This is a genomic window from Pseudomonas sp. AL03, from assembly GCF_029960815.1.
GTDB lineage: Bacteria > Pseudomonadota > Gammaproteobacteria > Pseudomonadales > Pseudomonadaceae > Aquipseudomonas.
The window spans coordinates 112,163-168,679 of sequence record NZ_JASBRE010000007.1 but is presented as its reverse complement, the minus strand read 5'-3'; the positions used below and the strand labels follow the sequence as shown (position 1 = coordinate 168,679).

Genomic DNA, 56,517 nt, shown 5'->3' with positions numbered 1-56,517 from the left:
GGCTACGACGTGGCGGTGGCGGTGGACGGTATGGATGGCTGGAACGCCTTGCGCTCGGAGGATTTCGATCTGCTGATCACCGACATTGATATGCCGCGTATGGATGGCATCGAACTGGTGTCTTTACTGCGCCGGGACAATCGCCTGCAATCGCTTCCGGTTATGGTGGTGTCTTACAAAGATCGTGAAGAGGACCGTCGTCGTGGACTGGACGCTGGAGCCGACTATTACCTAGCCAAAGCCAGTTTTCATGACGACGCCCTGCTTGACGCGGTGGTTGAGCTCATTGGAGGAGCGCGGGCATGAAAATCGCAATCGTCAACGACATGCCCATGGCAGTGGAGGCTCTGCGCCGCGCCCTGGCATTCGAGCCGGCGCACGAGCTGGTTTGGGTCGCCAGCAATGGGGCCGAGGCGGTGCAACGTTGTGCCGAACATACGCCGGATCTGATCCTGATGGACCTGATCATGCCGGTGATGGATGGCGTGGAGGCGACCCGGCGGATCATGGCCGATACGCCGTGCGCGATCGTTATCGTCACAGTCGACCGCGAGCAAAACGTGCATCGGGTGTTCGAGGCCATGGGCCACGGCGCGCTGGATGTGGTCGATACGCCGGCCCTCGGTGCCGGCAATGCCCAGGAGGCGGCGGCCCCGTTACTGCGCAAGATCATGAACATCGGTTGGCTGATCGGTGACCGGGGCAATCGGGAGCGATCGGCTCCGAGCCCGCTGCGCAGTTCGGCCTCGCGCCAGCGTCTGGTAGCGATCGGCTCATCGGCAGGTGGGCCGGCCGCGCTGGAAGTCTTGCTCAAGGGGCTGCCGCGAGATTTTTCGACGGCCATCGTGCTGGTGCAGCATGTTGACCAGGTGTTCGCCGCCGGCATGGCCGAATGGCTCGGCAGCGCCAGCGGCCTGAACGTGCGCCTGGCCCAGGAAGGCGAGCCGCCGCAAAGCGGCACGGTGCTGCTGGCGGGTACCAACCACCATATTCGCTTGTTGAAAAACGGTTCGCTGGCCTACACGGCCGAACCGGTCAACGAGATCTATCGGCCCTCGATCGATGTGTTTTTCGAGAGCGTGGCCAATTACTGGAACGGCGATGCCGTGGGTGTTTTGCTCACCGGCATGGGACGCGATGGCGCGCAGGGGCTTAAACTCATGCGCCAACAGGGCTACCTGACCATCGCTCAGGATCAAAACAGCAGTGCGGTGTACGGAATGCCGAAGGCGGCAGCGGCCATCGATGCTGCGATGGAAATTCGCCCACTGGACAAGATAGCGCCACGATTGCTGGAGATATTCCCCAAATGAAGAATTTTCACAGCAATCCTGGCCCAAGTAGTACTCAGGTGACTGCCCATGAATGATTTACAGCTCGACGACTTCAAAACCGATGAAAACGCCGCCATGGTGTTGTTGGTGGACGATCAGGCGATGATCGGCGAGGCGGTGCGCCGCGGGTTGTCGAACGAACAAAATATCGACTTCCACTTCTGCGCCGACCCGCACCAGGCCATCGCCCAGGCGATCCGCATCAAGCCGACGGTGATCCTTCAGGATCTGGTGATGCCTGGACTTGACGGCTTGAGCCTGGTGCGCGAGTACCGCAACCATCCGGCGACCAGGGACATCCCGATCATTGTCCTGTCGACCAAGGAAGATCCGCTGATCAAGAGCGCGGCGTTTGCGGCCGGGGCCAATGATTACCTGGTCAAGTTGCCGGACAACATCGAACTGGTGGCGCGCATTCGCTACCACTCGCGCTCCTACATGACTTTGCTGCAGCGTGACGCGGCTTACCGCGCGTTGCGGGTCAGCCAGCAGCAGTTGCTAGACACCAATCTGGTGCTGCAACGCTTGATGAACTCCGACGGCCTGACCGGGCTGTCGAACCGCCGGCATTTCGACGAATACCTGGCGCTGGAGTGGCGCCGCTCGCTGCGTGACCAGACCCAACTGTCGCTGCTGATGATCGATGTCGACTACTTCAAGTCCTTCAACGACAGCTTCGGCCACCTTGAAGGCGATGAAGCCTTGCGCAAAGTGGCCACGGCGATTCGTGATGCCAGTTCGCGGCCTTCGGACCTGCCGGCCCGTTATGGCGGCGAAGAGTTCGTTCTGGTGCTGCCCAATACTTCGCCGGGCGGCGCGCGACTGGTCGCGGAAAAGCTCCGCCAGACCGTTGCGGCGTTGAAGATTCCGCACGTTTTTCCGGCAGAAGGTTCGAGCCTGACCATCAGCATCGGCCTGTCGACCATGACCCCGCAACCGGGTGGCGATTGCCGGCAATTGATTTCGGCGGCGGACAAGGGGCTGTACCTGGCGAAGAACAACGGGCGTAATCAGGTTGGGATTGAGTAATCCGCTATTGAAATACGATCCCATGTAGCAGCGGTCGAGCCCCGCGAGGCCGCGTCCGAGGACGAAGTCCTCGCCAATCCTGTGTGCGCGGTTTGTCTGAAAGGCCGTGTTGTATAGTTTACGACGGCTTCGCCGCCGAACGCGGCCTCGCGGGGCTCGACCGCTGCTACAGGTGTTCGCCGTTTAGCCAAAACCATTCGCCCTAAAGCCGCCAGGCGGGCTGCCGTGACAGCCTGATTACGTTATACTCGCCGGCTTTCAAAAGTTCGCCAACGAGTGCTGCCCGCCATGGAAATCAACCCGATCCTTAACAGTATCAAGGACCTGTCCGAGCGCTCCGAAACTATTCGGGGGTATCTTTGACTACGATCAAAAGCATGAGCGTCTGACTGAAGTCAATCGCGAGCTTGAAGATCCGAATGTCTGGAACAACCCGACGTACGCTCAGGAGCTGGGCCGCGAGCGGTCCCTGCTGGCTCAGATCGTCGAAACCCTCGACGAAATGCACACAGGCCTGGCCGACGCCAAAGACCTGCTGCTGATGTCCGCCGAAGAAGAAGACCAGGCCGCCGTCGATGACGTCGCTGCCGAAGTCGAGCGTCTGCGTGAGTCCCTGGAAAAACTCGAATTCCGTCGCATGTTCAGCGGTGAGATGGACGCCAACAACGCCTACCTCGACATCCAGGCCGGCTCCGGCGGTACCGAGGCTCAGGACTGGGCCAACATCCTGCTGCGCATGTACCTGCGCTGGGCCGACAAACGCGGTTTCGACGCGACCATCATGGAGCTGTCGGCCGGTGAAGTCGCCGGGATCAAGGGCGCCACGATCCACATCAAGGGCGAATACGCCTTTGGCTGGTTGCGTACCGAAATCGGCGTGCACCGTCTGGTGCGCAAGAGCCCGTACGACTCCGGTAACCGTCGCCACACCTCGTTCTCGGCCGTGTTCGTGTCGCCGGAAATCGATGACAACATCGAAATCGACATCAACCCGTCGGACCTGCGCATCGACACCTACCGTTCCTCCGGTGCCGGTGGTCAGCACGTAAACACCACCGACTCGGCCGTACGTATTACGCACGTACCGACCAACACCGTGGTCTGCTGCCAGAACGAACGCTCCCAGCACGCCAACAAAGACACCGCGATGAAAATGTTGCGGGCGCGCTTGTACGAGCAGGAAGTGCAGAAACGCAACGCCGCCTCCCAGGCCCTGGAAGACACCAAGTCGGACATCGGCTGGGGTCACCAGATTCGCTCCTACGTGCTCGACCAGTCGCGAATCAAGGATTTGCGTACTAACGTCGAACGCAGTGACTGCGACAAGGTGCTCGACGGCGACATCGACGAATACCTGGTGGCCAGCCTGAAACAAGGGCTTTAAGGCACGCGCTACAGGGGTGTCATGCCCCTGTAGGAGCGAGGCTTGCCCGCGAACCCCGGCGACAGCCGGGGGCAACGAACCTGTGATGGAATTTTTAAAGACATGAGCGACCTAGAACTCGACCCGCAAGCCCTGCAACAGGAAGAAAACTCCCTGATCGCCCTGCGCAAGGAAAAGCTGGCTGCCGAGCGCGCCAAGGGCAATGCCTTCCCGAACGACTTCCGCCGCGACAACTACTGCGAAGACTTGCAGAAACAGTACGCGGACAAGACCAAGGAAGAGCTCGCAGAGGCTGCAATCCCGGTCAAGGTTGCCGGTCGTCTCATGCTCAACCGTGGTTCGTTCATGGTGATCCAGGACATGTCCGGGCGCATTCAGGTTTACGTCAACCGTAAAACCCTGTCCGAAGAAACCCTGGCCGCGGTGAAAACCTGGGACCTGGGCGACATCATTGCCGCCGAAGGTACCCTGGCGCGTTCCGGCAAGGGCGACCTGTACGTCGAAATGACCCACGTGCGCCTGCTGACCAAGTCCCTGCGCCCACTGCCGGACAAGCACCACGGCCTGTCCGACACCGAGCAGCGCTATCGCCAGCGTTACGTTGACCTGATCGTCAACGAAGACGTGCGCCAGACCTTCCGCGTTCGTTCGCAAGTGATTGCGCACATCCGCAGCTTCCTGATGCAGCGTGACTTCCTTGAAGTCGAAACGCCGATGCTGCAAACCATCCCCGGCGGTGCTGCAGCCAAGCCGTTCGAGACTCACCACAATGCGCTGGACATGGAAATGTTCCTGCGTATCGCGCCGGAGCTGTACCTCAAGCGCCTCGTTGTTGGCGGCTTCGAGAAAGTGTTCGAGATCAACCGCAACTTCCGTAACGAAGGCGTTTCGACGCGTCACAACCCTGAATTCACCATGTTGGAGTTCTACCAGGCTTACGCCGACTATGAAGACAACATGGACCTGACCGAAGAACTGTTCCGCGAGCTGGCTCAGCTTGTTCTTGGGACTACCGACGTCCCGTACGGCGACAAAGTGTTCCACTTCGGCGAACCGTTCGTGCGCCTGTCGGTGTTCGACTCGATCCTCAAGTACAACCCTGAGCTGACCGCTGACGACCTGACCGACATCGGCAAGGCCCGCGCCATCGCCAAGAAGGCCGGCGCCAAGGTGCTGGGCTTCGAAGGTCTGGGCAAACTGCAGGTGATGATTTTCGAAGAGCTGGTCGAGCACAAGCTGGAGCAGCCGCACTTCATCACTCAGTACCCGTTCGAAGTGTCGCCGCTGGCCCGTCGTAACGACGAGAACCCGAACGTCACCGACCGTTTCGAACTGTTCATCGGTGGCCGCGAAATCGCCAACGCCTACTCCGAGTTGAACGACGCGGAAGACCAGGCCGAGCGCTTCATGGCTCAGGTGGCCGACAAGGATGCCGGCGACGACGAAGCCATGCACTACGACGCCGACTTCGTTCGCGCGCTGGAGTACGGCATGCCGCCAACGGCCGGTGAAGGTATCGGCATCGACCGTCTGGTGATGCTGCTGACCAACTCCCCGTCGATCCGTGACGTGATCCTGTTCCCGCACATGCGGCCGCAAGCGTAAGTGTTTCAACTAAAAAGCCGCCTAAAACAGGCGGCTTTTTATTGCCTGTCTGGTACAAACGTATCAATTGGTTACTTTTGAAGTAGAGAGGAATACCTGTCGTGAACCGTGCAATTGCTCAAGAGGGTGCAGCGGACGTCGCCACTGCGGTCGCTGAAAGTGTTCAGTACCAGGGTCGCAAGGCCAGCCGACAGGGCAGCGAGCAGCGTCGGCAGGACATTCTCGATGCGGCGATGCGCATTGTCGTGCGCGATGGCGTGCGGGCCGTGCGTCATCGCGCGGTGGCTGCCGAGGCCGGTGTGCCGCTCTCGGCCACCACTTACTATTTCAAGGATATCGATGACCTGCTCACCGATACCTTTGCCCAATACGTGGAACGCAGCGCGGCGTTCATGGGCAAGCTGTGGGCCAGCAATGAAGGCCTGTTGCGCGAGATGGTTGTCAGCGGCGATGGCACTCCCGAGTCCCGTTCACAGCTGGCGGACGATATTGCGCGGCTGATGGCGGACTATGTTCATCGGCAATTGATCAATCGCCGCGAGCACTTGATGGCCGAGCAAGCCTTCCGCCAGGAGGCGTTGCTCAATCCGCGCCTGGCGTTGTTGGTGCGTTCACATCAGCAGATTTTGCTCCAGGGCACCTGCCAGCTTTTCGAGGTATTGGGTTCCCCTGAACCCCAACAGGATGCCAAAGTGTTGACGGCGATTATCGGACGGATGGAATATCAGGGCCTGCTCAACGAAGCCGAGCCTGGGGCCGAAGCAGAAATGCTCGGCATCCTGACCCGCTACATGCATTTGGTATTGGCGTCGGTCTGACGCTCGATCAGCGCGCAAAAGTCATGGTGTATCGATAGGGAGTGTTGAATGAAAGCCTGGCGTGTCGTTGTGATCGCCTTGTCGATCCTGCTGCTCAGTGGCTGTCTGGTGACCTTCAAGGAGCCGCTGGCCTCGAGTGAACTCGCACCCAAAGGGTTGCTCGGCAAATGGACCAGCACCAATGCCTGGGGTGAGCCGCTTAACCTGGAGCTGACGCGCCTGGGCGATAATCACTATCAGGCGGTCAGCTACTTCAAGGCTAAACCCAAGGAACGCGAAGCCTATCCCTTCACGGTGACCCGCCATGGCAGTCGCTGGTACTTGTCGGCGAAGGTACCAGCGCAGTTCGGTGGGCATTACACCATCGCTGGTTTCGAACTCACCGATAAGCACGAACTGGTGGTCTACAACCTCGATCTCGAGCAGATCAACCAGGCCCTGGGGCAGAAAGTCCTGAGTGGCAAAGGCTTTCAGACCGACGAGGGCGACGGCGTATTGATCAACAACAGCCTGGACCAGGTGTTTGCCTACCTCGACGACCCCGCCAATTCCGATGTCTTCGTTGAGGCGGTGCGCTATCAGCGTCTGGCCAAAGCCAAAGCTAAAGTTAAATAAAGCCAGCACCTAACGGTTTTTCTACAGGAGTTTCGGGTGGACGATTACCAGCAGACGATACGCATTTTGTCCGATCGCATTGTGCTGGCGCAGACGCCGATTCGCGTCCTCGATGCGGTCAAGTGGGACGACAGCATCCGCAAGGGTTTCCTCAAGGGCAAGGGCAAGGAAATGCCGGCAGTGGACCGTGACTATTACCTCAGTCGCCCGCTGTCTTTTGACTCCAGCAAAGTGAAACTGGAATTCCAGAACATCGAGCGCGACATCACCCGTCAGTTGGGTCAGTTCAACCCGGTCGGCCAGATCATGCGCCGCATGTGCAAGGAATACCGGATGGTGGTGCGCATGCTCGAAGCGCGCGGCACCGAGGATTTCGGGCTGATTTCCCAAGAGTTGTACGGCGCCGCGTCCGACGCGTTTCACGCCGGCGACCCGACCCTGGCCGACTTGGGGCTGATGCTCTCCGATTACCTGAACAACATCGACGGCCGTGGCGATCTGAAGGACGAACCGAAAACACTCACCGCCAAGGAAGCCGTCAGCCAGCTGCAACATCGATTGAACAAGGTGTTTGGCGAGGCCGAAGAAACCATTCGGGTGTTCGAGTCCGACGGGATCGTCGCCGATGCGGCGGCCGGTGCCGATTACATCAAGATTCGCGCCGACGCGATGTTCAACGAGCGGGACGTGCGCGCTCTGGAAGTCCACGAAGGGCTGGTGCATGTGGGCACCACGCTCAATGGTCTGAACCAGCCGATCTGCACCTTCCTCTCCAAAGGTCCGCCGTCGTCGACGGTGACTCAGGAAGGCCTGGCGATCCTGATGGAAATCATCACCTTCGCCTCTTACCCGAGTCGTCTGCGTAAACTGACCAACCGCACCCGCGCCATCCACATGGTGGAAGAGGGCGCGGACTTTATGCAGATCTTCGAGTTCTTCCGCGAGCAGGGTTTCGAAATGGCTGAAAGCTACGGCAATGCCAGCCGGGTTTTCCGCGGCTCGGTGCCCAATGGGCTGCCATTTACCAAAGACTTGTCCTACCTCAAGGGCTTTATCATGGTTTACAACTACATTCAGTTGGCCGTGCGTAAAGGCAAACTCGAGCAGATCCCGCTGCTGTTTTGTGGCAAGACCACGCTGGAAGACATGCGGACCTTGCGCCAGCTGGTGGATGAAGGACTGGTGGTGGCACCGAAGTATCTTCCGGATCAGTTCCGTGACCTGAACGCGCTGTCGGCGTGGATGTGCTTCTCCAACTTCCTCAATCACCTGAGCCTGGACCGGATCGAAGCGGATTACTCAAACATCCTTTGATATAGATCGTTCCCGCGCTCCGCGTGGGGATGCCGCCATGGACGCTCCGCGTCCACTGTGACGCAGAGCGTCACGGAATGCATTCCCACGCAGAGCGTGGGAACGATCATCAATAAATATGAGGTTTCAACGGATGAGAATCCTCGGCATTTTCTGCCTGCTTCTGACCCTCGGCGGTTGCAGCTCTTTGTTGTTCTACCCCGAGCCCGGCCAGTTGTTCACTCCGGAAAAAGCCAAACTCGAATTCCGCGACGTTACCCTCACCACGGCCGACGGCCTCAAGCTGCACGGCTGGTGGTTGCCGGCGAAAAAAGGTGTCGAGGTCAAAGGCACCGTGCTACATCTGCACGGCAACGGCGGCAATCTGCCCATGCATCTGGGTGGGAGTTGGTGGTTGCCCAAAGAAGGCTATCAAGTGCTGCTGGTGGACTATCGCGGTTACGGTTTGTCCGAGGGTGAACCGACGCTGCCGGCGATCTATCAGGACATCGACGCCGCGTTCAAATGGCTCGATCAGGCGCCCGAGGTCAAGGGCAAGCCGTTGATCCTCCTGGGGCAAAGCCTCGGCGGTTCGATGGCCGTGCATTACCTGGTTCAACACCCCGAGCGCCAAAAACTACTCAAGGCCTTCGTCCTCGATGGCGTGCCCGCCAGTTACCGCAGTATCGGTCAATTTGCCCTGAGCCATTCCTGGCTGACCTGGATGTTTCAGGTGCCGTTGTCGTGGCTGGTACCGGACGGCGACAGCGCGGTCAATTCCATGGCGCAGCTGGGCGGCGTACCGAAACTGATCTACCACAGCATCGACGATCCGATCGTGCCCCTTTCCAACGGCATCCGTCTGTATCAAGCTGCGCCGCCGCCGCGAGTGCTGCAACTGACCCGTGGGGGTCATGTGCAGACGTTCGCCGACCCGGTCTGGCGCAAAGTCATGCTGCGTTATCTCGAAGACCCGCAACATTTCAACGGTTTGCGCCGACTGGGTGAAGTCCCGAATTACCCGGCGCCGAAAAATTCTGAAGATGAACCACCAGAGAGTCCGCAATGAGTGAAGAACGTAACGCCATCCCGCTGATCATCACCGGTATCTGCAGCATCCTCGGCACTGTCGGGGCCCTGTGGTTCTACGGCTACCTGCACTTCGCCAAACCCGAAGATGCGCTGCTGCTCAGCGACTTCACCCTGCTCAAGACTGTGCCGGGCGAAGACTACAAAGTCTCCCTGGAGCCGGCCCCGCAAGTGGCGCAGTGCATCGATGGTGTGTTGGTGATGTTCGACACCGAACAGAAAGGCCTGAGTGGCGTATTGGTCAACAACAAGAAAAAAGCCGTGCGTTGCATAGGTCAGGAAACGCCGCAGAAGCTGCAACCGTAACGCGCCTTTTGATCTTAAAAACAAAAGCCCCGCCTGATCAGATCAGGCGGGGCTTTTGTGTTTCAGCAGACGATGCTTAGTTCGAGCTAACTGCCGAACGCGGGATCACCGGCTGGTTGTCATTGGAAATGGTCACTTCCACCCTACGGTTCATTGCACGACCCGAAACGCTGGAGTTCTCGGCCACCGGGTATTCCTTGCCATAACCCTGGGCCACGATGCGCGCTGGATCTACACCCATCTTGATCAAGGCCACTTGCACGGAAGTCGCACGGCGTTCGGACAGCGACTGGTTGTAGTTCGGCGCACCCGTGCTGTCGGTGTAGCCTTCGATAATCACTTTACGGTCCGGGTTTTCCTGAAGGAACTGGGCCAGTTTGTTGATGTTCACCAGACCGCTGGACTTCAGCTCGGCCTTGTTGGTGGCGAACAGCACGTCACCGAACGTCACCAGCGTGCCGCGATCGGTCTGCTTGGCGTTCAGGCTGTCCTGCAACTGCTTGATCTGCGCGTCGCGTGCGTCCAGACGGGCCTGGGCACGTTGCGCAGAGGCATTTTTCAGATTGGCTTCTGCGGTGCGCAGCGCGATGGTCTGCTTGGCAACTTCAACACGTTGATTGGTCAGGTAAGCCAGTTGATCGACCTTGGCCTGGTTCTCTTTGTCCATGTAAGCCTTGTCGGCCTTGTCCAGGTAATCGCTGGCTTCTTTGGTTTCCAGCGCCGCGACTTTGCTGGCTTGCGGGTTGGTTTGCAGGCCGGTGTAGTTGGTACGGGCCTGTTCGAGGTTCGCGTTAGGCGGCGTGGAGCAGGCGGCCAGTGCAACGCTTGCGGCCAGCAGGGCAGGGATCATCAATTGTTTGCGCATCATGGTTTCGTCCTTTTAGTCGAGTAAGAAGTGCGTCGTGCCGCGCCGCTTATTGCACAGTGCGCTGGCTTTCCTGACGCAGTTCCTGAACCCCTTTCTGAGAGTCCTTCACCGCCAGTTCGGCTTTAATCGCCTGGGCTTTGCGTTCAGCCACTCGAGCGTCCCACTCGGCCTGTTCGGCCAGAATCTTGGCTTCGTCATACTTCTTGTCGTGCAGGGCGATTTCGGCTTGTTTGAGCTTGTCCTGGGCGGACTTCATCTCCACTGCCGCGAATTCGGTACCGCCGGCACTGACGGCACTGTTGACCGCCGATTCCGTTACGGCGAATTGCTCGCTTGGCGGGTTGCCGGCACAACCGGCTAGAACGAAGCTGCTGCCGATTGCCAGTGCAGCCAGTTTCAGACTACGCAGAGGGGGGAACGAGGATTTGGCAGTTCGGGTTTTCATGGTCTTCAACTCCATTGGAATAACTCCTGAAAAACTTAAAAATCCATCCTGGGCAAGGAGCCGCAACCTTCAATTTCCGGGGTGTTATGAAACGGCCGTCCCAGGCGTGGTTAATGGGTGTGACCCGAGGCGTTTTTCAAAAGTTCAGAGAATATGGCCCATTGCCTGAAAAAACTTTGACCGAACGGACAAGGCTCTAGACCGGGAATTTTCACAGCACATAGCCGTATTCCCAGCCCTGTATAGGGCCAGGAATGCGCAATTTTTGAGGGGGAAAGAAGCGTGGTAATCAGTGTTTCTGTTTGTCGTCAACGGCCGACAAATCGTGTAAATGACGACGGGACAACGCGAGAAAGCGCGGAGTCGGACCGACGTCTTCGTACAGCGGATCACCTTCTTCGTCGGTGGCCACGACCGTAGAGCCCTTCACATACGGGAAGCTCTTTTCGAGCTCTTCAAGCGCGGCGCCGATCAGCTCGCCGAGCAGTTCTTCGGGGTGTCGTTTGGGGTACATCTCGATAATCGCCGCCAGCCGAGCGGCGGCTTCCACGTCCAGATGAATCGTGTATCCGGTATCGGTCAGGCGACCCTTGGCGTTTTCTTCCCAGTGATGGGCAAGCTCGCGGATTTTCATAGTGACCTCATTGCGCACCTGCTCGTGGCAGGCAGTGTCAGTGTCCGGCAATGGCCGGCGGCGGCCGTTGTACGGCTTACTCTTCAGACTAGCTTTAACGCCCAAGGTTTAAAGTCCCTTCGTCGTCTAATGGTGGGGGGTCATTGGGGGGATTGGGTGTATATCCGTTTTTGCGGCAGCGGCGGCTATTGGTTTCGCTTTTACAGCGAGTCACTTGGAAAAGCCCCAAGTAACCAAGGTCTCTTGCCCCTGACGTTCGGTGCCTCGCCTGGGCTCGGCATGCCCTCGCTCCGGTCCTACTCCGTGGGCCCGCCGCCCCCGGCCATGGATGGCCGATGGCGGCGGGCCCCCGGAGCAATGCCTTCGTTACGGCATGCCGAGCCTAGGCGAGGCACCGAATGGCGGGGCAAAAGCCTTTGGTTACTTGGGGCTTTTCCAAGTGACTCGCTGTAAAAGCGAAACCGCCAGCAGCTATCACCGCAGAAACGGATATGTACCCCACCAATCCCAATCCCCATCCCAAAACTTTCCCAGGTAAACAGCATTCCCTTCCTCGTCTGCTTGTAAGAACCGCTTTACAGCGGCACTCTCTAACGACGAAGCACACCCGGATTTTCGCTGGAGAACTGCTGATGACCGATATTGATGCACGCTTGCGCGAGGATGTTCACCTGTTGGGTGAGCTGTTGGGCAACACCATTCGTGAACAGTACGGGGACGGCTTTCTCGACAAGATCGAGCAGATCCGCAAAGGCGCCAAGGCCGACCGTCGCGGTTCGATGGACGCCGAATTGAGCGCCAGCCTCAACCAATTGAGCGAAGAAGAGTTGCTGCCGGTGGCGCGGGCGTTCAACCAGTTTCTCAACCTGGCCAATATCGCCGAGCAATATCAGCTGATTCACCGTCGCGAAGAGTCGCAGCCTGCACCGTTCGAAGCGCGAGTACTGCCGGAATTGCTGGCCCGCCTGCTTGCCGAAGGCCATGGTGCTGAATCCCTGGCCCGGCAACTGGGGCGGCTGGAGATTGAACTGGTCCTCACCGCACACCCGACCGAAGTGGCGCGCCGCACGCTGATCCAGAAGTACGACGCCATTGCCGCGCAGCTGGCCGCCCAGGACCATCGCGACCTGACCACTGCTGAACGCGAGCAGATCCACACGAAGTTGCAGCGCCTGATCGCCGAAGCCTGGCACACCGAAGAAATCCGCCGCACCCGCCCGACGCCCGTCGATGAAGCCAAATGGGGCTTCGCGGTGATCGAGCATTCGCTGTGGCAGGCGATCCCCAACTATTTGCGCAAGGCCGATAAAGCGCTGCATGACGCCACCGGCCTGCATTTGCCGCTGGAAGCGGCACCGATTCGCTTTGCCTCATGGATGGGCGGCGACCGGGACGGCAACCCGAACGTGACGGCTGCCGTCACCCGTGAAGTCTTGCTGCTGGCGCGTTGGATGGCCGCCGATTTGTACCTGCGTGATGTCGATCACCTGGCGGCCGAGTTGTCGATGCAGCAGGCCAGCGACGATTTGAAGGCCAAGGCCGGGGACAGCGCCGAACCCTATCGCGCGGTACTTAAACAGTTACGTGAGCGCCTGCGCGCGACGCGTAACTGGGCTCACGCCTCGTTGACGACAGCCACGCCAGCAACGGCCGATGTGTTGCAAAACAACCGCGAGCTGCTCGATCCGCTGGAGCTGTGCTACCACTCGCTGCATGAGTGCGGCATGGGCGTGATCGCCGATGGGCCGCTGCTCGATTGCCTGCGCCGGGCGGTGACGTTCGGGCTGTTCCTAGTGCGGCTCGATGTGCGACAGGACTCGTCGCGGCATACCGCGGCCATGACCGAGATCACTGATTACCTGGGCCTGGGGCGGTACGAGGACTGGAACGAGGAAGAGCGCATCGCCTTCCTGATGCGTGAACTGAACAACCGCCGGCCGCTGCTGCCGGCGTACTTCAAACCGTCGGCCGACACCGCTGAGGTGCTGGCGACCTGCCGGGAAATCGCCGCGGCACCGGGCGCATCGCTCGGTTCTTATGTGATCTCCATGGCCGGCGCCGCTTCCGACGTGCTGGCCGTGCAACTGCTGCTCAAAGAAGCTGGCGTGTTGCGGCCGATGCGGGTGGTGCCGTTGTTCGAAACCCTTGCCGACCTCGACAACGCCGGCCCGGTGATCGAAAAGCTATTGCTGTTGCCGGGTTATCGCGCGCGCCTGCAAGGGCCGCAGGAAGTGATGATCGGCTACTCCGACTCGGCGAAGGACGCCGGCACGACGGCGGCGGCCTGGGCACAGTATCGGGCGCAGGAGCGCTTGGTAGACATCTGTCGCGAGCAGCAAGTGGAACTGCTGTTGTTCCACGGTCGCGGCGGCACCGTGGGTCGCGGTGGCGGTCCGGCGCACGCGGCGATTCTGTCGCAGCCGCCGGGTTCGGTGGCGGGGCGTTTCCGTACCACCGAGCAGGGGGAAATGATTCGTTTCAAATTCGGTCTGCCGGACATCGCCGAGCAGAATCTCAATCTGTACCTGGCGGCGGTATTGGAAGCGACCTTGCTGCCGCCGCCTCCACCGGAGCCTGCCTGGCGTCATTTGATGGACGAATTGGCTGCGGATGGTGTCAGCGCTTATCGCGCCGTGGTGCGGGAAAACCCGCAGTTTGTTGAGTATTTCCGCCAGTCCACCCCGGAACAGGAACTGGGACGCTTGCCACTGGGCAGTCGCCCGGCCAAGCGCCGCGCCGGCGGGATTGAAAGCCTGCGGGCTATCCCGTGGATCTTCGGCTGGACTCAGACGCGTCTGATGCTACCGGCCTGGCTCGGCTGGGAAGCGGCGTTGAGCAAGGCGCTAGAGCGCGGCGAAGGCGAGCTGCTGGGGCAGATGCGCGAGCAGTGGCCGTTCTTCCGCACGCGCATCGATATGCTGGAAATGGTGCTGGCCAAGGCCGATACCGATATCGCCCGGTCCTACGATGAGCGCTTGGTCGAGCCAGATCTGCTCCCTTTGGGTGCGCATTTACGCGACCTATTGTCGCAGGCTTGCTCGGTGGTCCTTGGGCTGACCGGTCAGTCGCAGCTACTGGCACATAGCCCAGCCACGCTTGAATTCATCCGCTTGCGCAACACTTACCTCGACCCTCTTCATCTATTGCAGGCCGAGTTGTTGGCGCGTTCGCGACAACAGGAAGTGGAACAGGGCAGCCCGGTAGAACAGGCGCTGCTGGTGTCTGTGGCGGGGATTGCCGCCGGTTTGCGTAATACCGGCTAAGGTTTTCGTCGTGGGGCAAGGCGCTCGGCGCGAGCGTCGAGTGCCTCTGGGCGAGGGGTTGAAAAGTGCTGGCAGGCGACAGTTAGTGATGGGGTTGCGACTTGGGGTACCCCGACGAAAGGTCTCATCAGGCGCGGGTTTCTCCGACTTTCGGCGGCTTGTGTGGTCTGGGCCTGCTGTGTATCTTGATCAGCCTTTGGCCGTTTGGGCGGTCACGACCCTTTTTTGAGATTGGCCCCACGAGGCGAATCTGACGTTATCTATATAAAAATTGAGGAGCACATCGATGCGCGTCATTCTGCTGGGAGCTCCCGGGGCCGGTAAAGGTACTCAGGCTAAATTTATCACCGAAAAATTCGGTATCCCGCAAATTTCCACCGGCGATATGCTGCGTGCCGCGGTCAAGGCCGGCACCGAACTGGGCCTGATCGCCAAGAGCGTCATGGACAGCGGTGGTCTGGTTTCCGATGACCTGATCATCAACCTGGTCAAGGAACGCATCAGCCAGGCTGATTGCGAGAACGGTTTCCTGTTCGACGGTTTCCCGCGCACCATTCCTCAGGCTGAAGCCCTGGTGAAAGCCGACGTGGAACTGGATCACGTGGTTGAAATCGCCGTCGATGACGAAGAAATCGTTCAGCGTATCGCCGGTCGTCGTGTTCACGAAGCCAGCGGCCGCGTGTACCACACCGTCTACAACCCGCCGAAAATCGCCGGTAAAGACGACATCACCGGTGAAGCACTGGTGCAGCGCAAGGACGATACCGAAGAAACCGTGCGTCATCGCCTGTCGGTCTACCATTCCCAGACCAAGCCACTGGTAGCGTTCTACCAGAACCTGGCCGCTGATCAGGGCAAACCGAAGTACAGCCACATCGCTGGCGTCGGCTCGGTTGAAGCGATCACCGGCAAGGTGCTTGAAGCACTGAGCTGAAAAGTCTGAATCGCTTCATCTTCTACGGCCCGCTTGCGGGCCGTAGTTGTTTATACTGGCGCACTTTTTCTGAACTCTCTTACGGAAACATCGATGAGCACCTTGCTGGCCCTGGACACCGCGACTGAAGCTTGCTCCGTTGCCTTGCTGCATGACGGCAAGGTTACGAGCCATTACGAGGTGATCCCGCGCCTGCATGCGCAGAAGTTGCTGCCGATGATTCAGCAATTGCTGGCCGACGCTGGCACCACCCTGCAAGCGGTCGATGCCATTGCGTTTGGCCGTGGGCCGGGGGCATTTACCGGCGTGCGGATCGCTATCGGTGTGGTGCAGGGGCTGGCGTTTGCGCTGGAGCGTCCGGTGTTGCCGGTGTCGAATCTGGCGGTGCTGGCCCAGCGCGCCTTTCGCGAACACGGCGTGAGCCAGGTCGCGGCCGCCATCGATGCGCGGATGGATGAGGTGTATTGGGGTTGCTACCGCGAAACGGCGGGGGAGATGCGGCTGGTTGGCAATGAAGCGGTGTTGCCGCCGGAAGTGGCAGCGTTGCCAACTGATGCCAGCGGTGAGTGGTTTGGCGCCGGCACTGGCTGGGGTTATGCCGAACGTATCGCCGTCAAGCTGACCGGGCAGGATGCGGGCATGCTGCCTCACGCTGAAGACCTGCTGACCCTGGCACGTTTTGCTTGGGCGCGTGGCGAAGCGATCGTGGCTGATGAGGCTCAGCCGGTGTACCTGCGCGATAAAGTCGCGACGCCGAAAGCACGTTAATTTCCGAGAACGAGTTGGCTTCATCGCGAGCAAGCTCGCTCCCACACGATCTGCGCTAACCCCTGTAGGAGCGAGGCTTGCCCGCGAAAGCAATCTCCGAGATTTAGCCAATCGTAGTTTCTAACCCCTGGCTTTTAAACCTTTTCCATTTTCTGTGTTCTAGTTATCACTCGGCGGTTTGCGAAGCGGGCTATGCGCCACTAAACTGCCATCATTGATCCCGGACATGTACTCATGCGTATAGACGGCGTTCCCTCTCAGTCCTACCCCATCAAACGCAAGCCTCGCAAAGGGCCTGTGGCGGATGACGACTACGTCGATATCGACGGCGAGCTGGAAATTCCGTCCGAAGAGCAAATGGCCGCCCGCGCTGCCAAAGCCTCTGCGCAACGCTTGAGTAATCTCCCCGCCCGTCAACAAGACATGCTTTATCACCGAGCCATGAGCAACAGTGTCGCGAAGGCCCTGGCCAGCTACCTGAGCACCGCCGGTTTTGTCGATTGGGATCCGGATGTGCTGGGTCTCGACCTGTACATCTGATGCGGCTGCCTTACTTCCTTGGCTGTCCGTCCTGGAGTGAAAACGCCTGGCGCGATTATCTTTATCCGCCGGACGCTAAACCCGCTGAGTTTCTGAATCTTTATTCCCAAGTGTTCAACGCCGTGGAAGGCAATACGACCTTCTACGCAAGCCCGGCTGCGTCCACTGTGCAGCGTTGGGCCGAGACCATGCCCGAACACTTTCGCTTCACTGCCAAGTTCCCAGGTGACATCAGCCACAGCGGTGACCTGCGCGAACAATTGACCGCTGCCGACATCTTCCTGCAATTGCTCAGCCCCCTCGGTGAACGGGTTTCACCGCTGTGGCTGCAACTGTCCAAAAGCTTCACGCCGCAACGATTGCCCGAACTGGCCGGATTCATCGATGCGCTTGAGCGGCCTCTGGCAGTTGAAGTACGGCATAACGAATTCTTCGCCAAGGGCGATGCCGAGAGAAGGCTCAATCGTCTGCTGCTTGATCGCGGTGTCGAGCGTATCTGCCTTGATCCCCGAGCGCTGTTCAGCTGCACATCGACCGATCCCTCGGTACTTCACGCCCAATCGAAAAAGCCCAGGGTGCCGACCCGTCCGGCCGCCTTCACGCAATGTCCGCAGGTACGCTTCGTCGGCCATCCGCAGCTTGAGGCCAACGACCCGTTCCTGGTGCCGTGGGTCGAGAAAATCGCCGTGTGGATCGAAGAGGGCCGCACGCCCTATATCTTCCTGCACACCGCCGACAACCTGCTGGCCGCCAAACTGGCGCAACGTTTTCACGTAAAACTGATGCTGCGTTTGCCTGGCCTGCCGCCGCTGCCTGAGCTATACAGAGAGCCCGCTGCCGAGCAACTTGGCCTGCTCTGAAGCGGTTTCCTTGCCTTTTTCAGGAGCCTGCCAATGGATGCGCAAACCCTTCGAGCCCAAGCGTTCAAAGCACTGCACGAACGCGAGGGCGCTTTTGTCATTCCCAACCCGTGGGACGCCGGCTCGGCGAAAATGCTCGCCAGCCTTGGTTTCGAAGCGCTGGCGACCACCAGTGCCGGTTACGCCTTTTCCAACGCCCGCCCCGATGGCGCGTTGACGCTGGACGACACCCTGGCAAACGTTCGGGCGATTGTCGCGGCAACTGATCTGCCCGTCGCCGTCGATCTGGAAAACGGCTTCTCTGACGATCCAGCCGAATGCGCACAGAGTATTTTGCGTGCAGCAGAGGCCGGTGCGGTCGGCGGCTCGATCGAAGATGCCACGGGTCGTGAAGAAACGCCGATTTACTGCTTCGAGCATGCCGTGGCACGCATCAAGGCTGCCGTGGCAGCAGCTCGCAGCTTGCCGTTTCCTTTCGTGCTGACAGCCCGGGCCGAGAACTTTCTGCACGGCAATCCTGATCTCGCCGATACCCTCCGCCGCTTGCAGGCGTTTGCCGAGGCGGGCGCCGACGTACTTTATGCGCCGGGTCTGCGCAGTGCTGAGGATGTGTTGGCGGTGGTCCGTGCCGTGGCGCCGAAACCGGTCAATGTGTTGATGTCTGGCGGACTGAAATTGACGGTCGAGCAGTTGAGCGAAATGGGCGTCAAACGCATCAGCGTCGGTTCGGCGCTGGCCCTGGCCGCGTATGGCGAGTTTTTCCGCGCAGCCGAGGAGATCCAGAAGTCGGGCACGTTCGGGTTCACGTCGCGATCCATGCCGTACGCCCAGGCCAATCAATTGTTCAAGGGCTGACGATGCGGTTTCGGTGGTGGTCGCTTTTGATGCTGTTAATCATTGGTGCGGCGGCCGTGAGCGTCTGGCGTGGCTGGATCTCACTGCCGCCGCAGTGGGATCCCTGGGCACCGCTGGACGTAAAGGCCGCGCCCAACTTTCTGACCCGCTACAAACTGATGCGCCTGCGCGATGATCCGCAGTTGTGCGATCTAGCCCTGAGCAGCTCTGGATTGCGCGTGACCCGTCGGGCCGACAGCCCCGACGCAACGTGCCCGTTGATCAACACGTTGCGTGTGCAAGGCGGCGAGGTGGCCCTGAGCAGCAGTTTCCTCGCCAGTTGTCGCCTGGCGGTGTCGTTCGCCCTGTTCGAACACCACGCCCTGCAACCGGCGGCACAGGCGGTGTACGGCCAAGCGGTTACGCGTGTCGACCATCTTGGCAGCTTTGCCTGCCGCAACGTCTACAGCCGCGAAAACGGCAGACGCAGCCAGCATGCCAGCGCCAACGCACTGGATATCGCCGGGTTTCGGTTGGCCGATGGCCGATCCATCAACGTGCTCAAGGATTGGCCGAAGGATAATCAGGACGCACAGTTTTTACGCCAGGTCCGCGATGGCGCCTGCGACATGTTCAGTGTGGTATTAAGCCCGGATTACAACGCCGCCCATCGCAATCACTTTCATGTGGATGTCGGGCCATGGTGGGTGTGTCGCTGAGGGCCTGTTATTGAAGGTCAGGCGGCGATGCGCAGGTTCTGCAGGACGATCGGGCGAGCCCAGCCGTTGTCGAAATCGAGTTGTTTCTGTTGCTCCACCAGCGCTTCGGGCGAGAATGGCGGGAATGGCTTGTCCAGCAGATCGAGTTCGAATTCGGCGATCGGCAGGTGCAGCGGACGCGGTTGCGGTGCGGCGTCAGGCGCTGGCAGTGGTTGACCGGCTGTGAGCACGATCGGGCGAACCCAGCTGCTTTCGAAGTCCTGTTGTTTCTGTTGAGCGACGATTTCTTGTACCGGGAACGGTGGGAACGGTTTGTCGGCCAGGTCCATGTCGAACTCGGCAATCGGCAGGAACAGTGGCTCCGGCGGGCGGACCTCGGTTTCTTTCACATCGCATTCACGCTGGGAAATGATGTGTGCGTAGAGTTCGCTGCCGACGGTCGGCTCGACCGGGCTCTCGAGATCAACCGGTGGGAAAGTCCCGCATGCAGGCACCACATCACTCGACTGTTCGGCCAGGGCCTGGGCAAAGAAATCTTGCCACAGATGACTGACGCCGCTCAGTGCTTGGGAGTTTCGCAGGCCATAATCGCCATGACGCGAGATGTAGCCTACGGATGTGGTTTGAATGTCTGACATTTCTCTCGGTCGACGCTCAGCTCTGGCAAAATGCTCGATAGTTTTGTTATCGGCCGTTTTTGCCGATCATTAATTTTTTGAGCACCTTTTCCCATGATTGAGCAACCTGCGGCCTGCCGCATCCATGTCGAGGCCCTGGCCGAGACTTATCAGCCACAGGCCGAACAATGGGCCGAGCGCCTGGGCTTGCCCATGCAGGTGGATGACGGCGAGTTTGTCTTGCAGGTGGGCGAACAGGGTTTACAACTGCAACAACTGGGGCCGGATGCGCCGGGGCCGGTGCGGGTGGACTTCGTCGAGGGCGGTGCGGCCCATCGCCGCTTGTACGGCGGCGGTAGCGGTCAGATGATCGCCAAGGCTGTCGGGGTTGCCCAAGGCGTGCGTCCACGCGTACTGGATGCCACGGCGGGGTTGGGCAAAGATGCGTTCGTGCTGGCGAGCCTGGGCTGCGAGATGAGCCTGATCGAGCGTCAGCCGCTGATTGGCGCTTTGCTTGAAGATGGCCTGGCGCGCGGCGCGGAAGACTTTGATGTGGCGCCGATCGTGGCGCGGATGCGCTTGCTCAAGGGCAATTCGATCGAGGTGATGCGCAATTGGGAAGGCGAGCCGCCGCAGGTGATTTACCTCGACCCGATGTTTCCCCATCGTGAGAAAACTGCCTTGGTGAAGAAGGAGATGCGCCTGTTTCGGCCGCTGGTCGGCGATGATCCGGATGCCCCTGCATTGCTCGAAGCCGCGTTGGCCCTGGCCAGCCACCGGGTGGTGGTCAAGCGGCCGCGCAAGGCACCGTGCATTGAAGGGCCGAAGCCGAGCCATGCACTGGATGGTAAATCCAGTCGGTATGACATTTATCCGAAGAAAGCGCTGAAGCCTTAAGACCGCGTAGAACCATTCGCGGGCAAGCCTCGCTCCTACGGGTTAGTGGAGATCCTGTAGGAGCGAGCGGTGCGGCGATCCGACTTGCCCGCGAAGGCGCCGGACCAGACACCCACTATCTATCAGGCTGTCTCTGGCCGATAAGCCCGCATAAACAACCTCACCACTTCCTGCACATGGCTCTCGGCCGCCTCCCCGGTCAACGGCTCGCCACATCCGTAAAGCAGCCTGAAATTCCCCGCACCCTTGAGCAAGCAGAAGAAATGCTCGGCCGCATTGCGCGGTTTGTCGATGCTCAAGGTACCGCTCTGATCAACCTTGATCAGCAACCGCTCCATGCCATGCAGCATGCGCTCAGGCCCAGCCTCGAAGAAGATCAGCGAAAGTTTCGGGTCTTGGCTGCCCAGCGTCATCATCAGTCGATGCAGGTTGACCGATTCGTCGCTGTTGATCAGCTGATGAAAACCGCGCGCGATGTTCAACAGCACCGTTTCAACGGCAATGCCGTCCGGCAATTCAAAAAACAGCGTCGGCAACTGTTCTTCGCACTTGGCCATGACGGCGGCGGAGAACAGCGTCTCCTTGTCGTCGAAATGGCTGTAGACCGTCAGCTTCGACACACCGGCCTCGGCCGCCACGGCGTCCATGCTGGTATTCGCATAACCCTTGCTCAGAAACAGAATTTTCGCCGCATCAAGGATCGCTCGGCGCTTGGCCAAATCCTTGGGACGGCCTGGGCCGTTGGGTGCTGAAAGATTGTTAGGCATATGCGCTTTTATTACTGGACTGGTGAGTTTGCTATTAATAACATACTGCCCAGTATAATTATTCCAAGCACCATTAGCGAAAGGTCCTTCACCATGTTCCGCTATGCCTTGCCTCTCGCGTTGCCAGTCAGTCTGGTGTTTTTATTGTCTGCGTGTGGTCACGAAGAGGCGCCTCAAGTCACCATTCGCCCGGCCATGGTCGTGCAGCCAGAGCCTTCGGCTCAGGCGATGGAAAGTTTTCCCGGTGAAGTCCGCGCACGGTATGAGCCGGACCTGGCGTTTCGCATTGGCGGCAAAGTCAGTCGACGACTGGTCGAAGAGGGACAGCGGGTCAAGGCCGACCAACCGTTGGCGGAGCTCGATCCTCAGGATGTACGCCTGCAACTGGAAGCCACCCGCGCCCAGGTCGCCGCTGCCGAGGCCAATCTGAGCCTGGTGCGCGCCGAGCGCGATCGCTACAAGACCTTGATGGACCGTCAGATGGTCAGCCGTTCGCAGTACGACAATTCTGAAAACCTTTACCGATCGGGTGAAGCACGCCTCAAGCAAATCAAAGCCGAATTCAACGTCTCGACCAATCAGGCCAGTTACGCCGTGCTGCGTGCGCCTCAGGATGGCGTCGTGGCCAAACGTGCGGTTGAAGTCGGGCAAGTCGTGGCGGCCGGGCAAACAGTGTTTACCCTCGCCACCGATGGTGAGCGCGAAGTGTCGATCAGCCTGCCGGAACAAAGCTTCGGCCGTTTCAAGGTCGCTCAGCCAGTCTCGGTAGAACTCTGGACCCAACCCGACCAACGTTTCGCCGGGCGCATCCGTGAACTGTCGCCTGCTGCCGATCCAAAATCGCGCACCTTTGCCGCCCGCATCGCCTTCACCGCCGGCAAGGTCCCCGCAGAACTCGGCCAGAGCGCCCGAGTGTTCATCCAGACCGCCGACGTGGTGTCGCTGTCGGTACCACTGTCGGCCGTCACCGCGGAAAACGGTGCCACCTACGTTTGGGTGCTTGGCGCCAACAACACCTTGAAAAAAGCCCCGGTCCGGGTCGGTGCCTTCGGCGAGAAAACCGTGCCGGTGCTCGAGGGCCTGAACGCCAGCGATTGGGTGGTGGCGGCGGGTGTTCATGTGCTTCATGACGGGCAGCAAGTGCGCCCGGTGGATCGCTCCAACCGCGTGGTCAATCTGGCGGACAAGGAGTAATCCCCGATGGGTTTCAATCTTTCCGAATGGGCGCTGCGTAATCGCCAGATCGTACTGTTCCTGATGCTCTTGCTGGCAGTTGTCGGCGCACTGTCCTACACCAAACTCGGCCAAAGTGAAGACCCGCCGTTCACCTTCAAGGCCATGGTGATTCGTACCATTTGGCCGGGGGCCACGGCGCAGGAAGTGTCGCGCCAGGTCACCGAGCGCATTGAAAAGAAACTGATGGAAACCGGCGAGTACGAGCGCATCGTTTCGTTCTCCCGTCCGGGTGAGTCCCAGGTGACGTTCGTCGCCCGTGATTCCATGCACTCGGTGGAAATCCCGGCCCTCTGGTACCAGGTTCGCAAGAAAATCAGCGACATCCGCCAGACCCTGCCACCGGGCATCCAGGGGCCATTCTTCAACGATGAGTTCGGCACAACGTTTGGCAATATCTACGCGCTGACCGGCGACGGTTTTGATTACGCGGTGCTTAAGGACTACGCCGACCGCGTCCAGATTCAGCTGCAACGGGTCAAGGATGTGGGCAAGGTCGATCTGCTCGGATTACAGGACGAGAAGATCTGGATCGAACTCTCCAACGTCAAACTCGCCACCCTGGGCCTCCCTTTGGCGGCGGTGCAGCAGGCCCTTGAAGAACAGAACGCGGTGTCCACCGCCGGGTTCTTCGAGACCACCAGCGAACGCTTGCAGCTACGCGTCTCGGGGAATTTTCAGACAGTCGAAGAGATCAAGAGCTTCCCGATTCGCGTAGGAGATCGCAGCTTCCGCATCTCCGATGTGGCGGATGTGCATCGCGGTTTTAATGATCCGCCGGCGCCGCGTATGCGCTTCATGGCGGAAAATGCCATCGGTCTGGCCGTGGCGATGAAGGACGGTGGCGACATTCTGGTGCTGGGCAAGGCGCTGGAAATCGAGTTCGACCGGATCCAGAAAAATCTCCCTGCCGGTATGCAGCTGCGCAAGGTCTCCGACCAGCCAGCCGCAGTGAAAAGCAGCGTCGGCGAATTTGTTCAGGTGCTGGTGGAAGCGCTGGCAATCGTCCTGCTGGTGAGCTTTTTCTCCCTCGGTGTGCGCACCGGCATGGTGGTAGCGCTGGCGATTCCTTTGGTATTGGCGATGACCTTCGCCTGCATGTATTACCTCGGCATTGGCCTGCACAAGATTTCCCTCGGGGCGTTGGTGCTGGCGCTGGGATTGTTGGTGGACGACGCGATCATCGCCGTGGAGATGATGGCGATCAAAATGGAGCAGGGCTTCGACCGGATCAAGGCGGCCAGTTACGCCTGGACCAGCACCGCATTCCCGATGCTCACCGGGACACTGATCACCGCTGCCGGCTTCCTGCCGATAGCCACTGCGCAATCGGGTACCGGCGAATACACCCGTTCGATCTTCCAGGTGGTGACCATCGCGCTGCTGGCCTCGTGGGTGGCCGCCGTGGTGTTTGTGCCGTATCTGGGGGAGAAACTCCTGCCGGATCTGGCGAAAATTCATGCAGCCAAACACGGCACCGGCGACGGCCAGTCCGACCCTTACGGCACGCCGTTCTATCAGCGCGTCAGGCGCCTGGTGGAGTGGTGCGTGCAGCGGCGCAAGACGGTCATTGTCCTGACGGTCGTGTTGTTTATCGGCTCTGTCGTCCTGTTTCGCTTTGTGCCACAGCAGTTTTTCCCGGCATCGGGTCGTCTGGAATTGATGGTCGATCTGAAACTGGCCGAGGGTGCATCACTAAGCAACACCAGCGATGAGGTCAAACGCCTCGAAGCACTGCTGAAGGATCACGCCGGTATCGACAACTATGTCGCTTACGTTGGCACCGGTTCGCCGCGTTTTTACCTACCGCTGGATCAACAACTTCCTGCGGCGAGCTTCGCGCAGTTTGTAGTCCTGGCCAAGACCATCGAGGAGCGCGAAACCCTGCGCACCTGGCTGATCGAAACCCTCAATGAACAATTCCCGGCCCTGCGTTCGCGGGTTACGCGTCTGGAGAACGGGCCGCCGGTTGGCTATCCGGTGCAGTTCCGGGTCACCGGTGAGCACATCGAGGAAGTCCGCGCGCTGGCTCGTAAAGTCGCGGCCAAGGTTCGCGAGAACCCGCACGTGGCCAACGTCCATCTGGACTGGGAGGAACCGAGCAAAGTTGTTTATCTGAACGTTGATCAGGACCGTGCCCGGGCGCTTGGCGTGAGCACTGCGAACCTGTCGAAGTTCCTGCAAAGCTCACTGACCGGTTCCAGCGTCAGCCAGTACCGTGAAGACAACGAATTGATCGAGATTCTGTTGCGCGGCACGTTGCATGAGCGCACCGAGCTGTCGTTGCTGCCGAGTCTGGCCGTACCAACTGACAACGGCCGCAGCGTAGCGCTGTCGCAAATCGCGACGCTGGAATACGGTTTCGAAGAAGGCATCATCTGGCACCGCAGCCGCTTGCCTAACGTGACGGTGCGCGCCGACATTTACGGCAAGGAACAACCGGCGACGCTGGTGCAGCAGATCATGCCAACTCTCGATCCGGTTCGTGCCGAGCTACCGGACGGGTATCTGCTGGAGGTCGGCGGCACGGTAGAAGACTCGGCCCGTGGGCAAAACTCGGTGAAGGCCGGTGTGCCGCTTTTCATCGTGGTGGTGCTGACGTTACTGATGCTGCAACTGCGCAGTTTCTCACGCACCGTGATGGTGTTTCTGACAGCGCCGCTGGGGTTGATCGGTGTAACACTGTTTTTGATAGTGTTCCGTCAGCCATTCGGTTTCGTTGCCATGCTCGGGACCATCGCGTTGTCGGGGATGATCATGCGTAACTCGGTGATTCTGGTGGACCAGATCGAGCAGGACATCGCCGCCGGGCTCAAACCGTGGCAAGCGATTATCGAAGCTACGGTGCGGCGTTTCCGGCCGATTGTGTTGACTGCGCTCGCGGCGGTGCTGGCGATGATTCCGCTGTCGCGCAGTGTGTTCTTCGGGCCGATGGCGGTGGCGATCATGGGTGGGTTGATTGTGGCGACGGCGTTGACGTTGCTGTTTTTGCCGGCGCTGTATGCGGCTTGGTTCAGGGTCAAGAAAGAGGCCGTTTGATCTTTTGATCTTGGCGGCCTTCGGGCCGACCATGCGCTTGTTGATTGAGTACATATCCGTTGCTGCGGTAATGGCCACTAATGGTTTCGCCCTTACGGCGACTCCCTTTGGCAAACGCCCCAAAGGAAGCAAAGGTCTCGCCCCAAGCGTCCGGCCCCTCGCTTAGGCTCGGCGTTCCTTCGCTCCGGTGTCCATCTGGGGGCATCGCCTCCGGTCGGCTTCGCTTCGACCTCCTCTCGATGTGTTCGACTGCGTCGAACGGCGCTGCGCGCCTCCCCCCAGATGAACACCTCCACTCAGCCTCCCGAAGGGGCGGGAGGGTCAAGGTCAAGAGCTGCAGGCGAGCTAACGCTCGGCCTGTTGAGTGGTTTGGGACGATTCAACAGATGATTTCGTTGTTAGCGTTGTTGGTATATCGCGTCCTGGAACACCTCGATCCGCAGCAATATCACAAACGAAAAAGCCCGCTGAACCTATAAAGGTCAGCGGGCTTTTTGTGAGTTTTAGTCACTCAATAATTACAACGTACCAAACACCTTCTTCGCCAGACTGGTCGCTGCCGCCGCAGGATTCTGGCGGATGGTTTCTTCTTGTTTACCAATCATCTCGAACAAACCGTTCAACGCCTGCTCGGTCACGTAGCTTTCGATGTTGGCGTTCTTCGCGTCCAACACACCCAGCGTTGCGGCTTGCCCTGCGAACGAGTTGTACTGTTTGGCCAGGCCCACCTGATCGGTGGCTTGCTTGACGATTGGCAGGAATTTCACGCGGATCTGTTCGCGGCTGGTTTTGCTCAGGTATTGAGTGGCGGAGTCCTTACCGCCGCTGAGAATGCCCTTGGCATCCTCCACGCTCATTTTCTTCACCGCCTCCACCAGGATCGGCTGGGCCTGGGTCACGGCGGTTTCAGCCGCTTTGTTCATGCTGGTTTCCAGCTGGTCGACCTGAGCGCCCATGCCGAAGGCCTTCATCTTGCTGGCGACCTTGCCGAGCTTGCCCGGCAATTCGATCTTCACGTCCGGGTTGTTACTGAAACCGCCCGGCGTGCCGAGTTGTTTCACGGCCAGTTGCGCACCTTGAGTCAGGGCATCCTTGAGGCCGCCGGTGGCGTCTTGTTGCGACAGGTCGTTGAGCGACAGCGCTAGGGCACTCGCGGAGATCATCAAGCCTGCGCACAGGCTGGCGAAGCGAAGGGTAGGGCGGAGCATGGCTGCTTCCTTGTTCAGAAAAGAGGATTAGCGGACGGCGTCGACGCGGATTTTCAGTGGCTGCGGGTCGCTGCCATCAAGCTGTACGGCGTGATGTTCGGTGGTGATGAACATCAGTTTGCCGTCGACTTCGATGCGTGCGCTGACTGAATAGCGATGACCCGGCTTGACCTGCGCCGGATCGTAACTCAGATGAAACGGCAGCGGCACCTGGCCTTTGATCGAGCCTTTCTGTTCGTCGAGGACCACGGCGGGTGCGTCGGCAAGAGACACGTCCTGCAAGCTGACGCTCAAGGTGGCGCTTGGCGGGAGGGCAATGCGTTGGAGGTAAAATACTTCGCCATCAAGGCTGGTTTTAGCGGCCGGTTGTAGGGTATAGCAGGCTCCGAGCAATGCAGTAAGCCCCAGTAGCGAGAGTTTTTTCATGAGTTAAATCCCTGTCCTTGGCGCCCGGAGAAAAACAGCGCCAACGACAATTTAACGGATTTTCAAGGTGATTTCGCCCCATGTGATGTCGGGCAGTTGGGCTTAGGCGTTGCTGTCCGGATTTTTACGGACGTTGCGGACCACGACGTCCTCAGGGCGCAGATGGTTGACACCCAACTCCACTCGGTGAGGTTTGGTTGTTGCAAAGATCACCTGGCCGTTGGTTTCGATGCGTGCGGTGATTCCATAGCTGTGGCCGGGCAGCACATCAGCGGCCGCGTAAGTCAGATTAAAGTCCAGGCCTGCGGTTTCTGCATGAGGGATAACTTGCTGGGCAAGTTCTTTGACAGGCGCAGCCGGAGTGACATCTTGCAGGCTGACGTGAAGTGTCGAGTTCGGCGACAGCAGAATCTTTATCAGATAGTGCACGGTACCGCTGATGCTCATTACATGTTCGTTGCTCATTTGATCTCCTTATCAAATTAATCGTCGGAAATGACGAGCCGTCAGCATATCGCCGGGGGCACCGAACCGTGTGTAGGAGTATTCCTGCGCTTGGGGGCGAATTTATAGCGGGATAGATCAGAAGCATCCTTGCTTCTGAACAATGGTGCCGCGTAGTTCCCTCGATGGATCAGAGAGGCTTTACCAGCTCCGCCGCATCTTCACTGCGATGCAGCGCAACCTGACGAATCGACAAGCGAATCTCCGCCGGCAACACCCGTTTGGCCGCACCTTCCGCCAGTTCTCCCAGCAGTTCGTGATAACTCAGCTTGCCGGCCTCATCGCGCTTGAGCACGTCGAGGTCGAGCATTGTCTGAATGAAGTGGCGGAACAGGCTCTTGTCGAAGAACTCCGGGGCGTTCAGGCCATGGAGGATCGACAGGCGCTGGGCCATGACGGTGCACAAGTCTTCCAGTTCTTCGGCGCTGATGCTGTTCTGGCCGCTGTTGAGCAGCAGCGAGACCGTCATGTAGAAGCGTTGCAGGGTCTGGGCGATGCTTTTCGACAGCAGCGTCAGCAGCACGAAATGCCGCGAACTCGGCGCCGGACGCAGGTAGACGTCATTCTCAAAACGCAGCAGACCTTGATCGACGAACGCTTCGAGCCATTGATCGATCACCGCATCCAGCTCGTCCAGCGACCAGCGAATGAACAGCTCCGATTGCAGGTACGGGTACAGCGCGCGGGTGTAGCGCAGGATCTGTTCGCGGCTCATGCGCGAGGCGCTCTGGAAGAAACTGGCCAGCAGCGCGGGCAGGGCGAAGATGTGCAGCACATTGTTGCGGTAGTAGGTCATCAGGACGGCGTTCTGCTCGTCCAGATACAGAATCTTGCCCAGTGCATCGCTCTGCTCGGACAACAAATCCATGTCCTTCACGTGCTCGATCAGCGCCCGGCCATCGCCTTCCGGCAACGTGGTGTGCGGCGAATACGGGACTTTGCGCAACAGCGCCAAATATAGATCAAGTACCCGCGCCATGGCGCGATCATCCAGGGCCAGGCGGCTGGTGGACAGCAACGCCAGCGCCACCAGATTGACCGGGTTGATCGCCGCCGCCTCGTTCAAATGCTGCGCGACTTTCTCGCCGAGGCGGTGGGTGGTTTCGTTGAGCCAGGCCGGTTTGAACTGCGGGCCGAGTTCCTGTTTACGCCAGTCCGGCTGTTCGCTGTCGAGGAATTCTGCCAGTTTGATCGGCTCGCCGAAGTTCACCGCCACTTGGCCGAAGCGCTGCTTGAGGGCACCGATGACTTTGAAAATGTCGAAGATCGATTCTTTCTTCTTGCTCGCGCCACGCAGTTCACCGAGGTAGGTCCGGCCTTCCAGCACGCGCTCGTAGCCGATGTAGACCGGGATGAAGACGATCGGCATCCGCGACGAACGCAAGAAGCTGCGCAGGGTGATTGCGAGCATCCCGGTTTTCGGTTGCAGCATGCGCCCGGTGCGCGAACGGCCACCCTCGACGAAGTACTCCACCGGGAAGCCTTTGGTGAACAGGGTGTGCAGGTATTCGTTGAACACCGAGGTGTAGAGCGGGTTGCCCTTGAAGGTGCGGCGCATGAAGAACGCACCGCCGCGCCGCAGCAAGCTGCCGATCACCGGCATGTTGAGGTTGATCCCGGCGGCAATGTGCGGTGGGGTCAGACCGTTGCGGAACAGCAAGTAGGACAGCAGCAGGTAGTCAATGTGGCTGCGATGGCACGGCACGTAGATCACTTCGTGCCCCTGAGCGACCTTCTGCACGCCTTCGATGTGGTTGACCTTGATCCCGTCGTAGATCTTGTTCCAGAACCAGCTCAGCACCACTTCGAGGAAGCGGATCGCGGTGTAGGTGTAGTCAGAGGCGATCTCGTTGCCGTAGCGCAGGGCCTGGGCCTTGGCTTTCTCCGCGGAGATGTTCTCGCGCTCGGCTTCGTCGAGGATCGCTTGCTTGACCAGAGGCTGGTTGAGCAGGCCCTTGACCAGGTTGCGACGGTGGGAAATGTCCGGGCCGATCACGGCGGCTTTCAGATTACGGAAATGCACCCGCAGAATTCGCTGGGCCATGCGCACGGTGCGCTCGTGGCCTTTGTTGTGGTCGATCAGCTCACGCAGGTGAATCGGCGCCGAGAACTGCACCCGGGTCTTGCGCCCCAGCACGATGATGCTCAGCAACCGGCGCAGACGCCCGGTGACGGCCCAGCTGTCGGCGAAGAGCAGTTTCCACGGGCTCGATTCGCTGTCCGGCGACTGACCCCAGAACACGCTGACCGGAATGATCTGCGCATCTTCAGCGGCGTTCTGGCTCAGGGCACTGACCAGGCGAGTCAGGGTCGGCGGCGCGCCCCGTTTGTCCTGGCGGCCGAGCCAGTCGGGCTCCGGCGTCAGGTAAAAGAACGCGGCGGGTTCCACCAACGTACCTACCGATACCGGCAACACCGGGCGCGGCAGGCCGGCCTTGCTGCACTCGGTATCGACCACGGCAAGGTCGGTCAGCGAAGGGTTTTGCAGGACGTAGAACACCGGACGACTGCGGTCGAGGTTGAGGGTGAACGAAGACTGATTGATCGTCTCCGAGCGTACCCAGAGATACAACAGTCGGCGCAGAGTGCCAAACACAAGACGGCGGAGCGGGGAACGGGTCATACGGCTTCTGCGTGAGTGAATAAAACCGAGCGTTTGCTTGGGCGGGCGTAGGGGGCTTTCTCAATTAGTTTCCACGCCGCGTTGTCGCCTTAAAGCGGGCCAGGCAAGGCGCGGGCCGCTGGGAATGGTTGTTCCCTTTCCAGGCCTGCAACGCAGCCTGGCCCGCTTTAAGGCACAACCCGAAGGGCCGGGCCTGCTGTTGTGCAGGGCTGTGTTGCTCGAAACTTATTTGGAATGACCAAACCACGTTTCTCGCGCCTTGCCCTGCACAACAGCAGGCCCGGCACGGCGCGGAAACTAATTGAGAAAGCCCCCTAGTGTGCCGTATTCGTCGAAAATCGGCAAAAAAGCGGTTAAGTAAACTTGAGTTGAGAGTTTCGACGGCTGTCATATACTCGGCCGTTCAAAATAAAAAGAAGAGGGACTGATAAATGGCTACGCGCGAAACCGGCAACGTGAAGTGGTTCAACGACGCCAAGGGTTATGGCTTCATTCAGCGCGAAGACGGGGTGGACGTGTTCGTGCACTACCGCGCGATCCGCGGCGAAGGTCACCGCTCGTTGGCTGAAGGTCAGCAGGTTGAATATGCCGTGGTGACCGGCGAGAAGGGCTTGCAGGCTGAGGATGTTGTAGGCCTCTAGAGATCGTTCCCACGCTCCGCGTGGGAATGCCTCAATGGACGCTCTGCGTCCGCTTCTGGGACGCGGAGCGTCCCGGGCTGCATTCCCACGCAGAGCGTGGGAACGATCAGTGTCAGGCAGTTTTCCAGGTGATTTCTTCTTCACCATCCGCGCTGATGCGCATCCAGCGATCGGCCGATTCCTCACCTTCTTCCTCGACCCAGCTACCCGGTGCACAGCGCACTTCGACGTTCAGCGCGGCAAACGCAGCGCGGGCGCAGGCGATGTCGTCTTCCCATGGGGTCTGGTCGCTTTCCAGGTACAGGCTGTTCCATTTGCCCACGGCTTTCGGTAGCCAGGTCACGGGCACGTTGCCGGCCTTGCACTTGTAGGTCTGGCCTTTCTGGACCCAGTCGGTGCAGGGGCCCAAAGCAGCGCCGAGCCACGCCGCGATGGCCTTGTAGTCGACGTCGGCGTCTTTCAGGTAAATCTCGATATCGGGTTGGCGCATGGATGTCCTCACTGCGGGTCTGAAAAATCCATTCGCGGATTTAGCCGGCCTTGAGCCGTTGCTCAAGACCAAAAATTATTGAAGTACGAAATAATCGTAGCGCATCGATACGGTGACTTCGAACGGCTCGGCCTGTTCGATCACCGCCGTCCGGCGTTCAGCACTGGCGCGCCAGCCGTGAGGCGTCATGGCCAGCAGGTTGGCGCGATCCTGACCCTTTTCCAGCGTCAGCTTGAACTCCAGGGTTTCACTGTGTTGCAGCGTCATGCCTTCCGGCACCAGAGCCAGGTGCTTGTCGTCGGTGTACTCACGCACTTCGTCGTACAGACGCTCGCGCAATTCCATCAGATGGCCGCTGGTCGGCCCGACTTTCATCAGACCGCCGCCGGGGCTGAGCAGACGTTTGGCTTCCTCCCAGTCCAGTGGGCTGAAGACGCTGGCGAGAAACTGGCAGCTGCCCGAGGCCAACGGCACCCGCGCCATGCTGGCGATCAACCAGGTCAGTTGCGGGTTGCGTTTGCAGGCGCGTTTGACGGCTTCCCGGGAAATATCCAGCGCGTAACCGTCGGCGTTCGGCACGGCCTCGGCGATTTGCGCGGTGTAGTAACCCTCGCCACAACCGATGTCCAGCCAGCGCTGGGGTGCGTATTGCGCAGCCAGTTCGGCCAGACGCTTGGCCACCGGTGCGTAATGACCGGCGTTCAGAAAATCTCGCCGGGCTTCGACCATCGCCAGGTTATCCCCAGGGTCGCGGCTGTTTTTGTGCTGCACCGGCAGCAGGTTCAGGTAACCCTGACGAGCGCGGTCGAAACGATGCCCGGCGGGGCAGGCCACGCCGTTGTCCACCGCGTTCAGCGGTTCGCTGCAGATTGGGCAGGCGAGCATCAGGCGAGCAACTTGATCAGGGTCTGGTAGTAGATTTCGGTCAGCACATCGAGGTCGGCAGCCAGCACACGCTCGTTGACCTGGTGGATCGTCGCGTTGACCGGGCCCAGTTCAACCACCTGAGTGCCCATGGTCGCGATGAAGCGCCCGTCGGAGGTGCCACCACTGGTGGATGCGCGGGTTTCGCGGCCGGTGATGTCCTTGATGCTCGACGCAACGGCATCGAGCAATGCGCCCGGCTCGGTCAGGAACGGCAGACCGGACAGCGCCCAGTCGATGTGCCAGTCCAGGCCATGTTTGTCGAGGATGTCGGCAACGCGCTTTTGCAGGCCTTCGACGGTGGATTCAGTGGAGAAGCGGAAGTTGAACACCGCCACCAAATCACCCGGGATCACGTTGGTCGCGCCAGTGCCGGAGTTCACGTTGGAAATCTGGAAGCTGGTCGGCGGGAAGAAGTCGTTGCCGTGGTCCCAATGCTCGGCGGCCAGTTCGGCCAGCGCCGGGGCGACGAGGTGGATGGGGTTCTTCGCCAGGTGCGGATACGCCACGTGGCCCTGCACCCCGCGCACGGTCAGCTTGGCGCCGAGGGAGCCGCGACGGCCGTTCTTCACCACATCACCCACCAACGTGGTGCTCGACGGTTCGCCAACAATGCACCAGTCCAGACGCTCCTTACGAGCGGCAAGGCGTTCAACCACAGCCTTGGTGCCGTGGTGCGCCGGACCTTCTTCGTCGCTGGTGATCAGGAATGCCACCTTACCCTTGTGATCCGGGTAGTCGGTGACGAAACGCTCGGCCGCCACGGTCATGGACGCGAGGCTCCCTTTCATGTCCGCCGCACCACGGCCGCAGAGCATGCCGTGTTCGTCGATCACCGCGTTGAACGGGTCGATCTGCCAGGCGGTCACCGGGCCGGTCGGCACTACGTCGGTGTGGCCGGCAAAGCACAGCACCGGACCGTCGTGTTTGCCGTGGATCGCCCAAAAGTTATCCACATCTTCGATACGCATGGGCTCAAGCGCAAAACCGGCATCGCCCAGGCGCTGCATCATCTGCTTCTGGCAATCGGCGTCGACCGGCGTCACGGACGGACGGCGGATCAGGTCGATGGCGAGTTGAAGGGTCGGCGAAAGGTCGGCGTGGGCCGTCATGGGGAACTCCGAAAGATCTTGTGTAGGAGCGAGGCTTGCCCGCGAAGAACGATAATGCGGTGTATCTGTTACACCGAGTCGCTTCATTCGCGGGCAAGCCTCGCTCCTACAGGGATTGGGCTGGGCGCGCAAAATGGCGGTTATCTTAAAGCAAAACGGCGGCCATTGGCCGCCGTTTAGTGCATCTGTCACGATTTAGACCGCTGGTAGAGTCTCGACCTCGGCTGCCGGTTTTGGCAGAGAGGACAAGAACGCCATGATCAGCGCCGCCAGGTATGGCAACGATTGCACCAGCAACATGGTCACCCAGAAACGCATGTCGTTGCTCGGCATGCCGTTCACCAGGTATATCCCCAGCGCCGCGCCCCACAACAGCAGCATGATGAACACTTCTTCGCGAGCCTCCGAAATCGCCACCCAGAAGCCGTGATTATCGGCGTTCTTCGGTGTACGGAAAAACGGAATGCTGCTGGTGAAGAAGCCGTACAACACCGCTTTGGCGATGGTGTGCGACAACGCCAACCCGGCCAAAGCCGCGCAGAATGCATCCTTGAGGTTGACCCCCACCGCACGGCGGTAGAGGAAGATGATCTTGCCAACCTTGAACACGAACAGCGCCAGCGGCGGGATCGCGAAAATCAACAACGGCGGATCGACCCGCTGCGGCACGATGATCATCGCCGCCGACCACAACAAGGCGCCCACGGTGAAGAAGATGTTCATGCCGTCCGCCACCCACGGCAACCAGCCCGCGAGGAAGTGGTAACGCTGGCCACGGGTCAGCTCGGTACCCTTGCCGCGCAACAGGCTGGTGGTGTGACGCTTGATGATCTGAATCGCGCCATAGGCCCAGCGGAAGCGCTGTTTCTTGAAGTCGATAAAGGTATCGGGCATCAGGCCTTTGCCGTAGCTGGTGTGGTAATACGCCGCCGACAGACCTTTTTCGAACACGCGCAGACCCAACTCGGCATCTTCACAGATGCACCAGTCAGCCCAGCCGAGCTCCTCGAGCACCGAACGCCGGGTCATGGTCATGGTGCCGTGCTGGATGATCGCGTCACGGTCGTTACGGGTGACCATGCCGATGTGGAAGAAACCTTTGTATTCCGCGTAGCAGAGCTTCTTGAAGGTGCTTTCGTTCTGGTCGCGGTAATCCTGTGGCGACTGCACCACGGCGATTTTCGGATCGGCGAAGTGCGGCACCATGTGCTTGAGCCAGTTCGGGTCGACGCAGTAGTCCGAGTCGATGACCGCAATCACTTCGGCATCCTTGGCGGTGTGCGGAATCAGGTAATTCAGCGCGCCGCCCTTGAAACCAGCCAACGGCGCAACGTGGAAGAACTTGAAGCGCGGGCCGAGGGTTTCGCAGTAGGCCTGCACCGGTTCCCAGACCGCCGGGTCCTTGGTGTTGTTGTCGATGATCAAGACTTCAAAGTCCGGATAATCGAGGTTGGCCAGCGCATTGAGGGTCTGTTTGACCATCTCTGGCGGCTCGTTGTAGCAAGGGACGTGAATCGAGACTTTTGGTCGGTAGTCCGAATCACCCACCACCGGCAGGAATTCGCGCCGGCGTTTGTGGGTCCAGACTGCTTCGGCCAGTTCGTGGGCCTCGGTCAGCAGCACGATAAACACCCCGAGCGCGCCGAGGGCAAGGAGGAAGCCCACCGTCAGGCTGAACCAGGTGCTGTATTGCAGGCTGTAGTCGTAACCGATCCACACCAGCACCGAACCGCAAAGGAACGCGATGAAGGTCAGGAAGGTGCGGCCGCGTTGACGCAGGGCCGAACCGTCGATCATCAGCAAGGTCAGGGAGAGCAGGGCCAACACCACCGAACCGACAGCGAGCACGCGCCATTGCGGTATGGCGACGACCGGGCCTTCGAAGTTGAATTTCTGCTGACGAGCGGCGTTGAACACGCCCCAATAGGCGCCTACCGAGCCTTCGTCGCTGGCTTTCCAGGGTTGGTCAAACGCTTCGATCACGAAGTAGTTGAAACCCTGGCGGTTGAGCTTGTTGACCAGTGTGCGCAGGTAAATCGCCTGGTCTGCCGGCGACGCATCGGCACCGCCGCGCATGCGACCGTTGCTTGGCCAGCCGACTTCCGACAGCAGCAGCGGTTTTTTCGGGAACATTTTTTTCAGGTCGCGGGCACGGTCGAGTACGAACTGCCCGGATTGCTCCATCGGAACATGTTCCCAGTACGGCAGGACGTGGGCAGCGATCAGGTCGACGTGCTTGGCCAGGCTCGGGTTTTCTTCCCAGACGTGCCATTGCTCGGACGTGGTCACCGGCACTTTCACTGCCGCGCGGACGCGATCCAGAATAATGCTGAGCTCCGCGGCGGTAATTTCCTTACGGAAGATCGCCTCGTTGCCCACCACCACGCGAACCACGCTGCGGGAGGTATTGGCCAGGTCGATGGCGCGCAGAATTTCACGCTCGTTGCGCGCAAGATCCGGGCTGATCCAGATGCCCAGCGTCACGCGCACACCGAACTCTTCGGCGAGCTTGGGAATATCGCCCAGCGTGCCGTCGACCGAGTAAGTACGGATGTTGTCCGTCAGCTTGCTCATGATCTCCAGATCGCGACGCATTTCATCGTCGGTCGGATACTGTTCTTTTTGTGGGTACTGGCCTTGCTGGAACGGCGAGTACGAAAAGCCAGAGATCTGTTCAGGCCAGTTGGGGGCGGTGACCGGGCGGTTAATCAATGCCCAGAAGCCGGTAAACAAAGCAGCGATGGCGAGCACCACGACCAGGTTGAGTCCAAATTTACGCGATGACATAGCTTTTTCGGGTTCCAAAGGCTGTGGAACGAAGGAACGGTTGGCGGCTGGCTGCCAGGGGGCAGGCGCGCGCATCCTACACTGGAGGTTCTCTGACCGTACAGCGAACAGGGAAACGCCCGACATTGGGCACTCTGGTTTCACATAAGTTCTTACACTTGTCGCTGGAAGGTTAAAAGTTCTCGCACTGTAGCCCTATAATGCGCGCCGGTTTTTGGGGTAATGGTCATGAGTACAGAAGATCCGCGGTTTGCAGGTATCGCCCGTTTGTATGGCATCGACGGCCTGGAGCGCCTGCGCGCGGCCCACGTGGCGATCGTCGGCGTCGGTGGCGTCGGTTCCTGGGCGGCGGAAGCTGTCGCCCGTTGTGGCGTGGGCGAGATTTCGCTGTTCGACCTGGATGACGTCTGCGTCAGCAACGCCAACCGTCAGTTGCACGCGCTGGACAGCACCGTCGGCAAACCCAAGGTCGACGTGATGGCCGAGCGTCTGCGCGGGATCAACCCGGACTGCACGGTGCACGCCGTGGCGGATTTCGTGACCCGCGAGACCATGGCCGAGTACATCACGCCGAACATCGACTGCGTGATCGACTGCATCGACAGTGTGAATGCCAAGGCTGCACTGATCGCCTGGTGCAAGCGCCGCAAGATCCAGATCATCACCACCGGCGGTGCAGGCGGGCAGATTGATCCGACACTGATTCAGGTCTGCGACTTGAATCGGACATTCAATGATCCATTGGCCTCGAAAGTGCGCTCCACATTGCGCCGCGACTACAACTTCTCCCGTACCGTGACCCGTCATTACAGCGTGCCATGCGTGTTTTCCACTGAACAACTGCGCTACCCGAAACCGGATGGCAGCATTTGTTTGCAGAAGAGTTTTGTCGGTGACGGTGTGAAGCTTGACTGTGCTGGAGGGTTTGGTGCGGTGATGATGGTGACGGCGACATTTGGCATGGTCGCGGCGACCAAGGCTGTGGATAAGATAGTGGCCGGCGTGCGGCGGCCAGCTGATAGGGTCAAACCTGTCTGAGCCGTGATCGTTCCCACGCTCTGCGTGGGAATGCAGCCCGGGACGCTCCGCGTCCCTTCAAAAGCCGAACGCGGAGCGTCCGTGGAGGCATTCCCACGCAGAGCGTGGGAACGATCAGTCGGCGGCGAGTTCACGCATTCGCTGTAATACGGCATTCAGGCCGTTACTGCGCGACGGCGACAGCTGCCGCGACAAGCCCAGCTGATTAAACCACTCCGGCAAATCCACCTGCTGCAACTCGACAGCCGACAACCCGTTAACCCGCGCCAGCAACAACGCCACCAACCCGCGAATCAACCGCGCATCACTGCTCGCGGCAAACAGCCAGTGGCCATCCTGCAACTCGCCCACCAGCCACACTTGGCTTTCACAGCCATGTACACGGTTGGCGTCGACCTTATCCACATCGCTCAACACCGGCAGGCGATCGCCCCATTGCATCAGCAGACGCGCCCGCTGTTCCCAGCCAGCGGCATTTTGAAAGGTTTCCAGTGCCGTAGCGGCATCGGCGGGCAAGCTCATCGCAGCAGCTCCAACGCCTGATCCAGCGCTTCAAAGAATCGCTCCAGGTCTTCGGAGTCGTTGTACAGCGCCAACGACACCCGAATCGCCCCGGCCAGCTCAAAACGCTTGAGCAACGGCATGGCGCAATGATGACCGGCGCGCACCGCGATCCCCTGTTCCGTTAGCAGGTGCGCCAAATCAGAGTTATGCACACCCTCGACGACGAAACTGGCCAGCGCCAGCTGCGGCTTGCCCAGCAAGCGAATGCCGTTGCGCGCTTCAAGGCCTTTGAGCAAATAGTCATGCAGCGCTGCTTCATGGGCAGTCACGGCGTCCTGATTGAGCCCTGCCAGATAATCCAGGGTCGCGCCCAGACCGATCACACTGGCGATCGGCGGCGTTCCCGCCTCGAACCCCAGTGGCGCTGGGCGAAAGCGAGCGCTGTGGTAATCCGCGTCCAGCACCATTTCACCGCCGAATTGCCAATGACGCAGTTGCTTAAGCGCTTCATTGCGCCCGAACAGTACGCCCAGGCCATCGGGGCCATAGAGCTTGTGGCTGGAAAACACATAAAAATCGCAACCCAGCGCCTGCACGTCATGCCGACCATGGACCACGCCTTGAGCGCCATCGACCACGGTCAGCGCGTTGTGCGCCTGGGCCATCGCCAACAGCGCGGGCAATGGCTGCCAGGCACCGAGGACGTTGGACAGCTGACTGACCGCCAGCAAACGAGTTTGCGGACCAATCAACTGCGCGGCGGCATCAAGGTCGATCAAACCGTCGGCATCCAGCGGCAGGATCACCAGTTTCAGCTCGCAACGGAGGGCAAGCTGCTGCCACGGCAACAGATTGGCGTGATGCTCCAGGGCGCTGATGACAATTTCATCGCCCGGATTGAAAAGATGCTCCAGGCCATAAGCCAGGAGGTTCAGCGCAGACGTTGTGCCATGGGTAAAGATGATCTGCCCGCAATCGCCGGCATTGAGCCAATGGGCGACTTTGCTGCGGCTGGCCTCGAACGCCTGGGTGGCGTGGGCGCCGGGCAAATGTTGCGCCCGATGCACGTTGGCCGCGCCGTTGGCGTAGTAATGCGCCAGGGCATCCAGCAGGGCTTGAGGTTTTTGCGTGGTGGCGGCGTTGTCCAGATACGTCTGGTCTTGCCGTTGCAATGCGGCGATGGCCGGAAAATCGGCGCGCCAGGGGGAGGGCACAAGCATGGTGGTCAAGACTCGTTTGAGCAGGCCGGGCGCTGATGATACGCGCCCGGCCGCTCGACTAACATCGAGTCGCTGCTTAGTTGTGAGCGTGCAGCGCTTCGTTCAGTTCGATGGCCGATTTGTGGGTTTTGCACTCCACAGCACCGGTCTCCGAATTGCGGCGGAACAGCAGGTCAGGTTGACCGGCCAGTTCACGGGCCTTAACGACTTTGACCAGTTTGTTGTGCTCGTCCAGCAGCGCAACCTTGGTGCCGGCCGTCACGTACAGGCCCGACTCAACAGTGTTGCGGTCGCCCAACGGGATGCCGATACCGGCGTTGGCGCCGATCAGGCAGCCTTCGCCGACCTTGATCACGATGTTGCCGCCACCCGACAGGGTGCCCATGGTCGAGCAACCGCCGCCCAGGTCCGAACCCTTGCCGACGAACACGCCCGCCGACACACGACCTTCGATCATGCCAGGGCCTTCGGTGCCGGCGTTGAAGTTGACGAAACCTTCGTGCATGACGGTGGTGCCTTCGCCCACGTAAGCGCCCAGACGGATACGCGCCGCATCAGCAATACGCACGCCAGCCGGTACCACGTAGTCGGTCATTTTCGGGAACTTGTCCACCGAGAACACTTCCAGCAACTCGCCGCGCAGACGAGCTTCGAGTTGATGCTCGGCCAGTTCGGCCAGGTCGATCGCGCCCTGGCTGGTCCACGCCACGTTCGGCAGCAGAGGGAACACGCCGGCCAGGTTCAGGCCATGCGGCTTGACCAGGCGATGGGACAACAGGTGCAGCTTCAGGTAAGCCTCTGGGGTGGAGGTCAACTGAGCGTCTTCGGCCAGAAGGGTCGCGACCAGCGGCTTGTGGCTCTCGGCCAGACGAGTCAGCAAGGCAGCCTGGGCAGCGTCGACGCTTTTCAGGGCGTCGGCCAGTTGCGAAGCTTGAGCGGTGCTGAACGCGATGGCCTGATTGCCTTCGGTGTAGCCCAGAACAGGTGCGATAGCTGCGACCAGTTCGGCCGACGGGTTGAGCAGTGGCTGCGCGTAAAACACTTCCAGCCATGCGCCTTGACGGTTTTGAGTGCCGACACCAAAGGCCAGGCTGAACAGAGTAGTGGACATGTTGATACCTCTAACAAAATGGAACGGGCTGCCTTACTTGAGCGCTGCCGCGTAGATATCTGGCTTGAAGCCAATCAGGGTTCGGTCACCGAGATCAAGCACCGGGCGTTTGATCATCGAGGGTTGCGCGAGCATCAGCTCGATGGCTTTCGGCTGGTCGAGATCGGCTTTGCGTTCGTCGTCGAGCTTGCGAAAGGTCGTGCCTGCACGGTTCAACACCACTTGCCAGCCGTGCTCGTCGCACCATTGGGTCAGGTGTTCACGGTCGATTCCGACCGTTTTGTAATCATGAAAGTCATACCTGACAGCGTGTTCATCGAGCCAGGTGCGCGCCTTTTTCATGGTGTCGCAGGCTTTGATGCCGAAAAGGTGCAACGTTTTGCTTGAAACGGTCAAGGAATTGCCCCCTTTGCAGGTGCTGGAAATTAAAGGTGACGGATTATGCCATGACCGGACGGTTTCGCGTCGGCCGTGGTCGGGTTTGTCTGTGGGTCATGGCGATCAGCTGTTGCCTGCGACATTGGTGTAACGGTCAGCCCAGGACTACCCGATATTCCTCCCGTCGGCGTCAAGCTGGCAGTAAGCACCTCTAGCAAAGCACTGACCTTGGGAAGTGCTTGACGACTTTTCATCCAGGCCAGATTGATCGCCATTCCTTCGGTTGCTAGATGGGGAAGCACTTCCACCAATGTCCCCTCTTCCAGTTGTTGCTTAATCAACCACGACGGCAACTGCGCGATACCGCTGCCCGCCGTTACCGCCATCAGCAAACCCTCTCCATTGCCCACCACGAACTGAGCGGGTACCTGCCTGCGTTTCGTTGCGCCGCGGTGGTCTCCTGCGAAGTTCCATGGGGTCACGTTTCCGTCCACCCAGCCATACGCGATGCACTGGTGATGCTCCAGATCACCATCAGTGAGGGGGATGCCATGCTTGGCCAAATACGCGGGCGATGCACAGAAGGTATGCCACTCACTGGCCAAGTAACGATGCTCCACTGTATCGGGCCAGACATCCGAACCACCAATGCGTACCACAACGTCCACACCTTGCTGGAACGGGTCGATCAAACCGTCCGAGAAGGAAATGTGCGGTACCAGCAACGGATGATCCTGAACAAACCGCAGGATGATTGGAAGCACTTGCGCACGACCGAAAGCACCTGGAAGGTCAATTCGAATCCTGCCACACGGCTCGGTATTTTCGGCCTGTAGCGAAAGCTCGGCCTCTTCGAGGTCTGCAAGCACACTGGTGCAGGTGCGATAGAAGGCAGTCCCTGCATCGGTCAGCGACAAGCGTCGCGTCGTGCGATGGAACAGCCGAGTCCCCAGCCTGCTCTCCAGCCGAGCAATGCTTTTACTGATTGCAGAGCCCGTCAAATTCATTTTCTCTGCGGCGGCCTTGAAGCTGCCGGATTCCGCGACGCAGACAAACACATCGATACCTTTCAAGCGTTCGGAGGAAAACATAGACATCCTGTATTCATGAATTCAGTTCCACCAATCTGGTAAAAATCATCATAAATCAGAACGCCATTCCACAGTAAGCTTGGTACTCGAGCATCAGTCAGCGATACGCCATTAGCAAACTCCATATAAATGACCTAATGAACGATGAGGCAAGGATGCTGACGACGTTAAGTTCGAGATGCACGAGGCAATACCTGGACGATTCAGATTTCAAATCCGAGTTGTTGCTTAGCAAGTCTAAGGATGTGGACATCGAATACTGCGTCAACACTGTGAGTGTCGACGGTCTGCACTATGTCAGCGAAGCTCTTGGGCATAACCAGCTGAGTCTTTGGATTGACTCGCTGATTAACCCGCAAGTGTTTCTCGAATACCGGCAGCGGCCAAGAAACACACTCTACTTTCAATCCAGTTGTGTGTTCCTGATCGCTCGTCAAGCTGGGCCGATCAAGCGTACGCCGGACATTACGCCCTGGAAGGCGATCCCCGGCGTGCACAGTATAAAAATCCAGGATGAAGGGATCCTCAAGAAAACTATCTCTCTGGAAAACTGCCCCGGCCACGTTTTCATTCTGAATAACGACCGTTTAGCCATTCAGACCAGTATTCAGTTGCTGCGTGAGCACGAGCCATACGTCTACAAGGAAATGCTGGAATGAAAGATGTCTCGGGGGGGCTGGCGATTCAAGGCGGGGCCAAGGTCTATGAGAGACCTGTGATTCTGCTTCTGTTGGCGACCTTTATCTTGACCATTGCACGGGCACTGGCTTTGCCCTATCTGGTCGTGTACTTCTCCCAGGCCTTCGGTCTGGGAGTAGCGGATATTGGTCTCGCGGTTGGCGGGTCGCTAATCGTCAGTTCGATTCTTGGGGTATATGGCGGCTTCCTGGTGGACAGGTTCTCCAATTATCGGATCATGCTCGGCGCAGCCACGGTGTTCGCACTGGCCTTCGCGTTGGCCTTTCAGGTAACCAGCCTGGTGCCGTTCATCATTGCTATCGTGGTGGTGAACCTGTCCTATGCGGTGATCGATATCGCAGTGAAATCTGGAATAGGTTTCTTGGTGGCGCCGGACAAGAGGGGAGGCGTGTTCTCTATCAAGTACACGCTGACCAACGTCGGTTACGCCATCGGCCCTTTTCTCGGCATGCTGCTCGCGAAAATCAGCCCCGGTCTGCCCTTTGCGGCGGCGGCCTTGATCGGGGTTGCTTTTGTAGTGCTGTATGGGGTGTTGGGTGGGCGGATCCCCCGCCCTGTGGGCGTTGAGAGTTCGGGTAACGGTTTTGCCAGTGTGCTGGTCCATTTGTTGAGTAACTACCGGTTGGTCTGCTTTACGATTGGGGGAATTCTCAGTGCAATCGTGTTCGGGCAGTTCACTGCCTATCTGTCGCAATACCTGATCGTGACGAGTGACCCGGAAAACACCTATCGCATTATCAACTACCTGGTGACCACCAACGCCTGTGTGGTCATCAGTCTTCAATACCTGATCGGCTCTCGGATTAACCAGAACAACCTGTTCCGCATGTTGATGTTGGGGATGTTGTTCTTTGTGGTTGGACTCATGGGCTTTTGCTATGCACAGATGCAGGCCGTCTGGATAGTAGCCATGATTGTTTTTACCGTGGGCGAAATCATCATTATTCCAGCGGAATACCTATTTATTGATTTCATTGCACCGGAGGACATGCGAGGCGTTTATTACGGGGCGCAGAACTTGTCCAATCTTGGAGCTGCGCTCGGACCCATATTGTGTGGTGTCGCGCTATCGTTATATGCACCTCAGGTAATGTTCTATGTTTTGTCTTTTTGCATTGTGTTGGCGAGTATTTTCTACTTTATGGGTTCGCGGCGCAGAGGTTGATTGATGATTCATCTTAATGCCGCGGGTTCGGGCCTTGTGCCTTGCCGTTGATGCTGCGTGGTCATGAGAAAAGCCCGGACGACAAGCGTCGCAATGAAGTGCGTGACGCCTGGCGCAAACCGGCGAAGCGGCTATTCATGCGCTCTGGAGAAGAATTTAATACGGCCAAGCTTTTGAGCGAAAAACATCTCGCGAATGCTTGACCGTGAACAGAGTATCTACAGGTCCGCGTTAATTGCGGCGCTGTATGAATGCGCGAATTCGCTCTGCGGCTTCAACACATTCGGCCAGCGGCGCAACCAGCGCCATGCGTACTCGACCGGCACCCGGGTTGGCACCGTCGACGTCACGGGACAAATAAGATCCTGGCACCACCGTCACATGCTCTTCGACAAACAGGTCGCGGCAAAACGCTTCATCATCACCGCCAATGCTCGGCCATAAGTAGAAACCACCGTCAGGGCGCTGCACATCCATCACCGGGCTGAGGATTTCCAGCACCGCATCGTATTTCTCGCGATACAACGCACGGTTGGCGCGCACGTGCACTTCGTCATTCCACGCAGAGACGCTGGCCAGTTGGGTCTGAACCGGCATCGCGCAGCCGTGATAAGTGCGATACAGCAGGAAGCCTTTGAGAATGTCCGCATCACCGGCCACGAAGCCTGAGCGCAGGCCCGGCAAATTGGAGCGCTTGGACAGGCTGTGGAACACCACGCAACGCTTGAAGTCTTTGCGGCCCAGTTCCACGCAGGCGCTAAGCAAGCCGGCCGGCGGGGTTTGTTCGTCGAAGTACAGTTCGCTGTAGCACTCGTCGGCGGCGATCACGAAGTCGTATTGGTCGGCCAGGGCGATCAGCTTTTTCAGGGTTTCAACCGGGATCAAGGCGCCGGTCGGGTTGCCCGGCGAGCACAGGAACAGGATCTGGCAGCGTTTCCAGATGTCTGGCGAAACCGCATCGAAATCCGGGTTGAAGCCGTTTTCGTCCAGGCACGGCAGGTAATGCGGCTTGGCCCCGGCAAGGAATGCCGCGCCTTCGTAGATCTGATAGAACGGGTTCGGGCTGACCACCAGGGCGTCGTCGCCACGGTTGACCACGGTCTGGGTGAAGGCGAACAGCGCTTCACGGGTACCGTTGACCGGCAGCACATTGCGCGCCGGGTCGAGCCAGCCCTTCGGAACGCTGAAACGACGTTCGCACCACGCAGCGATGGCTTCACGCAGGGCCGGGATGCCGAGGGTGGTCGGGTACACGGCCATCTGATCCAGATTGCTGGCCAGGGCTTCGGCGACAAAGCTTGGCGAACGGTGTTTCGGCTCGCCGATGGACAGTGCGATGGCGCGTTTGTCCGGGTTTGGCGTGACGCTGCCGAGCAGGGCGCGAAGTTTCTCGAACGGGTAGGGCTGCAATTGGGTCAGAGCGTTGTTCATCGGTACGGGGTCTCGTTCAAAGCGGCTGAATCCTGGCGCTCGGCTAGATGCTGATGTGCGACAGTTTGATATCGGGTTCGTGGCTGACGCTGAGCTGTTTGACGATCGCATCCTGCAAGCGGCTGCACAGCAGCGGGTCGGACAGCGGCTGGTTGTTCGCGTCGGTAATAAAGAACACGTCTTCCACGCGTTCGCCGAGGGTCGCGATCTTGGCGTTTTGCAGCGACAGGTCGAACTCCAGGAAGATTGTGCCGATCCGCGCCAACAGGCCGGGGCGATCCGGGGCGCTGAGCTCCAGCACCGTCACCTGGCGCTGGGCGTCGTTGTGGATCGTCACCTGTGGCGCAAACGCGAAATGCTTGAGCTGGCGCGGCACCCGACGCTGGATGATCGTCGGGTAATCGTCCGGGTTGCGCAGGGCATCGGTCAGGCCTTCGCGGATTTGCTTGACCCGTGCCGGGTTGTCCCCAATCGAGTCGCCGTCGGTGTCGAGCACGATGTACGTGTCGAGGGTGAACTGGCTGCTGGAGGTGATGACCCGGGCGTCGTGAATGTTCAGGTTGAGCTGGTCCATCGCGGCCACGGTCACAGCGAAGAAGTCGTGCTGGTCCGGTGCGTAAATGAAGATCTGGGTGCCGCCTTCGAATTCGCGCTGGGTGGTTTCCTTGATCAGCACCAGCGGCCCGCCGTCGGCCGGCTGCTGGAGGATCGCGTCACTGTGCCAGGCCACGTCGCCGGCAGTGTGGCGCAGGAAGTAGTCATCGCCCAATTGCGCCCACAACTGCTCGACGTCGTCCGGATCGGTACCGCCGCGCACCAGAATGTCCAGTGCGGCGCTCTGGGTCTGGCGAATCTGCTCTTCGCGGTCCACCGGGTTTTCCAGGCCTCGGCGCAAGGCACGCTTGGTCTCGGTGTAGAGCTGGCGCAAAAGACTGGCCCGCCAGGAGTTCCACAGCGTCGGGTTGGTGGCGTTGATGTCGGCGACGGTCAGCACGTACAGATAATCGAGGTGGGTTTCGTCGCCGACGATCTGCGCGAAATCGTGGATCACCTGCGGGTCGGACAAGTCCTTGCGCTGGGCAGTGGTCGACATCACCAAATGGTTCTGCACCAGCCAGACGATCAGGCGGCTGTCCCACACCGGCAACTGATGGCGCTGGCAAAAGGCTTCGGCATCCACTGCACCGATTTCCGAGTGATCACCATGCCGGCCCTTGCCGATGTCGTGGTACAGGCCGGCCAGGTAGATCAGCTCGGGTTTGGGCAGTTTGCCCATGAGCTTGCTGGCCAGCGGGAATTTTTCCGACACCTGGGTGTACTGCAACTTACGCAGATGTTTGATCAGGTTCAGGGTGTGAGCATCGACCGTATAGATGTGAAACAGATCGTGCTGCATCTGCCCGACAATAAAGCCAAACTCCGGCAAGTAGCGCCCAAGGATGCCGTAACGGTTCATTCGTCGCAGGTTGCGGTGGATGCCGATCTTGCACTTGAACAGCTCGATAAACAGGCTGGTATTGCGGATGTCGTTGCGGAAGTCGTCATCGATCAGGTGGCGATTTTCTCGCAGCAGGCGAATGGTATCGGCGCGCACGCCTTTGATTTCAGGCTGCTGGGCCATCAGTACGAAGATTTCCAGCATGGCGAACGGTGTGCGTCGGAACACATTGTCGTTGCGTGCCTCGATGTAACCGTCGTGCAGTTGGAATCGCGAGTTGATCGGCTGCGGCGGCGCTTCGTCCTCCGGCGCGAGGATGACTTCCTCGAAATGCTGGATGATCAGGTCGCTGAGCTGGGCAATGCTCATGACCACCCGGTAATACTGCTGCATGAAGTTTTCGATGGCTTGCTTGGCGTCATCGCCTTTGAAACCCAGCAGCCCGGCAATGGTGCGCTGGTGATCAAACAGCAAGCGGTCTTCGGAACGGCCGGCGAGCATGTGCAGGGCGTAACGAACCTTCCAAAGGAATTCCTGGGAGGAGGCCAGGAGGGCGTTTTCGCTCTCGACCAGGAAACCTTCGCCGGCCAGGGCCCGCAGGTTCAGGGTGCCGTATTCACGACGGGCCACCCAGAGAATCGTCTGAATATCCCGTAGGCCGCCAGGCGAGCCTTTGACGTTGGGTTCCAGGTTGTATTCGGTGTCGTTGTACTTGTGGTGACGGGCCTTCTGTTCGGCGCGTTTGGCCAGGAAGAAGTCCTTGCTCGGCCACATGTGCGCGGTGCTAGTGACGTCGAGCATACGTTGGCGCAGGCGCTCGGGGCCGCAGATGGTGCGGCTTTCCATCAGGTTAGTGACTACCGTCAGGTCGGCGCGGGCCTCCTGGACGCATTCGTCCACCGAGCGAACGCTCTGACCTACTTCAAGGCCGATGTCCCACAACAGCGTCAGAAAACGCTCGATGGAATCACGGAAAATTTCGTGATCGGCGCTGTCCAGCAGGATCAGCAAGTCGATGTCGGAATAAGGGTGCAACTCACCGCGACCGTAGCCGCCGACCGCGACCAGTGCAATGTCGGCGTCTTCGCTCCAGTTAAACTGTTCCCAGGCTTTTTGCAGGATGTTATCGACGAACCAGGCGCGATCCTCGATCAACCGGCGAATGTCGCGGCCGCTGCGGAAGCGCTCGTCGAGCACCTCGCGGGCCTGGCGAATCGCCTTCTTGAAGGCCGCGATCGGGCTAGCCTTCAGGGCCAGTTCAGCCTGGAACTGGCCTCGGTCGAAGAGTTCGGGATCCACCTGCGGCATCGATTGGCTTTCCTGTCTATAAGGCTGAGGAGCTGCGCGGCTCGGATCAGGCCGAAACGCGCGCGATGGTGTCGTCGGCGCGCAGGGTGAAGATCTCGTAACCGGTGTCGGTCACCAGCAGGGTGTGCTCCCACTGTGCCGACAGCTTGCGGTCCTTGGTGATCGCGGTCCAGCCGTCGCCCAAGACCTTAGTGTCGGCCTTGCCCTGGTTGATCATCGGCTCGATGGTGAACGTCATGCCGGCTTTCAGTTCCATGCCGGTGCCGGCGCGTCCGTAGTGCAGGATCTGCGGCTCTTCGTGGAACACCTTGCCGATGCCATGACCGCAGAATTCGCGAACCACGGAAAAACCGTTCTTTTCAGCGTGCTTCTGAATGACTTCACCGATGTCGCCCAAGCGGCAGCCGGGTTTGACGATTTCGATGGCCTTGTACATGCATTCCTGAGTCACATGCGACAGGCGCTCGGCCCAGACCGGGACGGTGCCGACGTGGAACATGCGGCTGGTGTCGCCGTGGTAGCCGTCCTTGATGACGGTGACGTCGATGTTCAGCGTATCGCCATCCTTCAATGGCTTCTCGTTCGGAATACCGTGGCAGACCACGTGATTGATCGAGGTGCAGATCGACTTCGGGAAGCCCTTGTAGTTGAGCGGGGCAGGGATGGCTTTCTGCTCGTTGACGATGTAGTCGTGGCAGAGGCGGTCCAGTTCTTCGGTGGTGATGCCCGGCTTGACATGTTCGGCAATCATTTCCAGCACATCGGCGGCCAGTTTGCCGGCGATACGCATTTTTGCGATGTCCTCGGGGGTTTTGAGGGTGACGGTCATACAGGCTCTCTCTGCGCTCGATGGCGCTTTCTAAAACGAAATGGGCGTTTCGCGATCGGTCTTCACGGCCCTGAAAAACGCGATTCTAACAGACGAGCAGCGTAAATCTGAGCCTCTGTGCATCGCTTCTCCTTATAGAATGGCGCATCCTTGGAGGATTCCAAGGGGCGGAACCAAGGCAGGCGCCAGGATTTAACAATCCGGGTTCCGTTTTTTTCAGCCTTGTGATATAAAATGCGCCGCTTTCCGGGGATCCCCTGAAAAGCCTAAATCCACACACGTGTCGACACGATGACCTGGGTGCCTTCAGCTGATGCTGCTGGTTGGTCATTGGGATACGTGGAGGCCAAACCCGACTTATTAAGGAACTATCATGTCCCAAGTCAACATGCGCGATATGCTGAAGGCCGGTGTGCACTTCGGTCACCAGACCCGTTACTGGAACCCGAAAATGGGTAAATACATTTTCGGTGCGCGTAACAAGATCCACATCATCAACCTTGAAAAAACCCTGCCAATGTTCAACGAAGCGCTGACTTTCGTAGAGCGTCTGGCCCAGGGCAAAAACAAGATTCTGTTCGTCGGCACCAAGCGTTCCGCTGGCAAGATCGTTGCTGAAGAAGCAGCACGTTGCGGTTCGCCGTACGTCGATCACCGCTGGTTGGGCGGCATGCTGACCAACTTCAAAACCATCCGTGCTTCCATCAAGCGTCTGCGTGACCTTGAAGTGCAAGCCGAAGACGGTACTTTCACCAAGCTGACCAAGAAAGAAGCGCTGATGCGCACTCGCGATCTTGAGAAGCTCGATCGTTCCCTGGGTGGTATCAAGGACATGGGCGGTCTGCCAGACGCACTGTTCGTTATCGACGTTGATCACGAGCGCATCGCGATCACCGAAGCCAACAAGCTGGGCATCCCGGTTATCGGCGTAGTCGATACCAACAGCAGCCCGGAAGGCGTTGACTACATCATCCCAGGCAACGATGACGCAATCCGCGCTATCCAGCTGTACATGGGTTCGATGGCTGACGCTGTAATCCGCGGTCGCAACCACGTTGCTGGCGGCACCGAGCAGTTCATTGAAGAAGCTCCGGTAGCAGCCGCTGAGTAATTGACGCCCTGGCGTTAACTCAGTAAGCAAAAAGGGGGCTTGGCCCCCTTTTTGCCACCTCGAAAACCGTTTGTCGGCGGCGCAGTTACAGCCTTTGTAGCCTGCAGCAGCCAGCAAGGGTGGTTCGGGAAGAATTGATCGCCCGTTCGATCGGGTGGAATGGTTGAAAACCTACCCAAGAGGATTTTTGAAATGGCAGAGATTACTGCAGCGTTGGTCAAAGAACTGCGTGAGCGTACTGGCGAAGGCATGATGGATTGCAAAAAAGCCTTAACCAAGGCTGGCGGCGACATCGAGAAAGCCATTGATGACATGCGTGCTTCCGGCGCCATCAAAGCTGCCAAGAAAGCTGGCAACGTTGCCGCTGAAGGCGCGATCAGCATCAAGGAAGACGGCAAAGCTGCTGTCATCATTGAAGTTAACTCGCAAACCGACTTCCTGGCTCTGCAAGACGACTTTAAAGCCTTCGTTGCTGCCAGCGTAGAAAAAGCCTTCGCCGACAAACTGACCGACGCAGCTCCGCTGATCGCCGCTCAAGAGCCGGCTCGCGAAACACTGGTTGGTAAAGTAGGCGAGAACGTCAACATTCGCCGCCTGGCTCGTATCGAAGGCGACGTTGTAGGTTCTTATCTGCACGGCAACAAGATCGGCGTTGTTGTAGCCCTCAAAGGCGGCGACGTTGAACTGGCCAAAGACATCGCGATGCACGTAGCCGCCAGCAACCCTGAGTTCCTGCTGCCATCGCAAGTTTCCGCTGAAGCCATCGAACGCGAAAAAGCTGTGTTCATGAGCCTCAACGAAGACAAGATCAAAGGCAAACCAGCCGAAATCGTTGAAAAAATGGTTGCCGGTCGTATCAGCAAGTTCCTGGCCGAAGCCAGCCTGGTCAACCAGCAGTTCGTCAAGAACCCTGAAGTGACCGTTGGTGACCTGGCCAAGAAAGGCGGCGCTGAAATCGTTTCCTTCACCCGTTTCCAAGTGGGCGAAGGCATCGAGAAGCCAGTAGACAACTTCGCTGAAGAAGTTGCGGCTCAGCTGGCTGCCAGCAAGAAGTAAGACGGTTTTTTAACTGTCGCCCTGAAGAGGCTGCCCGCTTACGCGCGCAGCCTCTTTTCAGATGGGGTACCAATTTTTAATTGGTTTCCTTTTGGAACTGGCTTACAAAGCCATGTTCCGATGGCGCTGAAGCAGTGCCAAGCTAGAGTGAACGCCAGCTGTAAACAGCTCGCAGAATTTTTAAAATACGCCGCAGGAGAGATTCGCAATGGCTCAGCAGGGCAGTGGTTATCAGGCTCGCTATAAACGCATTCTACTCAAGCTTAGCGGCGAGGCCCTGATGGGCTCGGAAGAGTTCGGGATCGATCCGAAAGTTCTGGATCGCATGGCGCTGGAAGTCGGTCAATTGGTCGGCATCGGTGTTCAGGTCGGTCTGGTGATCGGTGGCGGTAACCTGTTCCGCGGTGCGGCACTGAGCGCGGCCGGCATGGATCGCGTCACTGGCGATCACATGGGCATGCTGGCCACTGTGATGAACGCCCTGGCCATGCGCGATGCGCTGGAGCGTGCCAATATCTCGGCCATCGTGATGTCGGCCATTTCCATGGTTGGCGTGACGGATCACTATGATCGCCGCAAAGCCATGCGCCACCTGAACGCCAAGGAAGTCGTGATTTTCGCGGCCGGTACTGGCAATCCGTTCTTCACCACGGATTCGGCAGCGTGTCTGCGTGCAATCGAAATCGATGCCGATGTCGTGCTCAAGGCGACCAAGGTCGATGGCGTCTACACCGCTGACCCATTCAAAGACCCGCATGCCGAGAAGTTCGATCATCTGACTTACGATGAAGTGCTGGATCGCAAGTTGGGCGTGATGGATCTGACCGCCATTTGCCTGTGCCGCGACCACAAGATGCCGTTGCGCGTATTTAACATGAACAAGCCCGGCGCCCTGCTGAACATCGTGCATGGCGGCGCTGAAGGGACCCTGATCGAGGAAGGCCAACAATGATCAACGAAATCAAGAAAGACGCTCAAGAGCGCATGCAGAAATCCCTGGATTCTCTGAACCATGCATTTGGCCAGATTCGCACTGGCAAGGCGCACCCGAGCATTTTGGGCAGCGTGATGGTGCCGTATTACGGCGCCGACACCTCCATCACCCAGGTTGCAAACATCACCGTAAAAGACTCCCGCACCCTGCAAGTCGTGGCGTTCGAGCGCAACATGCTCGCCGCGGTCGACAAGGCGATCCAGAGCGCTGGTCTGAACCTCAACCCGACCAACCTGGGTGAGTTGCTGCTGATTTCCATGCCGGCGCTGACCGAAGAAACCCGCAAAGGCTTCACCAAGCAGGCGCGTAGCGCCGCTGAAGACGCTCGCGTGGCCGTGCGTAACATCCGCCGCGATGCCTTGGGCGAGCTGAAGAAACTGGTCAAGGACAAGGAAATCAGCGAAGACGAAGAGCGTCGTGCCGCTGCGGATATCCAGAAGCTGACCGACAAGGCCGAGGCGGATATCGACACCGCCACCAAGGCAAAAGAAGCGGACCTGATGGCCGTATAAGGGTCGCGTTTCATGGAAAAGACCAAGCAGGTTGCGCCGTCCGCGGTGCCGCGCCATGTCGCGATCATCATGGATGGTAATAATCGCTGGGCGAAAAAGCGCTTTATGCCGGGTGTCGCCGGTCATAAAGCGGGTGTGGATGCAGTTCGTGCGGTGATCGAGGTGTGTTTCGAGGCCAAGGTCGAAGTATTGACCCTGTTCGCCTTCTCCAGCGAGAACTGGCAGCGCCCGGCTGACGAGGTCAGTGCCTTGATGGATCTGTTCTTCAAGGCATTGCGCCGCGAAGCCAAGCGCCTGAACGAAAACAACATCAGTTTGCGCATCATTGGCGACCGTTCGCGCTTTCATCCAGAGCTTCAAGCTGCCATGCGTGAAGCTGAAGCAATGACGGCGGGCGCCAATCGCTTCGTTCTACAGATCGCCGCCAACTACGGCGGTCAGTGGGACATCGCGCAGGCCGCACAGCGTCTGGCGCGGGAAGTTCAGGCCGGACACCTGCGTCCGGAAGACATCACACCGGAACTGTTGCAAACCTGTCTGGCGACCGGCGATTTGCCGTTGCCGGACTTGTGCATCCGTACCGGTGGCGAGCACCGCATCAGTAACTTTCTGCTGTGGCAACTGGCTTACGCCGAGTTGTACTTCTCCGACCTGTTCTGGCCGGACTTCAAACACGATGCCATGCGTAATGCGCTGGCCGATTTTGCTTCTCGCCAGCGCCGCTTCGGTAAAACGAGCGAGCAGGTCGAGGCTGGGGCCCGGGTTTAATGCTTAAACAACGAATCATCACCGCGCTGATCCTGCTGCCGATTGCCCTGTGCGGGTTTTTCCTGCTCGAGGGCGCCGGTTTTGCGCTGTTCATCGGGCTGGTCGTGACCCTCGGTGCATGGGAGTGGGCTCGCCTGGCAGGCTTCACAGAACAGCCGATCCGTGTTGCCTATGCGGTTGTTGTCGCGTTGATGCTGTTTTTCATGCATATCCTGCCCGGGCTTGCGCCTTGGGTGTTGGGCGCTTCAGTGCTTTGGTGGGGCGTTGCAACCTACCTGGTGCTGACTTATCCGCGCACCAGCGAATATTGGGCCAGCGCTGCCTGCAAGCTGGTGATCGGTCTGCTGATCCTGTTGCCGGCCTGGCAAGGTCTGATTCAGATCAAACAGGAACCGTTGGGTAACTGGCTGATCATGGCGGTGATGGTGCTGGTCTGGGGCGCTGATATCGGTGCCTATTTTTCCGGTCGGGCCTTTGGCAAACGCAAGTTGGCGCCGCAGGTCAGTCCCGGCAAAAGCTGGGAGGGTGTCTACGGCGGCCTGGCGCTAAGTCTGGTTATCACTGTCGTTGTCGGTCTGGTCCGCGACTGGACGGTGGCTCAGCTATTTAAAGGTCTGATAGGTGCTGCCATCATTGTGTTCATCTCGGTGGTAGGTGATCTCACCGAAAGCATGTTCAAGCGTCAGTCCGGGATCAAGGACAGCAGCAATCTGCTGCCGGGTCACGGCGGCGTGCTGGACCGTATCGACAGCCTGACGGCAGCGATTCCGGTGTTTGCTGTGCTGCTGTGGATGGCGGCACCGTGAGCCGCCCTCAGCAGATTACTGTCCTGGGGGCGACCGGCTCGATTGGTCTGAGCACTCTCGATGTCATCGCTCGTCATCCCGAGCGTTATCAGGTTTTCGCCTTGAGCGGTTTCACTCGTCTGAGCGAGCTGCTGGCGCTGTGTGTTCGCCATACGCCGCGGTTCGCCGTGGTGCCTGAGGCCGGTGCTGCCCGGGGCTTGCAGGACGACTTGCGCGCCGCAGGTCTACCGACTCGCGTGCTGGTGGGTGAGGAGGGGTTGTGTCAGATTGCCTCCGATCCTGAAGTCGATGCGGTCATGGCCGCCATCGTTGGCGCGGCGGGCTTGCGACCGACCCTGGCGGCGGTCGAAGCCGGCAAGAAAATCCTCCTGGCCAACAAAGAAGCACTGGTGATGTCCGGTGCACTGTTCATGCAGGCGGTGCGCAAGAGTGGTTCGGTGTTGCTGCCGATCGACAGCGAGCACAACGCAATTTTCCAGTGCATGCCACAGGATTTCGCTCGTGGGCTGGGTGCCGTCGGGGTCCGTCGGATTTTACTCACAGCCTCTGGCGGTCCGTTCCGACAGACACCTATGGCTGAACTGGCGCATGTTTCCCCTGAGCAAGCGTGTGCCCACCCGAATTGGTCCATGGGGCGCAAGATTTCGGTGGATTCGGCCAGCATGATGAACAAGGGGCTTGAGTTAATCGAAGCTTGCTGGCTGTTTGATGCCAAGCCGTCCCAGGTCGAAGTGGTGATTCATCCTCAAAGCGTGATTCATTCGCTGGTCGATTACATCGACGGTTCGGTATTGGCCCAGTTAGGTAACCCTGACATGCGCACGCCGATCGCCAACGCGCTGGCCTGGCCGGAGCGAATCGACTCGGGTGTTGCGCCGCTGGACCTGTTCACAATTGCGCGGCTGGACTTCCAGGCGCCTGATGAAGAGCGATTTCCGTGTCTGCGCCTTGCGCGTCAGGCAGCCGAGTCCGGCAATAGTGCGCCGGCCATGCTTAATGCGGCGAATGAAGTGGCTGTCGCGGCCTTTCTCGACGGGCGGGTTCGCTACCCGGAAATCGCGAGTATCATCGAAGAAGTCTTGAATCTTGAACCTGTCGTTACGGTTGATGATCTCGAGGCAGTGTTCACGGCCGACGCGAAAGCGCGAGTTCTGGCCGAACAATGGTTGAGCCGTCACGGGCGTTAAGTGCTGCAATACGTTGGCCCATGCAGCACTGGATAGGATTGCGGAGAAAGTAGATGAGCGCGCTCTATATGATTGTCGGCACCTTGGTGGCTTTGGGTGTGCTGGTCACCTTCCACGAATTCGGCCATTTTTGGGTCGCGCGTCGCTGTGGGGTCAAAGTGCTGCGTTTCTCCGTGGGCTTCGGTATGCCGTTGCTGCGCTGGCACGACAAGAAAGGCACTGAGTTCGTCGTCGCCGCGATCCCGTTGGGCGGTTACGTAAAAATGCTCGATGAGCGCGAAGGCGACGTGCCTGCCGATCAGCTTGATCAATCCTTTAATCGAAAAACCGTCCGTCAACGCATCGCTATCGTTGCTGCTGGCCCGATTGCCAACTTTTTATTGGCGATGATTTTTTTCTGGGTGCTCGCAATGCTCGGCAGCGAGCAAGTGCGCCCGATCATCGGTGCAGTCGAATCCGGCAGTATCGCCGCCAAGGCGGGTTTAAACCCGGGCCAGGAGATCATCGCCATCGATGGCGAGCCAACGTCCGGCTGGGCTGCGGTGAACCTGCAACTGGTCCGTCGTCTCGGGGAGAGCGGTTCCCTGCAGTTGCTGGTCCGTGATCAGGGTTCCACGGCGGACTCGCCTCATGAGCTGGCGTTGGATAAATGGCTCAAGGGTGCCGATGAGCCGGACCCGATTCGCTCGCTGGGCATACGCCCTTGGCGTCCGGCGCTGCCACCGGTCCTCGCTGAACTTGACCCGAAAGGCCCGGCACAGGCTGCAGGCCTGAAGACCGGTGACCGACTGTTGGCTCTGGATGGCAAGGCGGTCGATGACTGGCAGCAGGTGGTGGACACGGTCCGTATGCACCCTGATACCAAAATCATGCTGCGCGTCGAGCGTGATGGTGCTCAAATCGACGTCCCTGTGACGCTGGCCGCTCGCGGCGAGAAGAAGGCACCCAGTGGTTATCTGGGTGCAGGGGTGAAAGCAGTCGATTGGCCGCCAGAGATGATTCGCGAGGTCAGTTACGGTCCTGTGGCCGCGATTGGGGAGGGTGCTCGACGCACCTGGACCATGAGTGTACTGACCCTCGATTCGCTCAAGAAAATGTTGTTCGGCGAGCTCTCGGTAAAAAACTTGAGTGGACCGATAACCATTGCTAAAGTGGCGGGCGCTTCTGCCCAGTCGGGTGTCGCTGATTTCCTGAATTTCCTTGCTTATCTGAGTATTAGCTTGGGGGTTCTGAATTTGTTGCCCATTCCTGTACTGGATGGGGGG

Annotated in this window: 54 protein-coding genes (2 of these 54 only partly in view); 33 read left to right on the top strand and 21 right to left on the bottom strand. The window is 59.2% G+C overall.

What is annotated here, in order from left to right; all coding sequences use genetic code 11:
• From QK293_RS09890 to QK293_RS09845, 10 genes are all read left to right on the top strand, one after another.
• Window positions 1-306, top strand: partial view of a hybrid sensor histidine kinase/response regulator gene (locus QK293_RS09890; RefSeq protein ID WP_282377016.1) — the final stretch only. 1,983 nt of this gene lie to the left of the window's left edge; 306 of the gene's 2,289 nt are visible here — the last part of the coding sequence; the start codon falls outside the window, past its left edge; the stop codon is at window positions 304-306.
• Window positions 303-1,313 carry a chemotaxis response regulator protein-glutamate methylesterase gene (locus QK293_RS09885; RefSeq protein ID WP_282377015.1) on the top strand — a complete coding sequence of 337 codons (1,011 nt, stop codon included), beginning with the start codon at window positions 303-305 and terminating at the stop codon, window positions 1,311-1,313. Before QK293_RS09890 ends, QK293_RS09885 begins: the two co-directional genes overlap by 4 nt.
• A gap of 48 nt (window positions 1,314-1,361) precedes the next feature.
• The gene (locus tag QK293_RS09880; protein ID WP_282377014.1) at window positions 1,362-2,363 is read left to right on the top strand and encodes a PleD family two-component system response regulator; all 1,002 of its coding nucleotides are present in this window, start codon (window positions 1,362-1,364) and stop codon (window positions 2,361-2,363) included.
• Between the two features lie 288 nt (window positions 2,364-2,651).
• Window positions 2,652-3,747, top strand: a protein-coding gene (gene prfB / locus QK293_RS09875) for a peptide chain release factor 2 (protein ID WP_282377013.1) whose coding sequence is annotated in 2 segments (ribosomal slippage) — window positions 2,652-2,723 and window positions 2,725-3,747 — 1,095 coding nt in all. Because the reading frame shifts where the segments join, the coding sequence is not laid out codon by codon here.
• Window positions 3,748-3,849: 102 nt separating this feature from the next.
• Window positions 3,850-5,352 (top strand): lysine--tRNA ligase, encoded by a 1,503-nt coding sequence (gene lysS, locus QK293_RS09870; protein ID WP_282377012.1) that lies wholly within the window; start codon window positions 3,850-3,852, stop codon window positions 5,350-5,352.
• A gap of 101 nt (window positions 5,353-5,453) precedes the next feature.
• Window positions 5,454-6,170 (top strand): TetR family transcriptional regulator, encoded by a 717-nt coding sequence (locus QK293_RS09865; RefSeq protein ID WP_282377011.1) that lies wholly within the window; start codon window positions 5,454-5,456, stop codon window positions 6,168-6,170.
• Window positions 6,171-6,218: 48 nt separating this feature from the next.
• Window positions 6,219-6,785 carry a hypothetical protein gene (locus QK293_RS09860; protein WP_282377010.1) on the top strand — a complete coding sequence of 189 codons (567 nt, stop codon included), beginning with the start codon at window positions 6,219-6,221 and terminating at the stop codon, window positions 6,783-6,785.
• Between the two features lie 36 nt (window positions 6,786-6,821).
• Window positions 6,822-8,099 carry a flavohemoglobin expression-modulating QEGLA motif protein gene (locus tag QK293_RS09855; RefSeq protein WP_282377009.1) on the top strand — a complete coding sequence of 426 codons (1,278 nt, stop codon included), beginning with the start codon at window positions 6,822-6,824 and terminating at the stop codon, window positions 8,097-8,099.
• A 133-nt stretch (window positions 8,100-8,232) separates the two neighbouring features.
• Window positions 8,233-9,147, top strand: coding sequence for an alpha/beta hydrolase (locus QK293_RS09850; RefSeq protein WP_282377008.1), 915 nt, complete (start codon window positions 8,233-8,235; stop codon window positions 9,145-9,147).
• Window positions 9,144-9,473, top strand: coding sequence for a hypothetical protein (locus QK293_RS09845; RefSeq protein ID WP_282377007.1), 330 nt, complete (start codon window positions 9,144-9,146; stop codon window positions 9,471-9,473). The genes QK293_RS09850 and QK293_RS09845 overlap by 4 nt, the downstream gene beginning before the upstream one ends.
• Window positions 9,474-9,549: 76 nt before the next feature.
• On the opposite strand, the gene QK293_RS09840 is transcribed toward QK293_RS09845, so the two are convergent.
• The 3 genes from QK293_RS09840 to QK293_RS09830 form a co-directional block, all read right to left on the bottom strand.
• Window positions 9,550-10,338, bottom strand: coding sequence for an OmpA family protein (locus QK293_RS09840; RefSeq protein WP_282377064.1), 789 nt, complete (start codon window positions 10,336-10,338; stop codon window positions 9,550-9,552).
• Window positions 10,339-10,387: 49 nt separating this feature from the next.
• Complete coding sequence (locus QK293_RS09835) at window positions 10,388-10,801, bottom strand: DUF4398 domain-containing protein (RefSeq protein WP_282377005.1); 414 nt, start codon at window positions 10,799-10,801, stop codon at window positions 10,388-10,390.
• A gap of 274 nt (window positions 10,802-11,075) precedes the next feature.
• Complete coding sequence (locus QK293_RS09830) at window positions 11,076-11,420, bottom strand: pilin assembly protein (protein WP_282377062.1); 345 nt, start codon at window positions 11,418-11,420, stop codon at window positions 11,076-11,078.
• Between the two features lie 632 nt (window positions 11,421-12,052).
• Here QK293_RS09830 and ppc point away from each other — a divergent pair.
• The 7 genes from ppc to QK293_RS09795 all read left to right on the top strand — a co-directional run bounded on the left by ppc (window position 12,053) and on the right by QK293_RS09795 (window position 19,338).
• Window positions 12,053-14,683: a phosphoenolpyruvate carboxylase gene (gene ppc, locus QK293_RS09825; protein WP_282377004.1), complete on the top strand. Its 2,631-nt coding sequence runs from the start codon at window positions 12,053-12,055 to the stop codon at window positions 14,681-14,683.
• 286 nt (window positions 14,684-14,969) lie between these two features.
• On the top strand, window positions 14,970-15,617 hold the full coding sequence (gene adk / locus QK293_RS09820) for an adenylate kinase (RefSeq protein ID WP_282377003.1): 648 nt from the start codon (window positions 14,970-14,972) through the stop codon (window positions 15,615-15,617).
• Between the two features lie 93 nt (window positions 15,618-15,710).
• Window positions 15,711-16,385, top strand: coding sequence for a tRNA (adenosine(37)-N6)-threonylcarbamoyltransferase complex dimerization subunit type 1 TsaB (tsaB, locus tag QK293_RS09815; RefSeq protein WP_282377002.1), 675 nt, complete (start codon window positions 15,711-15,713; stop codon window positions 16,383-16,385).
• A gap of 234 nt (window positions 16,386-16,619) precedes the next feature.
• Window positions 16,620-16,925, top strand: a complete 306-nt coding sequence (locus QK293_RS09810; RefSeq protein WP_282377001.1) for a hypothetical protein — start codon at window positions 16,620-16,622, stop codon at window positions 16,923-16,925.
• The gene (locus tag QK293_RS09805; RefSeq protein ID WP_282377000.1) at window positions 16,925-17,785 is read left to right on the top strand and encodes a DUF72 domain-containing protein; all 861 of its coding nucleotides are present in this window, start codon (window positions 16,925-16,927) and stop codon (window positions 17,783-17,785) included. Before QK293_RS09810 ends, QK293_RS09805 begins: the two co-directional genes overlap by 1 nt.
• A 33-nt stretch (window positions 17,786-17,818) precedes the next feature.
• Window positions 17,819-18,640, top strand: coding sequence for an isocitrate lyase/phosphoenolpyruvate mutase family protein (locus QK293_RS09800; RefSeq protein ID WP_282376999.1), 822 nt, complete (start codon window positions 17,819-17,821; stop codon window positions 18,638-18,640).
• Window positions 18,641-18,642: 2 nt separating this feature from the next.
• Window positions 18,643-19,338, top strand: coding sequence for an extensin family protein (locus QK293_RS09795; RefSeq protein WP_282376998.1), 696 nt, complete (start codon window positions 18,643-18,645; stop codon window positions 19,336-19,338).
• Window positions 19,339-19,355: 17 nt separating this feature from the next.
• On the opposite strand, the gene QK293_RS09790 is transcribed toward QK293_RS09795, so the two are convergent.
• Window positions 19,356-19,976, bottom strand: a complete 621-nt coding sequence (locus QK293_RS09790; protein ID WP_282376997.1) for an energy transducer TonB — start codon at window positions 19,974-19,976, stop codon at window positions 19,356-19,358.
• Window positions 19,977-20,072: 96 nt separating this feature from the next.
• Here QK293_RS09790 and QK293_RS09785 point away from each other — a divergent pair, with 96 nt between their 5' ends.
• The gene (locus tag QK293_RS09785) at window positions 20,073-20,852 is read left to right on the top strand and encodes a class I SAM-dependent methyltransferase (protein WP_282377061.1); all 780 of its coding nucleotides are present in this window, start codon (window positions 20,073-20,075) and stop codon (window positions 20,850-20,852) included.
• Window positions 20,853-20,974: 122 nt separating this feature from the next.
• On the opposite strand, the gene QK293_RS09780 is transcribed toward QK293_RS09785, so the two are convergent.
• The gene (locus QK293_RS09780; protein WP_282376996.1) at window positions 20,975-21,619 is read right to left on the bottom strand and encodes a TetR/AcrR family transcriptional regulator; all 645 of its coding nucleotides are present in this window, start codon (window positions 21,617-21,619) and stop codon (window positions 20,975-20,977) included.
• Window positions 21,620-21,712: 93 nt separating this feature from the next.
• Between QK293_RS09780 and QK293_RS09775 the strand changes: the two genes are divergently transcribed.
• Together QK293_RS09775 and QK293_RS09770 are read left to right on the top strand one after the other, a co-directional pair.
• Window positions 21,713-22,813, top strand: coding sequence for an efflux RND transporter periplasmic adaptor subunit (locus QK293_RS09775; RefSeq protein ID WP_282376995.1), 1,101 nt, complete (start codon window positions 21,713-21,715; stop codon window positions 22,811-22,813).
• 6 nt (window positions 22,814-22,819) lie between these two features.
• Entirely contained in the window at window positions 22,820-25,891 is a 3,072-nt protein-coding gene (locus QK293_RS09770) for an efflux RND transporter permease subunit (protein ID WP_282376994.1), read from the top strand.
• 518 nt (window positions 25,892-26,409) lie between these two features.
• Here the strand turns inward: QK293_RS09770 and QK293_RS09765 are convergent.
• The 4 genes from QK293_RS09765 to plsB form a co-directional block, all read right to left on the bottom strand.
• Entirely contained in the window at window positions 26,410-27,099 is a 690-nt protein-coding gene (locus QK293_RS09765; RefSeq protein WP_282376993.1) for a DUF4197 domain-containing protein, read from the bottom strand.
• 27 nt (window positions 27,100-27,126) lie between these two features.
• Window positions 27,127-27,525 (bottom strand): YbaY family lipoprotein, encoded by a 399-nt coding sequence (locus QK293_RS09760; RefSeq protein WP_282376992.1) that lies wholly within the window; start codon window positions 27,523-27,525, stop codon window positions 27,127-27,129.
• A 102-nt stretch (window positions 27,526-27,627) separates the two neighbouring features.
• The gene (locus QK293_RS09755; RefSeq protein WP_282376990.1) at window positions 27,628-27,990 is read right to left on the bottom strand and encodes a YbaY family lipoprotein; all 363 of its coding nucleotides are present in this window, start codon (window positions 27,988-27,990) and stop codon (window positions 27,628-27,630) included.
• A 169-nt stretch (window positions 27,991-28,159) separates the two neighbouring features.
• On the bottom strand, window positions 28,160-30,652 hold the full coding sequence (gene plsB, locus QK293_RS09750; protein WP_282376989.1) for a glycerol-3-phosphate 1-O-acyltransferase PlsB: 2,493 nt from the start codon (window positions 30,650-30,652) through the stop codon (window positions 28,160-28,162).
• 431 nt (window positions 30,653-31,083) lie between these two features.
• Here plsB and QK293_RS09745 point away from each other — a divergent pair, with 431 nt between their 5' ends.
• Entirely contained in the window at window positions 31,084-31,293 is a 210-nt protein-coding gene (locus QK293_RS09745; RefSeq protein WP_010462862.1) for a cold-shock protein, read from the top strand.
• Window positions 31,294-31,405: 112 nt separating this feature from the next.
• Here QK293_RS09745 and QK293_RS09740 read toward each other — a convergent pair whose 3' ends face one another.
• The 4 genes from QK293_RS09740 to QK293_RS09725 form a co-directional block, all read right to left on the bottom strand.
• Window positions 31,406-31,783: a hypothetical protein gene (locus QK293_RS09740; protein WP_282376988.1), complete on the bottom strand. Its 378-nt coding sequence runs from the start codon at window positions 31,781-31,783 to the stop codon at window positions 31,406-31,408.
• A 75-nt stretch (window positions 31,784-31,858) separates the two neighbouring features.
• The gene (locus QK293_RS09735; protein WP_282376987.1) at window positions 31,859-32,668 is read right to left on the bottom strand and encodes a putative RNA methyltransferase; all 810 of its coding nucleotides are present in this window, start codon (window positions 32,666-32,668) and stop codon (window positions 31,859-31,861) included.
• Window positions 32,668-33,819 (bottom strand): succinyl-diaminopimelate desuccinylase, encoded by a 1,152-nt coding sequence (gene dapE / locus QK293_RS09730; protein ID WP_282376986.1) that lies wholly within the window; start codon window positions 33,817-33,819, stop codon window positions 32,668-32,670. Before dapE ends, QK293_RS09735 begins: the two co-directional genes overlap by 1 nt.
• Before the next feature lie 195 nt (window positions 33,820-34,014).
• Window positions 34,015-36,606, bottom strand: a complete 2,592-nt coding sequence (locus QK293_RS09725) for a glycosyltransferase (protein WP_282376985.1) — start codon at window positions 36,604-36,606, stop codon at window positions 34,015-34,017.
• 222 nt (window positions 36,607-36,828) lie between these two features.
• On the opposite strand from QK293_RS09725, the gene tcdA reads away from it, so the two are divergent.
• Window positions 36,829-37,644, top strand: a complete 816-nt coding sequence (gene tcdA / locus QK293_RS09720) for a tRNA cyclic N6-threonylcarbamoyladenosine(37) synthase TcdA (protein WP_282376984.1) — start codon at window positions 36,829-36,831, stop codon at window positions 37,642-37,644.
• 114 nt (window positions 37,645-37,758) lie between these two features.
• Here tcdA and QK293_RS09715 read toward each other — a convergent pair whose 3' ends face one another.
• The 5 genes from QK293_RS09715 to QK293_RS09695 form a co-directional block, all read right to left on the bottom strand.
• Window positions 37,759-38,166, bottom strand: coding sequence for a SufE family protein (locus QK293_RS09715; RefSeq protein WP_282376983.1), 408 nt, complete (start codon window positions 38,164-38,166; stop codon window positions 37,759-37,761).
• On the bottom strand, window positions 38,163-39,368 hold the full coding sequence (locus tag QK293_RS09710) for a cysteine desulfurase (RefSeq protein WP_282376982.1): 1,206 nt from the start codon (window positions 39,366-39,368) through the stop codon (window positions 38,163-38,165). Before QK293_RS09710 ends, QK293_RS09715 begins: the two co-directional genes overlap by 4 nt.
• 76 nt (window positions 39,369-39,444) lie before the next feature.
• The gene (gene dapD, locus QK293_RS09705; protein ID WP_282376981.1) at window positions 39,445-40,479 is read right to left on the bottom strand and encodes a 2,3,4,5-tetrahydropyridine-2,6-dicarboxylate N-succinyltransferase; all 1,035 of its coding nucleotides are present in this window, start codon (window positions 40,477-40,479) and stop codon (window positions 39,445-39,447) included.
• Between the two features lie 33 nt (window positions 40,480-40,512).
• Window positions 40,513-40,875: an ArsC family reductase gene (locus QK293_RS09700; protein ID WP_214380952.1), complete on the bottom strand. Its 363-nt coding sequence runs from the start codon at window positions 40,873-40,875 to the stop codon at window positions 40,513-40,515.
• Window positions 40,876-40,904: 29 nt separating this feature from the next.
• Window positions 40,905-41,948, bottom strand: a complete 1,044-nt coding sequence (locus tag QK293_RS09695; protein ID WP_282376980.1) for a LysR family transcriptional regulator — start codon at window positions 41,946-41,948, stop codon at window positions 40,905-40,907.
• Between the two features lie 155 nt (window positions 41,949-42,103).
• Here QK293_RS09695 and QK293_RS09690 point away from each other — a divergent pair, with 155 nt between their 5' ends.
• The 3 genes from QK293_RS09690 to QK293_RS09680 are packed head-to-tail and all read left to right on the top strand — an operon-like array spanning window position 42,104 to window position 44,015.
• Complete coding sequence (locus QK293_RS09690) at window positions 42,104-42,607, top strand: hypothetical protein (RefSeq protein WP_282376979.1); 504 nt, start codon at window positions 42,104-42,106, stop codon at window positions 42,605-42,607.
• On the top strand, window positions 42,604-43,812 hold the full coding sequence (locus QK293_RS09685; RefSeq protein ID WP_282376978.1) for an MFS transporter: 1,209 nt from the start codon (window positions 42,604-42,606) through the stop codon (window positions 43,810-43,812). Before QK293_RS09690 ends, QK293_RS09685 begins: the two co-directional genes overlap by 4 nt.
• A gap of 41 nt (window positions 43,813-43,853) precedes the next feature.
• The gene (locus QK293_RS09680; protein WP_282376977.1) at window positions 43,854-44,015 is read left to right on the top strand and encodes a hypothetical protein; all 162 of its coding nucleotides are present in this window, start codon (window positions 43,854-43,856) and stop codon (window positions 44,013-44,015) included.
• 28 nt (window positions 44,016-44,043) lie between these two features.
• Here the strand turns inward: QK293_RS09680 and dapC are convergent, their stop codons facing one another.
• From dapC to map, 3 genes are read right to left on the bottom strand one after another with little or no spacing between them, the layout of a single operon-like run.
• Window positions 44,044-45,243 (bottom strand): succinyldiaminopimelate transaminase, encoded by a 1,200-nt coding sequence (gene dapC, locus QK293_RS09675; protein ID WP_282376976.1) that lies wholly within the window; start codon window positions 45,241-45,243, stop codon window positions 44,044-44,046.
• A 43-nt stretch (window positions 45,244-45,286) separates the two neighbouring features.
• Window positions 45,287-47,989 (bottom strand): [protein-PII] uridylyltransferase, encoded by a 2,703-nt coding sequence (locus QK293_RS09670; RefSeq protein WP_282376975.1) that lies wholly within the window; start codon window positions 47,987-47,989, stop codon window positions 45,287-45,289.
• Window positions 47,990-48,035: 46 nt separating this feature from the next.
• Window positions 48,036-48,818, bottom strand: coding sequence for a type I methionyl aminopeptidase (gene map / locus QK293_RS09665; protein ID WP_282376974.1), 783 nt, complete (start codon window positions 48,816-48,818; stop codon window positions 48,036-48,038).
• 373 nt (window positions 48,819-49,191) lie between these two features.
• Here map and rpsB point away from each other — a divergent pair, with 373 nt between their 5' ends.
• The 8 genes from rpsB to rseP form a co-directional block, all read left to right on the top strand.
• Entirely contained in the window at window positions 49,192-49,929 is a 738-nt protein-coding gene (gene rpsB, locus QK293_RS09660; protein WP_282376973.1) for a 30S ribosomal protein S2, read from the top strand.
• A gap of 192 nt (window positions 49,930-50,121) precedes the next feature.
• The gene (gene tsf, locus QK293_RS09655; protein WP_282376972.1) at window positions 50,122-50,985 is read left to right on the top strand and encodes a translation elongation factor Ts; all 864 of its coding nucleotides are present in this window, start codon (window positions 50,122-50,124) and stop codon (window positions 50,983-50,985) included.
• A 208-nt stretch (window positions 50,986-51,193) separates the two neighbouring features.
• The gene (gene pyrH, locus QK293_RS09650) at window positions 51,194-51,937 is read left to right on the top strand and encodes a UMP kinase (protein ID WP_003172271.1); all 744 of its coding nucleotides are present in this window, start codon (window positions 51,194-51,196) and stop codon (window positions 51,935-51,937) included.
• Window positions 51,934-52,491 carry a ribosome recycling factor gene (frr, locus tag QK293_RS09645; RefSeq protein ID WP_282376971.1) on the top strand — a complete coding sequence of 186 codons (558 nt, stop codon included), beginning with the start codon at window positions 51,934-51,936 and terminating at the stop codon, window positions 52,489-52,491. Before pyrH ends, frr begins: the two co-directional genes overlap by 4 nt.
• A 12-nt stretch (window positions 52,492-52,503) precedes the next feature.
• On the top strand, window positions 52,504-53,259 hold the full coding sequence (uppS, locus tag QK293_RS09640; RefSeq protein ID WP_282376970.1) for a polyprenyl diphosphate synthase: 756 nt from the start codon (window positions 52,504-52,506) through the stop codon (window positions 53,257-53,259).
• Window positions 53,259-54,065: a phosphatidate cytidylyltransferase gene (locus QK293_RS09635; RefSeq protein ID WP_282376969.1), complete on the top strand. Its 807-nt coding sequence runs from the start codon at window positions 53,259-53,261 to the stop codon at window positions 54,063-54,065. The genes uppS and QK293_RS09635 overlap by 1 nt, the downstream gene beginning before the upstream one ends.
• Window positions 54,062-55,252, top strand: a complete 1,191-nt coding sequence (gene ispC, locus QK293_RS09630; RefSeq protein ID WP_282376968.1) for a 1-deoxy-D-xylulose-5-phosphate reductoisomerase — start codon at window positions 54,062-54,064, stop codon at window positions 55,250-55,252. The genes QK293_RS09635 and ispC overlap by 4 nt, the downstream gene beginning before the upstream one ends.
• A 53-nt stretch (window positions 55,253-55,305) precedes the next feature.
• Window positions 55,306-56,517, top strand: partial view of a sigma E protease regulator RseP gene (rseP, locus tag QK293_RS09625; protein WP_282376967.1) — the 5' portion only. 141 nt of this gene lie beyond the right edge of the window; the window shows 1,212 of its 1,353 coding nt (coding positions 1-1,212); the start codon lies at window positions 55,306-55,308; the stop codon falls past the right edge of the window.

Excerpts from the sequence above, each read along its gene's own strand:
- QK293_RS09885 (WP_282377015.1), top strand. The coding sequence starts at position 303 with ATGAAAATCGCAATCGTCAACGACATGCCCATGGCAGTGGAGGCTCTG.
- QK293_RS09880 (WP_282377014.1), top strand. The coding sequence starts at position 1,362 with ATGAATGATTTACAGCTCGACGACTTCAAAACCGATGAAAACGCCGCC.
- lysS (WP_282377012.1), top strand. The coding sequence starts at position 3,850 with ATGAGCGACCTAGAACTCGACCCGCAAGCCCTGCAACAGGAAGAAAAC.
- QK293_RS09860 (WP_282377010.1), top strand. The coding sequence starts at position 6,219 with ATGAAAGCCTGGCGTGTCGTTGTGATCGCCTTGTCGATCCTGCTGCTC.
- QK293_RS09850 (WP_282377008.1), top strand. The coding sequence starts at position 8,233 with ATGAGAATCCTCGGCATTTTCTGCCTGCTTCTGACCCTCGGCGGTTGC.
- QK293_RS09845 (WP_282377007.1), top strand. The coding sequence starts at position 9,144 with ATGAGTGAAGAACGTAACGCCATCCCGCTGATCATCACCGGTATCTGC.
- QK293_RS09840 (WP_282377064.1), bottom strand. The coding sequence starts at position 10,338 with ATGCGCAAACAATTGATGATCCCTGCCCTGCTGGCCGCAAGCGTTGCA.
- QK293_RS09835 (WP_282377005.1), bottom strand. The coding sequence starts at position 10,801 with ATGGAGTTGAAGACCATGAAAACCCGAACTGCCAAATCCTCGTTCCCC.
- QK293_RS09830 (WP_282377062.1), bottom strand. The coding sequence starts at position 11,420 with ATGAAAATCCGCGAGCTTGCCCATCACTGGGAAGAAAACGCCAAGGGT.
- ppc (WP_282377004.1), top strand. The coding sequence starts at position 12,053 with ATGACCGATATTGATGCACGCTTGCGCGAGGATGTTCACCTGTTGGGT.
- adk (WP_282377003.1), top strand. The coding sequence starts at position 14,970 with ATGCGCGTCATTCTGCTGGGAGCTCCCGGGGCCGGTAAAGGTACTCAG.
- tsaB (WP_282377002.1), top strand. The coding sequence starts at position 15,711 with ATGAGCACCTTGCTGGCCCTGGACACCGCGACTGAAGCTTGCTCCGTT.
- QK293_RS09810 (WP_282377001.1), top strand. The coding sequence starts at position 16,620 with ATGCGTATAGACGGCGTTCCCTCTCAGTCCTACCCCATCAAACGCAAG.
- QK293_RS09805 (WP_282377000.1), top strand. The coding sequence starts at position 16,925 with ATGCGGCTGCCTTACTTCCTTGGCTGTCCGTCCTGGAGTGAAAACGCC.
- QK293_RS09800 (WP_282376999.1), top strand. The coding sequence starts at position 17,819 with ATGGATGCGCAAACCCTTCGAGCCCAAGCGTTCAAAGCACTGCACGAA.
- QK293_RS09795 (WP_282376998.1), top strand. The coding sequence starts at position 18,643 with ATGCGGTTTCGGTGGTGGTCGCTTTTGATGCTGTTAATCATTGGTGCG.
- QK293_RS09790 (WP_282376997.1), bottom strand. The coding sequence starts at position 19,976 with ATGTCAGACATTCAAACCACATCCGTAGGCTACATCTCGCGTCATGGC.
- QK293_RS09780 (WP_282376996.1), bottom strand. The coding sequence starts at position 21,619 with ATGCCTAACAATCTTTCAGCACCCAACGGCCCAGGCCGTCCCAAGGAT.
- QK293_RS09775 (WP_282376995.1), top strand. The coding sequence starts at position 21,713 with ATGTTCCGCTATGCCTTGCCTCTCGCGTTGCCAGTCAGTCTGGTGTTT.
- QK293_RS09770 (WP_282376994.1), top strand. The coding sequence starts at position 22,820 with ATGGGTTTCAATCTTTCCGAATGGGCGCTGCGTAATCGCCAGATCGTA.
- QK293_RS09765 (WP_282376993.1), bottom strand. The coding sequence starts at position 27,099 with ATGCTCCGCCCTACCCTTCGCTTCGCCAGCCTGTGCGCAGGCTTGATG.
- QK293_RS09760 (WP_282376992.1), bottom strand. The coding sequence starts at position 27,525 with ATGAAAAAACTCTCGCTACTGGGGCTTACTGCATTGCTCGGAGCCTGC.
- QK293_RS09755 (WP_282376990.1), bottom strand. The coding sequence starts at position 27,990 with ATGAGCAACGAACATGTAATGAGCATCAGCGGTACCGTGCACTATCTG.
- plsB (WP_282376989.1), bottom strand. The coding sequence starts at position 30,652 with ATGACCCGTTCCCCGCTCCGCCGTCTTGTGTTTGGCACTCTGCGCCGA.
- QK293_RS09745 (WP_010462862.1), top strand. The coding sequence starts at position 31,084 with ATGGCTACGCGCGAAACCGGCAACGTGAAGTGGTTCAACGACGCCAAG.
- QK293_RS09740 (WP_282376988.1), bottom strand. The coding sequence starts at position 31,783 with ATGCGCCAACCCGATATCGAGATTTACCTGAAAGACGCCGACGTCGAC.
- QK293_RS09735 (WP_282376987.1), bottom strand. The coding sequence starts at position 32,668 with ATGCTCGCCTGCCCAATCTGCAGCGAACCGCTGAACGCGGTGGACAAC.
- dapE (WP_282376986.1), bottom strand. The coding sequence starts at position 33,819 with ATGACGGCCCACGCCGACCTTTCGCCGACCCTTCAACTCGCCATCGAC.
- QK293_RS09725 (WP_282376985.1), bottom strand. The coding sequence starts at position 36,606 with ATGTCATCGCGTAAATTTGGACTCAACCTGGTCGTGGTGCTCGCCATC.
- tcdA (WP_282376984.1), top strand. The coding sequence starts at position 36,829 with ATGGTCATGAGTACAGAAGATCCGCGGTTTGCAGGTATCGCCCGTTTG.
- QK293_RS09715 (WP_282376983.1), bottom strand. The coding sequence starts at position 38,166 with ATGAGCTTGCCCGCCGATGCCGCTACGGCACTGGAAACCTTTCAAAAT.
- QK293_RS09710 (WP_282376982.1), bottom strand. The coding sequence starts at position 39,368 with ATGCTTGTGCCCTCCCCCTGGCGCGCCGATTTTCCGGCCATCGCCGCA.
- dapD (WP_282376981.1), bottom strand. The coding sequence starts at position 40,479 with ATGTCCACTACTCTGTTCAGCCTGGCCTTTGGTGTCGGCACTCAAAAC.
- QK293_RS09695 (WP_282376980.1), bottom strand. The coding sequence starts at position 41,948 with ATGTTTTCCTCCGAACGCTTGAAAGGTATCGATGTGTTTGTCTGCGTC.
- QK293_RS09690 (WP_282376979.1), top strand. The coding sequence starts at position 42,104 with ATGCTGACGACGTTAAGTTCGAGATGCACGAGGCAATACCTGGACGAT.
- QK293_RS09685 (WP_282376978.1), top strand. The coding sequence starts at position 42,604 with ATGAAAGATGTCTCGGGGGGGCTGGCGATTCAAGGCGGGGCCAAGGTC.
- dapC (WP_282376976.1), bottom strand. The coding sequence starts at position 45,243 with ATGAACAACGCTCTGACCCAATTGCAGCCCTACCCGTTCGAGAAACTT.
- QK293_RS09670 (WP_282376975.1), bottom strand. The coding sequence starts at position 47,989 with ATGCCGCAGGTGGATCCCGAACTCTTCGACCGAGGCCAGTTCCAGGCT.
- map (WP_282376974.1), bottom strand. The coding sequence starts at position 48,818 with ATGACCGTCACCCTCAAAACCCCCGAGGACATCGCAAAAATGCGTATC.
- rpsB (WP_282376973.1), top strand. The coding sequence starts at position 49,192 with ATGTCCCAAGTCAACATGCGCGATATGCTGAAGGCCGGTGTGCACTTC.
- tsf (WP_282376972.1), top strand. The coding sequence starts at position 50,122 with ATGGCAGAGATTACTGCAGCGTTGGTCAAAGAACTGCGTGAGCGTACT.
- pyrH (WP_003172271.1), top strand. The coding sequence starts at position 51,194 with ATGGCTCAGCAGGGCAGTGGTTATCAGGCTCGCTATAAACGCATTCTA.
- frr (WP_282376971.1), top strand. The coding sequence starts at position 51,934 with ATGATCAACGAAATCAAGAAAGACGCTCAAGAGCGCATGCAGAAATCC.
- uppS (WP_282376970.1), top strand. The coding sequence starts at position 52,504 with ATGGAAAAGACCAAGCAGGTTGCGCCGTCCGCGGTGCCGCGCCATGTC.
- QK293_RS09635 (WP_282376969.1), top strand. The coding sequence starts at position 53,259 with ATGCTTAAACAACGAATCATCACCGCGCTGATCCTGCTGCCGATTGCC.